Raw genomic sequence first — 56007 nt, forward strand, 5'->3', positions numbered from 1 at the left:
GGAAGAGCTGACGAAGGCCGCGACGAGGCTGTTCCAGGCCCGCGGTATCCGAGCGGTCACCCTGCAGGAGATCGCCGACGAGGTCGGCCTGACGAAGGCGGCCCTCTACCACTACTTCACGAACCGGGACGATCTCCTGCGGCACGTCTTCGGCGACTGGCTCAAACGCGACATCGAGAAACTCGACGCCGTCACCTCCGCGCCGGGGACGACGCGGGAGAGGCTGCGGCTCTACGTCCGGCACCACATCTCCTGCCTCACCGAGAACATCGAGCTCTACGGCTTGTCCTTCAGCGCCGAGTCCGAACTGCCCGACGAGGTGCGTGCGGAGTTCCGCAAGTTCAAGCGGGAGAGCGATCTCGTGGTCCAGGAGATCATTCGCGAGGGCATGCGCAATGGCGAATTCGTCAGCAGTGACGAGAACATCACGGTCTTCGCGATCGACGGTATGTGCAACTGGTTGTGGAAATGGTACCGGTCGTCCGGGTCGCTGAGTCCGGACGAGATCGCCGACAGGTTCACCGATCTAGTCCTCTACGGCCTTGCTTCGCGCGACGAGGAGCCTGTCGAGGGTCCGGGAGGTCGCACCCGGGAGGAGCTGATCCGCTATCACTCGCGGGCCATTCGATTCCACAGTGAGCGCATCGAGGCGCTCGCTGCCGAGTAGCGGCCCGTTCACGTGATGGCGCCGTGAGGGAGGACGCGACACTTCCGGAATGGCTCGCCGCGGCGATCGGCGCCCTTGCGGACGGCGACCTCAACGGTTGGCTGGCCATGTTCGCCCCGGACGACGCCGTCGTTCGGGCCACCGGTCACCACAGGCGCCTCGACGGAGCACCCGTGACTCTGGACTACATCTGGTTCATCACGCGTCGGAACGGCAAGGTCACGCACCTGCAGGACCACGCGAACCCGCGTGCGGCGGAGCGGCGATGACCAGGTTCGCCGGCGGCCGACGCGGGTACCTTCATGCGCGTCCGTACACGGCCCGGCCGGGACCCGCCGACGCAAGGATCGAGGAGATTCTCATGCCGACGTCACGACCGTCCGGATCGGTGGGCCGCACAGCCGCAGGTTCTGATCGACCCACGGACTCCGGAGCCGAGAACTCCGGCGCCGAGGCGATCCGCGGCGTCGTCGACGACGTGCGCGAGCTGTTCCAGCAGGAGCTGCGCACCGCGGGCTCCAACACCGAGGCGATCCGCGGTTTCGTCGACGAGATGCGCGAGCTGCTCCAGCACGAGCTGCGCACCGCGCAGGAGGAGTTGGCCGGCAAGGCGCGTACGGCCTTCGAGGGGGTGCTGTTCCTCGGCGCCGCCGTGGTGCTCGGGGCCCTGGCCGCCGGCACGTCCACGGTGCTGATCACGCGGATGCTGGAGAAGGTTCTCCCCCCGACGATGGCGGCCGCGGTCGTGACGGTCGTTCTCGCCGCGGCCGCCGGCGTGCTCGCCGTGATGGGGCTCGCGGAGGTCCGACGCGCGCTGCCGTTCGTTCCGGAGCGGGCCCTCGACGAGCTGCGCGAGGAGATCCGCGAGGTGATGCCCGGCTGAGCGACCCCAGGCCGGCCGAGGAGCGTCCTCGCCCTACTTCGTCGAGTCCTTGGCGACCAGCACCTCGCCCTCGAGCCCGTCCGGGTCGCGGAAGAAGAGGCTGTGGACCCGACCGAAGTCGTTGACGGTGCCGTCGCTCGCTCCGGCGTCGACGAGTCGCCGGCGGATCGTCGCGAACGCCTCGGGTGAGGCCGCCTGGAGGCCGACGTGATCGATACGGCCGCGGCCCCACATCGGTGTCTGGCGCCGGGCCTCGGTGTTCCCGGGGATGACGAAGATGTTCAGCTCGGTGTGGGGGCCGATGCGGATGACGGTCATCGTCTCGCGGCCGTCCTCGCCGTGCGGGCGGGTCGCGCCGACCTCGGCGTCGAAGACCTCGGAGTAGAAGCGTCCCAGGCGTTCGACGTCCTCGGAGATCCAGGCGATGTGGTTGATCCCGTCGAGCAACACTCCGTCCCCCTGTTCCTCGGTGTCGGAGCAGCGCATGTCAGGTCCGGGACGCGTCCTCGCCGCGATGGGGGTCGTCCTGGCGGTGTGCGTCGTACGGTTCCGCCCGGCAGAGGGTCAGCCACGCAGCCGGGTCTGATCCACCCAGGCGCTGACGTCGATGCCGTGCCGGGCAGCCATCTCGATGAGGTCCTCCAGGCGCGCCCGGTGCCGCGCCGCCTCGTACGGCTGATCGGCTTCGACGGCGGCGACGAGGCGCTCCTGGGCCGCCGTGATCTGTATCCGCAGCTCCTCGATCACGATCGTCTTCCTCCTTCCGTGCGACGACGTGCGCGTTCACTGTCGCGGATTGCGGCGGGAGGTCAGTCGGAGCGTGCCGACTGCCGGACCAGCACGTACGACTCGGACCGAGGAACGGTCGTTCCGGCTCGTACCGCGGCGTCCGCCGGCAGTTCCTCGAGGAGGGCGTCCGCGCGGTCCGCCGCATCCTCGTCCGTCCAGGTGGTCACGAGCAGCAGGCTGCCGCTCTCCCGATCGACGAGCATCTCGGAGCTGCAGAGACCGGAGCCGGCGACCATACGGTGCAGGAGCTCGTCCCGGACGAAGGCCAGCCCGGCGTCGATCCTCGCCGGCTCGAGCTGCACACGGGTCATCCGCACCGCCGCACCCGGATCGGGAACCGCGGGTCGTTCGGCGCCGACGACCTCGAAGCTCTCGGCGACCAGCTCACCACCCGCCGCCACCGCGGCGCTCTCACGGGCCCGGGTCAGGACGACCTCCGAGGATCGCTGCGGGTCGTCCCAGTAGGACACCGCGACGATGACGCCGCCCTCCCGGTCGACGAGCGTCGTCAGGCCCCGATTTCCGTCCACCGCCTCGACCGCACTCCGATCGGACTCCTCGATGCGGGCGACGCCGGAACCGACCTTGGCCCGCAACCCGAAGATGGTGTTGACCCGCGCGTACATCAAGAGCCTCCTCAGCGCCCCACCACGATGTGGGACCAGCTCACTGTCGCCCTTGAGTGCACGCCTTCGACAGAAGGCGATAGACCCTCCTGATGTGCCGTGCACCACAGGACCGTGTGACACCCGGGGGGCCCGGGCGCACTCGGAGCCGACCTTCGGGGCGGCCGGCCCGCGTGGAGGGGGTTCTCGCGGACCGGCCACCGGGTGACGGCCCCAGGGCACGAGGCCGTCGCGGTCGGGTCGCATCCACGGATGCGGCGTTACCTGCCGTTGACCGACAGTTCGACCGCAGCGATCTCGACCGGCCGGATGTCGCCAGGTCAGGCTCGTGCGGTCCGCAACGCACGTTGTGGTTGAGCCTGCAATCGAAGGCGGACGTGTCGACAATCCTGGAACGCGGCGTTCCGTGGAACGGGCCGTTCTATCGCCGCAACGGCTTCCGTGATCTTCGTCGGGACGAGTGGAGCCCGGGCATGGAGGCGATCCGGGCCGCCGAGGCGCGCCACGGGCTGCGGGTCGACGCCCGCGTCTTCATGCGGCACGAACCGCCCCGCAGCGACCGGCCCGGCATGTAGGTCCGGATGGCCCGCCAGACCCGTCGGCTGCCGAGGTCGTGGCGTTCTCTCGCGACGTGCCCGAGATCGACCGGTTCCGGGGCCACGCCGGCTCCCGGCGGGCGCCCGCCGCCTGCGCGGGGTCCCGGCTCCTCAGGCTTGGTCGTCGACGAGCTCGTGTGCGATGCGCTCGGCTGTGGTGGTCAGCCGGGCGACCCACTCGGGGAGCCGGTCGCGGCGGTAGCGCGCGGTGGGCAGCGCGATCGACAGGGCGGCACGGGCGGCGACTCCGCCGGCGGTCGGCGCGGGGATCGCGGCGCCGATCGCGGTCACCCCCGTCTCGGTCTTTCGGTCGTTGACCGCGAAGCCCCGCCGGCGGACCCGGCGCAGGTCGCGCAGGAGGGCGTCGACGTCGGCGACGGGTGAGCCCGCGCGCCCGTAGAGCGCGCGCACCCGGTCCTCGTCCAGGGTCGCTAGCACGGCCCGGCCGCCCGACGCCAGGTGCGCGGGCAGTACCCGTCCGGCCCGGTCGCCGACCCGCAGTACCTGGGTGCCCTCGGCCGACGCCACGAACCGTGCCTGGTCGCCCACCACGACGATCAGGTTCGTGGTCTCGTCGATCGCCTCGGTGAGGGCCTGCAGGTGCGGCAGCGCGATCCGGCGCAGCTCGGTGACCGGTTCGGGGGCCTCGACCCGCCGCAGCACCGGGCCGGCGACGTAGCGGCGGTCCTCGCGCTGCTCGGCGAAGTCGCGGTAGACCAGCATCGCGAGGAGGCGGTGCGCGGTCGACCGGGCCACCCCCAGCCGCTCCGCGGCCTCGCTGAGCCGCAGCGGCCCCTCCTGCGCCAGCAACGCCGCGAGGCGCAGGGCGTGGTCCACCGACTGGATGCCGTAGACCGGTCTGTTCTTCACAGCGGAAGAGTAGCGATGCTCTGTGCAGAACGGCGGTAGCGTCCCGCGGCGAGAGGGACGCGCCGAGCGAGGAGAGTCGGATGGCCCAGTTCTACGTCGACGGCTACGCGCCGGGAGACCCGTTCGTCTCCCCGCCGCACCCCGCGGTCGCCGAGCGCCCGCCGTCGGTGCCGGAGACCACCGACGTCCTGGTCGTCGGCTGCGGTCCGGCCGGGCTCGTGCTGGCGGCGCAGCTGGCGAACTTCCCGGACATCGACACGGTCGTCGTCGACCGCCGGGACGGGCCGCTCGAGGTGGGGCAGGCCGACGGCGTCGCCTGCCGCACCGTGGAGATGTTCGAGGCGTTCGGGCTGGCCGACCGGCTGATCGGCGAGGGCTACCAGGTCAACGAGGTCAGCTTCTGGCGCCCCGACCCGGCGGACCCCGGGCGGATCACGCGAACGGGCCGCATCCCGGACGTCGAGGACGGGCTGTCCGAGATGCCGCACATGATCGTGAACCAGGCGCGGATGCTCGCCTACCTGCGCGACCACATGGCGCGCTCGCCCCGCCGCCTCGAGCCGTACTACGGCCTGCACCTGAGCGGGATCGAGATCGACACCAGCCGCACGGCGGAGTACCCGGTGACGGTCACCCTCGCGCACGTCGCCGGCGGCGAGGAGACCGGCGCTTCCTCCACGGTCCGCGCCCGCTACGTCGTCGGGTGCGACGGCGCGCGCAGCAGCACCCGGGCCGCTCTCGGGCGCGAGCTCGTCGGCGACCCGACCGACTCGTCGTGGGGCGTGATGGACGTCCTGGCGGTCACCGACTTCCCCGACATCCGGCGCAAGTGCGCCATCCGGTCCGCGGGCGAGGGCAGCATCCTGATCATCCCCCGCGAGGGCGGCTACCTGGTGCGGCTCTACATCGAGCTCGACAACGTGCGCGACCGGGAGATGCTGCACGGGCGCAGCGTGACCCCCGAGAAACTGACCGCGGTCGCCAACCGCATCCTGCACCCCTACACACTCGACGTGCGCGACGTCGGGTGGTGGTCGGTCTACACGATCGGCCAGCGCCTGTGCACCCGCTTCGACGACGTGCCCGACGGACCGGGCCGGCTGCCGCGGGTGTTCATCGCGGGCGACGCCTGCCACACCCACAGCGCGAAGGCCGGGCAGGGCATGAACGTCTCGATGGCCGACACCTGGAACCTCGGGTGGAAGCTCGGCGCCGTGCTGCGGGGGACCGCCCGCCCCGAGCTCCTGCACACCTACTCCGCGGAGCGACAGCAGGTCGCGCAGCAGCTGATCGACTTCGACCGTGAGTTCGCCGCCTCGTTCAGCGCCGCGTCCGGCTCGTCCGGCGGCGACCCCGACCCCGAGAAGTTCCAGCGCTACTTCCGCGAGCAGGGCCGGTTCACCGCGGGGGTCGCGGTCCGGTACCCGCCGTCGATGATCATCGCGGCGGAGCCGGCCCAGCACCTCGCGCGGGGCTTCGAGGTGGGCACGCGGTTCCACTCGGCGCCGGTGGTCCGCCTGGCCGACGCCAAGCCGCTCCACCTCGGGCACGTGGCGCGCGCCGACGGCGCGTGGCGCCTCTACCTCTTCGCCGACCGGCGGCACCCCGGCCGGACGGACACCCCGATGCGGCGCCTCTGCGACCACCTGGCCTCGGTCGCGTCGCCCCTGCGCAGGTACACCGCGGAGGGCGCCGAGCCGGACTCGGTGATCGACGTCCGGGCGGTGTTCCAGCAGCACCACCACGACCTGGAGGTCACCGACCTGCCGGTGGTCCTGCTGCCCCGCAAGGGCCGGTTCGCCCTCGTCGACCACGAGAAGGCGTTCTGCCCCGACCCGAACGCCGAGGACGTCTTCGACCTGCGCGGTGTCGACCGCGACGCGGGCTGCGTCGTCGTGGTGCGCCCGGATCAGTACGTCGCCCACGTGCTCGGGCTCGACGACCATGCCGGACTCGACGCCTTCTTCGCCGGAGTGCTCACCGAGGCGGGCTGAGGGGCGAGGGGAGTAGCTGCGCGGAGACGTTGCCGAATCACCGGGGCGTGGCGGTTGCTCCTTCCCGACGGGACACTGCCGATGGTGTCGAGTCGTGGGGGACCGTCATGCATGTGGCTGTCGTGGGAGCCGGGCCGACAGGGCTGTTCACCGCCATGGCGCTGGCCGGGCGCGGTCATCGGGTCACCGTGGTCGATCGGGACACCGGTCCTCGGCCGGACGGGTCGTGGCCCCGGCGCGGGGTGATGCAGTTCCACCACCCGCACGCCCTGCGCGCCCAGGTGGCCGAGGCACTGCAGGCGGAACTGCCCGACGTGTGGGAGGAGCTCCTCGCCGCGGGCGCGGAACCCGTGACCGTCGAAGGCGCGGACGGGGCCCGGACGTTGATGGCGGTGCGGTGCCGCCGGTCGACCTTCGAGCAGGTCCTGCGGGCGGCCGCCGAGCGCCGGCCGGGACTGGACCTCCGAACCGGGCACGTCGACGAGGTGTGCACCTCTCGCGGCCGGGCCACCGGTGTCCGCACCGACGGCGCGATCCTCGACGCCGATCTGGTGATCGCGGCCACCGGTCGCGCCGGCCGGCTCGGCCAGGACCGGCGCGCCCCGGCACGGGGCGGGGACTGCGGCATCGCCTACGTCTCCCGCCAGTACCGCCTGCACCCGGGGGCGCAGCCGGGGCCGATGAACTTCCCGCTCGGCCAGACCGACGTCTACCCGGGCTACCAGTCCATCGTGTTCCTGCACGACAACGGGATCTTCTCCACCGTCATCGCCCGCTCCAGCGACGATCGGGCCCTGGCCGCCCTGCGCCTGACCGAGGTGTTCGAGGCCGCCGCCGCGGCCATCCCGGCGCTGGCCGCCTGGACCGACCCCGGCCGGGCGCTCCCGTTCACACCGGTCCTGCCGGGCGGGCGCCTGCGCAACACCTACCAGGGCCAGCTCGACGACACCGGCGCCGTGGCCCTGCCCGGGCTGGTGTTCGTCGGCGACGCCGTGTGCACCACGAACCCTGCTGTCGGACGGGGCATCACCACCTCGTTGCTGCAGGCCCGGCAGCTCCTCCACCTGCTCGACGACGACGCGCACGACCTCGTCGGTCTCGGCCTCGCCTTCGACGCCTGGTGCTCCGACACCATCGCGCCGTGGTTCGAGGACCACCTCTACTGGGATGCCGAGCTGATCCGTCGATGGGCCGGCGCCGACATCGACCTGACCCGGCCGCTGCCCTCCGACCTGGTCGTCGCGGCCGCCCAGGCCGACCCTGGGCTGTTCCCCCTCATCGGGCCCTATCTCGGGATGCGGGCCCTTCCGGCGAGCCTGGACGCCGCGCGACCACGAGCCGCGGAGATCTACGCGAGCGGTTGGCGCCCACCGGTACCGCAGGGCCCCAGCCGCGACGACCTCGCCGACCTCGCCGCTGCGCACGGCGCCGGCACGAGCGGCCGCTGACGGCGGACCAGCTCGTCCGCGTCCCCCGACCCGGCCGGCGTCACCCGGGCCGAGGCCGGGTGACGCCGTGCGACGTCAGGGACGGGTCTCGACGGCCCCGCCAGTGGTCCTCGACGGCTCCGTGGCCGGCGCAGCCTCGGCCGCGACGGCCTGGTGCACCCGCACCTCGCGGGAGAGGAGGACCGGGATGATCGCGAGCGCGAACACGACCGCGCCCACGATCCACACGGTGTCGAGCTGGGCGCGCCCCTCCGCCGCCGAGTTGATCCACTTGCCGCTCTGGTCGGTCAGGATCCAGCCCACCGCGACCTGCATCGCCGCCGAGGCGCCGTTGAGCGTGCCGGTGACCTCCGGACGGGCGATGCCGGACCAGTAGCTGTTCACCGTGCCCCAGAACATCGGGTCGCAGAGGAAGGCGAAGGCGCCGATGAAGAAGCCCCACAGGACCCAGCTGGAGTCGTGGAGCACCACACCGAGCGCGAAGCCGATCGCCCCGCAGGCCGGGCCGAGGACCAGCCACGGCCGTGTCCGGCCGCCGAAGAACCGGGCCACCAGCGTGCCGTTGACCAGCCCGAACAGCACGGGGACGGCGGCGATCAGCGGGCTCACCCAGGCGACGGTGTCGGGGTTGACCTTCTCGAGGGTGATCAGGCCGTAGGGGAGCCACGGCCCGGAGAGCCAGGTCGGGGTGGTCGCGAAGGCCGTGGCGATGATCATGGTGAGCACGCTGCGGTTCTTCAACGCCGTCAGGAGCTCGCGGAAGGTCAGCTTCTCCCGCACGGTCGCGCCGCGGTGCTCCTGCTGGATGAGGGCGATCTCCTCGGCGCTGATGCCGCGCAGCTTCTCGGGCTTGTTGGAGGTGAACAGCACGAGCATGATCAGCGCCGGGATGCCGAGCGCGGCGACGATCAGGAACGCGTCACGCCAGGACAGGTGGTTGGCGAGCGGCAGCGCGATCGCCGGTGCGATCACGCCGGCCACCAGGCAGGAGCTCATCCAGACGGACGTGGCCCGGGCGTTGAGCGCTCCCGGGAACCAGACCGCGAGCAGCCGTTGCGACGGTGCCCAGAGGAACCCGAAGAAGATGCCGAAGAAGAAGTTGCGCCACCACATCTCCTCGTAGGTGTGGACGAACGCCATCGTCGCCGACAGCACCGTCACCCCCACGATGCAGATGACGAGCATCAGTTTCGCGCCGATGCGGTCGGCCATGATCCCGGCGAGCAGCAGCAGCGGGAAGTACCCGAGCAGGTAGCTCGCCGTGGCACCGGAGATCTGCGCGGGCGTGAGGTGGAGATCGGCGGACCAGAACGGGTTGAGCAGGCTGAACTTCGCGCTGTCGAGCCAGACGACGAAGTTGAGGAGCAGGATGCTGACGAGCATCAGCCCCCTGCGGCCTGCGAACAGGCGCATCGGAGGCATGGCTGCGGTGAGCGACATGGGTGTCCTCGGGTCGTGCCGGCGTCGCTGCCGGCGTGGGCTCACGGCCCGGGCGGCGCGGGAGCCGGTGTGCGCCCACACCCCGGCCGGGCCCGGTCGTGCCGGGGCCCGCGCAGGTGACCGTCCGGGTGTCGTCCTCTGCGGACCGTGCGGCGCGGCGGTGGCGGCGCCCCGTCGCCGTCCGTGCTGACCGTTTCACTGTGAACTGCTTTGCACGCTGCAACAACGGAAGGCCGACCAGTCGGGCGGACCCACATGTGGGCGGATCCACATTGCGCGGCCCGCCCGCCTGCTGTCCCCCGGCCGGGGGCGCGCAGGCGCGGCTGCGCGGCCTGGACCGTCTGCCTGGTGCTCGGCGAGGCCCCGCCGGTACCGTTGTCGCCTGCCACGGCGTCGGACGACGTCGAGCCGCGACCAGCAGCGTGCGGAAGACGTGCGCGCCTCGGCAGCCGTGGTCGCAGGCCGCGTCCCGCAGGCGTCGACGTCGCTTGGGCGGCGCGCCGCCCAAGCGCGAAGGCGGGCCACCGACCTCGGACGAGTTCTCGAGCCAAGGCGAGATTCAACGAGGAGTCGGAAATGCCTGACACCCCTCACGATGTCCTTGCTCTCGCACAGGACCGTGGCGCCCGGATGGTGGATCTTCGCTTCTGCGACCTCCCCGGGCTGATGCAGCACTTCTCCGTCCCCGTGGAGGAGCTGACCGAGGAAGCGATGGAGGCGGGTTACGGCTTCGACGGCTCCTCGATCCGGGGCTTCCAGGAGATCCACGAATCCGACATGTTGTTGATGCCGGATCCGACGACGGCGGTGATGGACCCGTTCCGCGACGTGCCGACGCTGCAGATCCATTGCTTCGTCGCCGACCCCATCACGCGGACGAGCTATTCGCGGGATCCGCGCCATGTCGCCGAGAAGGCGGAGGCGCACCTGCAGGCGACCGACTTCGCCGACGTCTCCTACTGGGGCCCCGAACTGGAGTTCTACATCTTCGACGGGGCGCGCTTCGATCAGAACCAGCACGAGGGCTACTACCACGTGGAGTCGGTGGAGGGCGTCTGGGCGTCCGGACAGCCGGGCAGCCGCGGCTACCGCCCCCGGTACAAGGAGGGGTACTTCCCGGTGCCGCCCATGGACCAGCACCAGGACCTGCGCAGCGAGATGGCGCTGACCCTCATCGACCTGGGCATCCCCGTCGAGGTCCAGCACCACGAGGTGGGCACCGCCGGCCAGGCCGAGATGGACATGCGCTTCTCGTCCCTGCTGCACATGGCGGACAACGTCATGAACTACAAGTACGTCGTCAAGAACGTCGCCTGGCGGGCGGGCAAGACCGCCACGTTCATGCCCAAGCCGGTGTTCGCCGACAACGGCTCGGGCATGCACGTCCACCAGTCGCTGTGGAAGAACGGGCAGAACGTCTTCTACAGCGAGGCCGGGTATGCCGGGCTCAGCGACCTGGGCCGGTACTACATCGGCGGACTGCTGCAGCATTCCCCCGCGTTGTTGGCGTTCTGCGCCCCGACGACCAACAGCTACCGCCGCCTGGTCCCGGGCTTCGAGGCGCCGATCAACCTCGTGTACTCGCAGCGCAACCGATCGGCGTGCGTCCGCATTCCGATGTACGTGCAGAGCGCCAAGGCCAAGCGGCTGGAGTACCGCTCTCCCGATCCCACCGCGAATCCCTATCTCGCCTTCTCCGCCATGCTGCAGGCGGGCCTCGACGGGATCCGGAACAAGATCGAGCCGCCCGAGCCGATCGACAAGGACCTCTACGAGCTCGCGCCGGAGGAGATGACGGCGATCCGCCAGGTGCCGGCGTCGCTCGAGGCCGTCCTGGTGGCCCTGGAGGAGGATCACGACTTCCTGCTCGACGGCGGCGTCTTCACCGAGGACCTGATCGAGACCTGGGTCGACTACAAGCGGACCAAGGAGCTCGACCAGATCCGTCAGCGGCCGCACCCCTGGGAGTTCATGCTCTACTACGACCTCTGAGCTGCGATGACGCGACGTGCGACTTCGACGGACGGCGGCCCGGGTCGCGGGTCCCGGGTCGCACCACGCGGAAGGTCACAGGCGGAGGCGCAGGACGATCTCGCCGTCGTCGTCGATCTCCCCGGTCGGCTCGAAGCCGAACCGCCGGTAGAACGGCCCCGGGTCGCCCGGGCCCGGCTCGTAGCTGGTCAGCAGCACGTCGCCGCCCTCCGCCCGTACCAGGTCCGAGATCGTGGTGAGCACCTCCCGGCCGATGCCGCGCCGCTGGTGGCGCCGGTCGACGAGCAGCCGCCACAGGAAGTACCGCTCGTCCGGCGGACTGTTCGGCGCGTTCCACGACAGCATCACGAAGCCGACCGGTTCCTCGTCGAGATACACGGCCCGGGCCCAGGGACGGGCCTCCGGCTCCGCGGCCGCGTCCTTGAGCGACTCGGCCACGGAGGCGACGAACCGCCGCTGGTCGCGCCGGACGCGGAGCGCGCGCACGGCCTTCCGGTTGGCGTCGGTGATCTCCCGTAGCTCCACCCGCACGGCGATCACCCGGGACCCGTCATCGGCCGGGCAGGGAATCGTGCCGACGTCCGCTCGGGCCCGTCACCGACGTCGTGGCTCACCGGTACCTCCGTGCAGACGAACCCATGACGCCGACCTTCGCAGCTCCCGGCCCGGGCGGACTTCGGTCGATGGTCCCTCCTGGGGGGACCATCGCCTCTGCTCGCGACGGAAGGCGCACGCGCACCCTCGCCCGGCGGAGCATCAGGCGTCCTGATGCTGGCCGTCGCCACCGTCGGCTCCGCCATGAGCGCCGTGGGCCGACAGGGGAGACGCGATGACGAACAAGATCAGCCTGGATGCGGTGGCGCGTGAACAGCTGAAGAGCGCGGCCACCGGTTCGGCCGGCCGCAGTGCGCAGACCGTGTACGGCGGGCACGAGCACGTGCTGCGGCAGACCGTCGTGGCACTCACCGCAGGATCCGCCCTCGCGGAGCACGAGAGCCCCGGCGAGGCGACGGTGCACGTCCTGCACGGCCGGGTGCGCCTCTGCGCCGGCAGCACGTCCTGGGAGGGGCGGCGCGGAGACCTGATCGCCGTGCCGGCGGTCCGACACACGCTGGAGGCACTCGAGGACTCCTCCGTCCTCCTCACCGTGGCCAAGCAACGGACCGCCTCGCCGAATCCGTAGCCGCGGCGCGACGCCGACGGAAGGAGCGTGCTGTGGGTGCGCGCACCCGGGAGGGGCGCCGAACTGCGGGGACTGGGTGAGGGTCGAGGGCTACTCCAACGAGCTGTCCAGCTGCGGTTGGCCCGGTGGTGGCGAGGAGGGCGCGCCTACGCCTACGCCTATCCGGAACCCGACGGGTCCCCGACTACCCCGTTAGAAGGGTGCGCAGGTCGACATGCTCTTCGTACTCTGGCGCTGCATGCCCTCACCAAGGACGGCGCCGCCGCACTGAAGAGCGACGGCCGGCACGCCGCCCACGCGCATCCTTGTCGGAGCGAATCGGACCGGCTGTCACATCCGGCGAGATCGAAGCGTCAAGAGGGGGAGCCCGCTCCACTGCACGCGGGGGAGAGGTGGGGTGGGCGGCCCGGCCCGCCACCGAGCGCCCTCGGTGGCGGGCCGGCGCTCGTTCCGGAGTGGATGACCCTCGTGATTGACGTGAGTGCCGATTCGGGACGAGCGCGAGAGAACCACCCGGAGCGGGTGAGGGAATCGCCGTGGTGCGGCGGGAGCGTCCTGCGCTCGGCGAGCAGGGAGGGACGATTCGGATGCGAACACGCGGTGCCGTACTCCGCAAGGCTCCTGGCAAGTACGAGGTCGTGGAGCTCGAGCTCGACGACCCCCGCGCCGGCGAGATCCAGGTCGAGCTGGCCGCCTCCGGTCTCTGCCACTCCGACGACCATGTCGCCACCGGCGACCTTCCCGCCGGCATCTTCCCCATGGCCGGCGGCCACGAGGGCGCCGGGGTGGTGACCAAGGTCGGCCCGAACACCCCCGGCTTCTCCGAGGGCGACCACGTCGTCTTCTCCTTCCTGCCCGGCTGCGGGCGCTGCCGCTGGTGCGCCACCGGCCACCAGAACCTGTGCGACCTCGGCCAGTTCCTGCTGGCCGGCTGCCGCCCGGACGACCCGACCAGCTTCCGGCTCTCCCTCGACGGCGCCCCGGTGGGGCAGATCGCGGGCATCTCGACGTTCTGCGAAGACACCACCGTCTCGGTGTACTCGGCGATCAAGATCCCGAAGGACATCCCGCTCGAGGTCGCCTGCCTGACCGGCTGCGCGGTCGGCACCGGCTGGGGCTCCGCGGTCAACTCCGCGGCCGTCCAGCCCGGGCACACCGTGATCGTCATGGGCATCGGCGGGATCGGCGCCAACGCCGTCCAGGGTGCCGTGCACGCCGGCGCCTCCCAGGTCATCGCGGTCGATCCGGTGCCGTTCAAGCGGGAGAAGGCCCAGCAGTTCGGCGCCACCCACGCCGTCGGGTCGATCGAGGAGGCCGGCGAGCTGGCCCGCTCGTTCACCAACGGACAGGGCGCGGACTCGGCCATCGTGACCGTCGGGGTGACGACCGGCGACCACGTGGCCGCCGCTTTCGCCACCGTGCGCAAGCAGGGCACCTGCGTGGTCACCGGGCTGGGCAACATCACCGACACCGGGGTGAACATCCCGCTCGGCGAGCTCACTCTGTTCCAGAAGCGGCTGCAGGGCTCGCTGTTCGGCGAGTCCGCCCCCAGCTTCGACATCCCGCGCCAGCTCGAGCTCTACCGCACCGGCGCACTCAAGCTCGACGAGCTCGTCACCACGACCTACACCCTCGACGAGGTCGACCAGGGCTACGAGGACATGCACGCGGGCAAGAACATCCGTGGGGTGATCCACTACAACTGAAGGGGCAGGTGCCCGCCCGGATCAGCCTGTCAGTCGGCCGTCGGGCGGTAGGCGCGGAGGAAGACGCGGATTCCGCTCGCCACGAGGTCGGCCAACTCCTCGGGGGAGATCGGGAGCGTGCCGTAGAGCGTGCGGTTGTTGACCTGCGCGGTCACCAGGATACCGAGGTAGGCCGCCGCCTCGACGGGATCGGGAATGTCGAGCAGTCCGCGTTCGGCGAGGTGCGCGAGCCGGTCCGCGAGCATCTGCTGTTGTGGACCGACCTCCCGCCAGCGCTCGAGCAGGTCCGGGAAGTGGGCGGCCTCCGCCACGACGAGGCGGACCATCGCGCTGCGCTCCCGGGTCTGGACCACACCGGACGCGAAGGCGCGGCCGAACGCCGTGAGCGCGGCCTCGAGGTCGGGCGGGTCGGGGGGCAGGGTCTCGTCGAGCAGTTCGCGGAAGCGCGCCTCGTGGCCCGCCTGAGTCCGCGTCACGACGTCGAGGAAGAGGGTGCGCTTGTCGCCGTAGTAGTCGTACACGGTGCGCTTGGAGACCCCGGCCTCCCGGGCCACGGCGTCGACGCTGGTCCGGGCGTAGCCGTCGGGGTACGGCGTGGTGCCACGGCGGGCTCGGCCGAATCGGACCGGCTCGATCCCGCCGTGATCCGGCTCTGCGTCGTCGTCGTGATCGGCTCCGTGGCCCCACTGCTCGACACGACGATCGTCTCGGTCGCCCTGGGCACGCTGAGCCGCACGTTCGGCGCCGACGTCAGCACGATCCAGTGGGTGATCAGCGGCTACCTGCTCGCCATGGCGATGGTCGTCCCGGCGACGGGGTGGGCGATGGACCGGTTCGGCGCCCGACGGGTGTGGATCTGGTCGGTCGTCGCCTTCGGTCTCGGCTCGGTGCTGGCCGGGACGGCCTGGTCGGCGGGCAGCCTGATCGCGTTCCGGATCCTGCAGGGCGCCGGAGGAGGAGCGATCCTCCCGGTCGGCGCAGCCCTGCTCATGCGGGCCGCCGGGCCGCAGCGGCTCGGCCGGGTGACCGCGGCGGTGTCGGTACCGGCGCAGATCACCCCGATCGCCGGCCTGCTGCTCGGCGGGCTGATCGTCGAGCCGCTGAGCTGGCGCTGGTGCTTTCTCGTCAACGTGCCGGTGTGCCTGTTCGCCGTCGTGCTCGCCCGCCGTGTCGTGCCCGAGGTCCCCGGGCAACCGACCGAGCGTCTCGACGCCCGCGGGCTGGCCCTGCTCGGGCCCGCGCTGGGGGCACTCACCTACGGGCTGTCCCGAGCCGGCTCGGCAGGCTTCGGCGACCGGCTCGTCGTCGGGACGCTCGCGGCCGGGATCGTGCTGCTCGCCGTCTTCGTCGGGCATTCCCTGCGCACCTCGGGCACTCCGCTGATCGACGTGCGGCTCTTTGCGCGGCCGTCGTTCGCGGGCGGGACCACCATGCTCTTCCTGCTCAGCGCGTCGCTGTTCGGGTCGATGGTGATCGTCCCGCTGTACGTCCAGCAGGTGTGGGGCGCGGGTGCACTGGCCGCCGGCCTGGCGCTGGTGCCGCAGTTCGCCGGCACGCTGGTGGCGCTGCCCTTCGTGGGCCGGCTCGCCGACCGGCTCCCCGCTCGTGACGTCGTCCTGGGCGGGGTGCTCGTCGCGGTGCTCGGCACCGTGCCGTTCACCCAGGCCGGCCACGGGCCCGGCGCCGTCCTGCTGGCCGTCGCGCTGTTCGTCCGCGGGATCGGCGTGGGGGCGGCGTCGGTGACCCTGATGACCGCCGCCTACCGCGACGTCGCACCGGCGCAGGTTCCGCGGGCGACGAGCGCGCTGCAGATCGGGCAGCGGATCGGGGCCCCGCTCGGGGCGGCCGTCCTCACGACGGTGCTGCAGCAGCAGCTGGCCGGCACGGGTGCGACGGCGGCCGCCTACGGCTCGACGTTCTGGTGGAGCCTCGCGCTCACCGCGCCCGCCCTGCTCCCGGCCACGCTCCTCGGACGGACGGGCGGCGCACGACCTCGCGGACCGGCGGGCGCACGCTCGTGAAGGTCCGTGACCGGGAGCAGGGCGAGCCGCTCAGCCCGCTGCCGCACCGAGATGCCGGGCCAGGAACTCCTTGTCGACGCCGACCCAGCGGATGGTCCGGTGATCGCCCGGGTTGGCGTGCAGCGTCTCCTCCGCCGAGGCGAAGGCGTCGAACAGGGCGAGAGCGCTGTGGTGGTCGACGTGCGACCAGTGTCGTCCGGCCCCGCCGATCTTCGTCACCGAGCAGCCGCGATGATCTCCCGTGTGCTGCCGGTGCCCCGGAACTGGTCCGAGCTGACGCCGACGTGGATGAGCGTCGCCCTGGGCCGGAGCGTCACGCACGCCCGCGTCGCCGACGTCGTCGACGGCACGAACTCCCGGGCGGTCGTCGAGCTGGAGTACGCGGGTCCCGCCGGGCCGGCGCGGGTGTTCGTCAAGCGGGAGGGTCGTCTGCTGAACCGGGTGGCCCTGACCGCACTCGGGGCGCGCGAGGCCGAGGCCGACCTCGTCCGGCAGGGTCCGGTCCTGCCGCTGGAACACCCCGCGTTCCACGCCGCGGCGACCGACCGCCGTCGCCTCGCCGCCGTGGTCGTCATGGAGGACGTCACGCTGCGCGGCGGGCGCCCGAACTCCGCGCTCGCGCCGCTGACCGTCGAGCAGGTCGCCGCCGGGCTGGGCGAACTGGCCCGCCTGCACGCGATGTTCTGGGACGCTCCGCTGCCGGCCTTCGTGCGTCCGTGGCGGCTCGGTCCGGCCTGGGCCCCCGTCGCCCGGGCCGGGTTCGTCCATGCGCTGCAGAAGCTGCGACGAGCCGGGCACCCCCTCGACATCGGCGCCGGGGAGATCGAGCGCGGGTTCCGGGGGTGGGCACGCATCGCCGCCACCGGCCCGCAGACGCTGCTGCACGGCGACCCGCACCCCGGCAACACGTACACGGTCGGCGACACCGTCGGCTTCTACGACTGGCAGCTGGTCCGCTCCGGCAGCTGGGTCCACGACGTCGGCTACTTCCTCGCGTCCAGCCTCACCGTCGCCGACCGGCGCGAGCACGAGCGTGCGCTGCTGGCCGGCTACCTCGACGCCCTCGGCCGTCGGCCCGCCGACGCCTGGCCGCTCTACCGGCGGACGCCGGTGTTCGGGCTCGGGGCGTGGCTGCAGACCTGGGCGGCGGGCACCTTCCAGCCGCGCGACGTCTGCCTCGCGACCATCGAGCGATTCGCCGCCGCCCATCGCGACGCCCGATGGGACTGAGCACAGGGGTCGGGCCGGGAGCTGTCAGACGTCCTCGCGATGCCGGAGCGTGACGTCCGGTGCGTGGCCGTCCGTGAGGCCGAGGGCGCGGATCTCTTCCGGGACGTAGCCCAGCTCGGCCAGGATCTCCGGTCCGTGCTCCCCGAGCCGGGGCGCCGGGCGCAGGTCCACGGGGGCGGCTCCGGAGAAGTCGACGGGGAAGCGGGCGAAGCGCAGCGGTCCCTCGCTCGGATGCACCACGTCCTCGAACATGCCCGTGGCGCGCAGGTGCTCGTCGGAGAACAGGTCGGGCACGGTGAGGACCGGCATCGCCGCGATGCCGCGCGCGTCGAACGCGGCCAGCCACTCCGCGGTGGGGCGCTTCCGCAGCTCCTCCTCGAGCAACCGGTACAGCTCGTCGACGTGCAGCGTCCGGGCGGTGATCGTGCGGAAGCGGGGATCGGCGGCGAGTTCGGGCCTGCCCACGAGCTCGAAGAACGCGCGCCACTGCGGGTCCGTGTAGACCATGACGCCGACGTGCCCGTCGGCGGTCCGGTACGGCCTGCGGTACGGGGAGTTCAACCGGGCGTAGCCGGCAGGCCCGCGCGGCGGGTCGAAGACGTAGCCGCCCTGCTGGTCGAGCAGGGTGAACGCGACCATCGTCTCGAGCATGGGCACCTCGATGGCGAGTCCCCGCCCGGTGCGCTCCCGCCGGTACAGCGCGGCGGCGATCGCCCCGACCGCCATCAGACCGGTCGCCTTGTCGGCGACCGGAGTGCGGATGTACGTCGGTCCGTCGGGTCCGCCCTGCACGGCGGCGAGCCCGGACGAGGCCTGGATGACGTCGTCGTACGCGGCCTTGTCCCGGTACGGGCCGGCGCTGGAGAAGCCGCGGACCACGCAGTAGACCGTGTGCGGGTTGGCGGCGTGCACGTCCTCGGCGTGCAGCCCGAGCCGCGTCACCGCCTCCGGCCGCATGTTGTGCACGAACACGTCGGCCCTGCCGACCAGGCGCAGCAGCGCGCGACGCCCTTCCGGCCGTTTGAGGTCCAGCGCGATGCTGCGCTTGCCCCGGTTGGCGTTGAGGAACACCGGGCCCATACCCGTGCCCCGCTCGTCCCCGACGTAGCGGAGGACGTCACCGGCGGGGGCCTCGACCTTGACGACGTCGGCGCCCATCTGCGCCAGCAGCAGCGTGCAGTACGGGCCCATGAACGTGGTCGTCAGGTCCACGACCTGCACACCTGCGAGCGGCGCGTCTGCTGCGGCATCCGGGGACATCCAGCGCCCGCCCCTCCCACGTCGGCCCGTCCGCCGACGAACGTACGGGGCGAATCTTCCCAGCGCGAGGTCGAGTGCCCGCGTCCCACTTCGGGACACGGTCCGAGGACCGGGGGCTCCGGGTGGCGCGCTGATCGTCTCCACGACACCCTGACGTCGTGAACCGTGCGCAGGCCAAGGCCGCCCTCGTCCGGCTGGCCGTCGCGGCGGAACGGGTGCTGGGCCGGGTCGTCATGGTCGTGGTGGTGATCCGGGGGCGGCGCCGGCCGCTCGTCCTGCCGTTCATCGGGCACGGGTCCACCGAACGCGTCCGGATCGGGGCGCGCGTGGCGATGGGGCACCCCGACGCCGTCACGGAGGACGACCTCGCACCCGGCCCGCGCTCGCGGCGGCAGGTGTTGCTGGCGAGCCTCAGCCGCTTCTTCACGATCGAGCTGCCCGGGGCGCGCGTCGCGATCAGTACGCCGGCCGGGGTCCGGCACGTCCGGGCGGACGTCGAGGGGTACGTGGACGCCGTCGTCGAGCAGCCGGGTCTGGAGCCGGGCTGGCACGAGGCCGAGCTGACCCTCGAGGCCGGGACGGCCGCGCGGGCGAAGGTCCTGGTCGTCGATCCGCGGGCGGACGTGGCCCTGGTCAGCGACGTGGACGACACCATCCTCGAGACCGGCCTGACGCGGGGCCTCGCGTTCCTGCGGGCGACCCTGCTGACCGAGACCGCGGACCGCGCCCCGCTGCCCGGCTCGGCGGCGCTGTACCGGGCGCTGGTGGCGCCGCCGTCAGGGGTGTGCCGGCCGGTCTTCTACGTGTCGACCAGCCCGTGGAACCTGCACGGCACGCTGCTGGAGTTCATCGCGCTGCGGGCCTTCCCGCTCGGCCCGCTGCTGCTCACGGACTGGGGTCCGGGGCACGGCAACCTGTTCCGCATCGGCGCGCGCGAGCACAAGACCGGGCTGATCACCCGGATCCTGGACGAGCACCCGGGGCTCGGGCTGGTCCTCGTCGGCGACACGGGCCAGCTCGACCCGGAGATCTACGCGGCGGTCGCGGAGGCGCGCCCGGACCGGATCCGCGCGATCTACGTGCGCCGTCCCCCGGGGCGCACCCTGCGCCGGGACGCCGAGGTCCGGGCGCTGGCGGAGCGGGTGACCGCGCTGGGTGTGCCGATGCTGGCCGTGGACGACAGCACCGAGATCGCCGAGCACGCGGCGTCGATCGGGCTGCTCGACCCCGCGGAGATCCCGGCGATCCGGGCCGAGACGACCGACGGCAGGCGCGGTCCGTTCTCCGTCGGGCTGCCGAGGGCCTGACCGGCGCGGACCCGTCGACGGTTCGACGCCCGGTGGCGGCCGGCCCGGGACCGGAGGATCCCGGGCCGGGGCCCGCTCAGCTCGTCATCGCGTCGAACATGCCGGGCTCGTAGGAGCCGGCCGGGGTGCGCGCGATGACGTTGATCCGGTTGGCCGCGTTGACCAGGGCGACGAGGGAGACGAGCGCGGCGGTCTGGTCCTCGTCGTAGTGCTTCCGGACCTGGGCCCAGGTCTCGTCGGACACGCCCTGGTGGGCGTCGGCGAGCCGGGTGCCCTCCTCGGCGAGCGCCAGTGCCGCCCGCTCCGCCTCGGTGAACACGGTGGCCTCGCGCCAGGCGGCGACCAGGTTGAGCCGGACCGCGGTCTCGCCGGCGGCCGTGGCGTCCTTGGTGTGCATGTCGGTGCAGAAGCCGCAGCCGTTGATCTGGCTGGCGCGCAGGGACACCAGCTCCTGGGTGGCCTTCGGCAGCGACGACCGGTGGATCACCAGGGCGGCGTTGGCGAAGCGCTTGCCGAAGGCGGCGGCGATCTCGTTCTCGAACAGGTTGATGCGGGCGTCCATGACCTCGTCCTCACTCGTGGTGGCGTGTGCTGCTGCACTGGACGGACACCAGATGCCGGCGGGCGGGTCCCCGTGACGGGGCCAGGATGTGACGTGCGCCATGGAGATCGACCCCTGTCTTGTGTCACGGAACGGCGAGCCGCGGCGTCTGGTGCGGGACACCGCGAGCGAGGAGGAGCACCCATGTCGACGGAGCACCAGGACCCGGCCGCCACCGCGAACCCCGCCACCGAGACGTTCCTCGCCCACCGCAACCTGCTCTTCACCGTGGCCTACGAGATGCTCGGCTCGGCCGCCGACGCGGAGGACGTCCTCCAGGAGACCTGGCTGCGCTGGGCGAACGTCGACCTCGACACGGTGCGGGACCGCCGCGCGTACCTCGTGCGGATCACCACGCGACAGGCGCTCACCCGGCTGCGGACGCTGGGCCGGCGCAAGGAGTCCTACGTCGGATCCTGGCTGCCCGAGCCGTTGCTGACCTCACCGGACGTGGCGGAGGACGTCGAGCTGGCCGACAGCGTGTCGATGGCGATGCTGCTGGTGCTCGAGACCCTGACTCCGACCGAGCGGGCGGTGTTCGTGCTGCGCGACGTGTTCGACCTCGGGTACGACGAGATCGCGGAGGCCGTCGACAAGAGTTCCGCCGCGGTCCGTCAGATCGCGCACCGGGCGCGGGAGCACGTCGCCGCGCGCCGCCCCCGCGGGATCGTCTCCCCGGCCGAGACCCGGGATGCGCTCGACGCGTTCCGCCGGGCGGTCGAGACCGGCGACCTGCAGGGCCTGCTCGACATCCTCGCCCCGGACGTCGTCCTCGTCGGCGACGGCGGCGGCGTCAAGCAGGCGGTGCTGCGGCCCATCGTGGGCGCGGACAAGGTGGCCCGCGTGCTGACCGCCGGGCTGGGCCGGGTCGCCGGCGCAGCGTCGTTGCAGTCGGTGCAGGTCAACGGCCACCCGGCGCTGATCCTCCGGCTCGACGGCGAGCTCGACAGCGTCGTGGCCCTGCGCATCGAGGAGGGCCTCGTGACCGGGCTCTACGCCGTGCGCAACCCGCAGAAGCTCTCGCACATGGAGCAGGAGACCGCGCTGCGGCGCTGAGTCGCGGGCACCGAGGGCCGACCGGCCCGTCGCTCCGGGACCGGCGACGGTGCCTCCGACGGTTCCTCCCGGGTCACCCTGCCGCGCAGGGACCGACGAGGGAGGAGCCGTGGGGACACCGACGATCGTCGTGGGGGTGGACGGGTCCGCGGGGTCGCGCACCGCTCTCGGCCACGCGCTCCGCGACGCGGCGCGGCGGAGGGCCCGGGTGCGGGTCGTCATGGCCTTCGAGGCGCCCGACTTCTGGCCGGAGTTCGGCCGGACGGGCGGACCGCCGACGGCCGCCGAGATCACCCGCACCCTCGAGAGCAGCCTGCGCGAGGCGGTCGCCGAGGCGCGCGCGGACCTGGGCGACGAGGTCGCGGACGTGCCGGTCGACGTTCTCGCCCTGCCCGGCTCCCCGGCCGCCGTTCTGCTGGCACAGGCCGGGGAGGCCGACGACCTGGTCGTGGGGCACCGCGGCCGGGGCGGCCTGGCGAGCACGGTGCTCGGGTCGGTGGGCCTGCAGTGCGTGCTGCACGCGCCCTGCCGGGTCACGGTGGTCCGCCCACCGCGGGCCGCACCCGCGCCGGCCGGGGACACGCCGTGACCGCGCCGCTGCGCCGGACCCTGGTCCGCGACGTCATGACGACACGGGTGGTGTCCGTCCCGCCCGAGGCGGACTTCGACGAGGTCGCCGTGGTCCTGACCCGCAACGCGGTCCGCGCCGTCCCGGTGCTCGAGGGCAGCAGGCTGCTCGGGGTCGTCTCCGAGGCGGACCTGCTGCGGACGGCCGAGTTCGGCGACCCGGCGGCGTCGTACGAGCGCTTCCGCCGGGCCGACCCGGCGCGGCCGGCCACGGCGCGCGCCCTGATGAGCACGGCGGTGGTGACCGTCCGGCCGGACGCGTCGGTGGCGGAGGCCGCGCGGCGGATGCGGGAGCACGGCGTGGGGTGGCTGGCGGTGACCGAGTTCCACGGCGCCGCCGAGCACGTGGTCGGCGTCCTCGGCCGCACGGACGTGCTGACCGTCTTCCTGCGGGACGACGCGGAGCTGCGGGCCGAGATCGTCGACGGCGTGCTGCGGCCCGTCCTCGCCGAGGACGCCGACGCCGTGTCCGTCGAGGTCGAGCGAGGCGTCGTGACGTTGTCGGGCCGTCTGCCGCGCTCCGGCCGCGCCCGGCTGGCGACGGCGTTGGTGGCCAGGCTGGAAGGGGTCGTCGCGGTCCGCGGCGACCTGGTCGACGACCGGGACGGGCAACTCACCGAGCCGGCCGCCGGGCCCCGCTCCTGAGCGGTCTCCCCGGCCGTCGCCGGACGGGAGGTCGGGGCTCACGACCTGCACGGAGCGGGTACGACGGCCCTCCTCACCGCGCCGCGGGCGGGGGACGGTCGCGCGGGGACGCGAGGAGGAGAGCGCCGTGCACGAGTCGAAGCGCTGGACCGTGTCGATCGACATCGACGAGCACGAGGGCCGGACCCGAGCGGTGGCCCGGCTCCACCCGGACGAGACCCAGTCGGTGATGGGGGTCGGCCTGGCGCGGTTGAACCCGGCGGACCGCGACGTGCCCGAGATCGGCGACGAGCTCGCGGCCGCGCGGGCGCTGTCGGAGCTCACCCACCGGTTGCTCGGGATCGCCGCCGACGACCTGGAGCGGGTCAACCAGCCGGCCGTGCGGGGCGGATGAGCCCGTGACCGCGACCCCCCGACGGACCTTCGGCACTGCCCGTCCCGGGGGAACGGCCGGAGCGTGGCCGTCATGAGCGCATCGTCGACCCTGCCCGACGCCGACGAGGAGCAGCACGTCCTCGCTGCCCTCTACGGCGACGAGGCCGACATCGACACACCCGGCACGACCGACACCGGCGACACGACCGACAGCCCCGACACCACCGACACCCGTCTGCCCGGCGTACCGAGCGCCTTCGACCCGCAGGTCGATGCCCCGGAGGAGGAAGGCCGCGATGCTCGCCGGTGAGCACGCCCGCCCGTCGCGGCCCCGCCGGCAGGACGGCCGACGCCGCTCCGACCGGGTCGCCGACCTGGTCGCGTGGCTGGTCAGCGCGACGGTCCTCGTGCTGCTCGGGGCGTCGGTGCTGGTCGGCCTGGAGGTCCACGGCGACCTGACGGACCGGGCGGCCGTCGAGGCGCGGGACCGCACCCCGATCACGGCGGTCCTCACCGAGGACGTGCCGGTCCTGCCCGAGGGCCGCAACCGCGTCCCGGCGGACGTCCGCTGGACCGACCGGACCGGCGTCGAGCACGTCGGCCGCACGGAGGTCGCCGGGCCGCGGCGGGCCGGCGACCCGGTCGACGCCTGGGTGACCGCGGACGGGCGGCTCGTGCGCGCCCCGCTGACCGGCACCGAGATCGTGTTCGTCACCGTGGCGAGCGCGGGCGCGGTGCTGGTGATCGGCGGGTTCGTCGTGGCCGCCCTCGCGCACCTCGCCGCGGGCGGGGTCGCCCGGCTGCGCGCCGCCGAGTGGGAACGGGAGTGGGACGAGGTCGAGCCGCGCTGGCGGGACGGCCGATGATCACGGGGTCGGGGCTCCCGCTGCGGGCCGACGACGTCATGACGAGCCCGGTCGTCACCGTGCCGGCGGACACCCCGATCGCCCCCGCGGCAGCGCTGCTGGCCGCGCACGGGTTCACCGCCGCGCCGGTGGTCGACGCGGACGGGCGGCTGCTCGGCGTCGTGACCGAGGCCGACCTGGTCCGTGACCGGTTCCGCCTCGAGGGCCGCGAGCCGCGGACCGTCGACGAGGTCATGTCCCGCACGCCGCTGGCGATGCGCCCCGAGGACGAGCTCACCGACGTCGTGTCCCTGATGCTCGACTCGCACGTGCGGTCGGTCCCGATCGTCGACGACGGCGACCTGGTCGGGATCGTCACCCGGCGGGACGTCCTGCGGGTGGTCGCCCGGGGCGAGCGCGGCGCGGACGAGGTGCGGCGCCGGCGCGGACTGCCGGAGCGCCCGGCGCGACCGGCAGGCACCCGCGGCCGGGTCGTCGTGGGCGACGACGGGTCGCCGGGCGCCGCCGCGGCGCTCCGGTCCGCGCTGGCCGACGCCGCCCGCCGCGGGGTGCGGGTCGAGGTGGTGTCCGCCTTCGCCGTGCCCGCGCCCTGGCCGGTTCGGTACGGCGCGCCGCAGGTGCCGACCTCCCGCGACCTGGCCGTCGAGGTCGAGCGCGAGCTGCGGGGCCGTGCCCGCGCGGCGGCCGAGGAGGTGCGCGCCGAGCCGGGCGACGCGACACCGGAGGTGGCGGTCCGGGCCGTCCCGGGCGAGCCGGGGCAGGTGCTCAGCGGGGCCGCGGCGGGCGCGGACCTGCTCGTCGTCGGCTCCCGCGGGCGCGGGGCCGCCGCGAGCCTGCTGCTGGGGTCGGTCGGGCTGCACTGCGTGCTGCACGCCCCCTGCTCGGTGACCGTCGTGCCTTCGCCGGGCCGCGCGGACGAGGACACGCGGCCCCCCGCCGATGCGGCGGAGGCGACGCGGTGACCACGCTGCGCCGCACCCTCGTCGGCGAGGTCATGACGACGGACGTCGAGGCGGTCGGTCCGGACGCGTCCGTCGCCCAGGTCGTCGCCGCCCTCCGCCGCCGCGGGGTCCGCGCGCTGCCCGTGGTCGACGGGGAGCTCCTGCTCGGGGTGGTCTCCGAGGCCGACGTGCTCCGCCTCGCCGAGCACGACGACGTCGAGCCGCCGGTGGTCCACCGGCGCCGCCGGTGGCAGCACCGGCCCGAGGTCCCGCCGCACACGCGGGCGCGCGACCTGATGACGACGGAGGTCGTCGCCGTGGACCCCGGGACCGGCGTGGCCGAGGCGGCCCGGACGATGGCGGCGCACCGGCTGGGGTGGCTCCCCGTCGTCGACGAGCCCGCGGCGGACCTCGCCGAGCGGCCGCCGCGCCTGCGCGGCGTGGTGGGCCGCGCGGACCTGCTGCGCGTGTTCGAACGGCCGGACGACGACCTGGCGCGCGAGGTCCGCGACGAGGTCCTCGGCCGCATCCTGCTGCTGGATCCCGGGCAGGTGACGGTCACGGCCGCCGGCGGGGTCGTGACGCTCGAGGGCCGGGTGTCCACGCACGCCGACGCCGTCGTCGCCGTCGCCCTGACCCGCCGGCTGGAGGGAGTCGTCGACGTGGTCGACCACCTCGGCCACGACGTGGACGAACGGACCGTCGACGTGAAGTCCCTCTGAACACCGGGTGCGCAGCGCTGGCCGAACACCGGGCGGCGCGGCAGAGTCGGCCCCGACCGCGTATCGATCCAGTGCCGACGCCCCGGAGCCGCCCGTGTCCTCCGCCCCGTCCGACCTGACACTGCTCGACGCCTGGTGGCGCGCCGCGAACTACCTGTCCGTGGGGCAGATCTACCTGCTCGACAACCCGTTGCTGCGCGAGCCCCTGGCGGCGGAGCACGTGAAGCCGCGGCTGCTGGGGCACTGGGGCACCACGCCCGGGCTGAACCTGCTCTACGCGCACATGAACCGGGCGATCACGGCCCGCGACCTGAACGCGTTGTACGTGACCGGGCCCGGCCACGGGGGCCCCGGCCTGGTGGCCAACGCCTACCTCGAGGGCACCTACAGCGAGATCTACCCGGGGATCGGCGAGGACGTCGACGGGCTGCGGGCGCTGTTCCGGCAGTTCTCGTTCCCCGGCGGGGTGCCCAGCCACGTCGCCCCGGAGACGCCGGGGTCGATCCACGAGGGCGGCGAGCTCGGCTACGCCCTGGTCCACGCCTACGGTGCGGTGTTCGACAATCCCGACCTGCTGGCGCTCTGCGTGGTCGGCGACGGCGAGGCCGAGACCGGTCCGCTCGCCGCGAGCTGGCACTCGAACAAGTTCCTCGACCCGCGCCGGGACGGGGTCGTGCTGCCGGTCCTGCACCTCAACGGCTACAAGATCGCCAATCCGACGGTGCTGGCCCGGATCCCCGAGGAGGAGCTCGCCGCGCTGATGCGGGGCTACGGCTACACGCCCCGGTTCGTCACCGCCGGGCCCGACACCGACCACGCGGCCGTGCACGAGGAGGTCGCCGCGACGCTCGACGCCACGCTGGACGAGATCGCGGCGATCAAGGCGGACCCGCCCGCCGACCGCCCGGCCTGGCCGATGATCGTGCTGCGCACGCCGAAGGGCTGGACCGGGCCGCGGGAGGTCGACGGGAAGCCGGTCGAGGGCACCTTCCGGGCCCACCAGGTGCCGCTCGCCGGCACCCGCACCGACGAGCGCCACCGCGCGCAGCTCGAGGAGTGGATGCGCAGCTACCGGCCCGAGGATCTGTTCGACGAGAGCGGCCGGCTCGTCGACAAGATCCGTGCCCTCGCGCCGAAGGGCGAGCGGCGGATGAGCGCGAACCCGCACAGCAACGGCGGGCTGGTGCTGCGGGACCTGGCGATGCCGGACTTCCGCCGCTACGCCGTGCCCGTCGACCGGCCCGCGGCGGAGCTGAGCGAGGCGACCCGGGTGCTGGGGGACTTCCTGCGCGACCTCGTGCACCGCAATCCCGACCGGTTCCGGCTCTTCGGGCCGGACGAGGTGGCGTCGAACCGGCTGCAGGCGGTGTTCGACGAGACCGACCGGGCGTGGAACGCCCGCATCGAACCCGGCGACGAGCACCTGGCCCCGGACGGGCGGGTCATGGAGGTCCTCTCCGAACACCTGTGTCAGGGCTGGCTCGAGGGCTACCTGCTGACCGGGCGCCACGGCCTGTTCACCAGCTACGAGGCGTTCATCCACATCGTCGACTCGATGCTCAACCAGCACGCCAAGTGGCTCAAGACGACCCGGGCCATCCCGTGGCGGGCGCCGATCGCGTCGCTGAACTACCTGCTGTCCAGCCACGTCTGGCGGCAGGACCACAACGGCTTCTCGCACCAGGACCCCGGCTTCCTCGACCACGTCGTGAACAAGAAGGCCGAGATCACCCGGGTCTACCTGCCGCCGGACACCAACACGCTCCTGTCGGTGGCCGACCACTGCCTGCGCAGCCGCCACTACGTCAACGTGATCGTCGCCGGGAAGCAGCCGCAGCTGAACCACCTGACGATGGACGAGGCGATCGCGCACTGCACCCGCGGCCTCGGCATCTGGGACTGGGCGTCGACGCACTGCTCCGACGGCGCCGAGGAGCCGGACGTCGTGCTGGCCTGCTGCGGCGACATCCCGACCCTGGAGACGCTCGCGGCGGCGGCGCTGCTGCGCGAGCACCTGCCCGAGCTGAAGGTCCGCGTCGTCAACGTCGTGGACCTGATGCGGCTGCAGCCCGACCGCGAGCACCCGCACGGCCTGTCGGATCCCGAGTTCGACGCCCTGTTCACCGTGGACCGGCCGGTGATCTTCGCCTTCCACGGCTACCCGTGGCTGATCCACCGGCTCACCTACTCCCGCAACGGGCACCGCAACCTGCACGTGCGCGGGTACATCGAGGAGGGCACCACGACCACGCCCTTCGACATGGTCATGCTCAACGACCTGGACCGCTTCCACCTGGTCATGGACGTGATCGACCGGGTGCCGTCGCTCGGCAGTCGGGCGGCGACCCTGCGGCAGAAGATGGCCGACCGCCGCATCGCGGCCCGCTCCTACACCCGCGAGCACGGGGAGGACGACCCGGAGATCGCGGACTGGCGGTGGGCATGAGGGTGCTGGTGGTCAACGCCGGGTCGTCGAGCCTCAAGCTCCGCCTCCTCGGGCCCGACGACGAGGTGGAGGAGAGCGCGGACACCGAACCCGGGGCGGACCTGGACGACGTCCTGCACGGGTGGCCCACGCCCGACGCCGTCGGCCACCGGGTGGTGCACGGCGGCACCCGGTTCACCGATCCCGTGGTGATCGACGCGGACGTGCGCGCGGAGCTGGGGCACCTCACCGCGCTGGCCCCGCTGCACCAGCCCAAGTCGCTGGCCGGGCTCGACGCCGTCACGGCGCTGCTGCCCGGCGTCCCCGCCGTGGCCTGCTTCGACACCGCCTTCCACACCTCGATCCCGGAGGCGGCCGCGACCTACGCCGTGCCGGAGGAGTGGCGCGAGCGGTACGCGATCCGCCGCTACGGCTTCCACGGCCTGTCCCACGCCTGGTGCTCCGCCCGCGTGGCGGAGCTGACCGGCGCCCGCCGGATCGTCACGGCACACCTCGGGGCGGGGGCGTCGCTCGCCGCCGTCCTCGACGGGCGCAGCGTGGACACCACGATGGGGTTCACCCCGTTGGAGGGCCTGGTCATGGCGACCCGCTCCGGCACCGTCGACCCCGGCCTGGTGCTGTGGCTGGAGGAGCACGAGCACCTCGCCCCGCACGAGGTCGCCGAGACGCTGGAGAAGCGGTCGGGGCTGGCGGCACTGGCCGGCACGGCCGACATGCGGGAGATCCTCGGCCGGGACGACGAGGCGGCCCGGCTGGCCCTGGACGTCTACGTCCACCGGCTGGCGGCCGGCATCGCCGCGATGGCCGCGGCGACCGGGGGGTTGGAGGCCCTGGCCTTCACCGGCGGGGTCGGCGAGCACGAGGCCGAGGTGCGGGCCCGGACCGCCGAGCGGCTGGCGTTCCTCGGCGTGGCCGTCGACCCGCCCCGCAACGAGGCCGGCGAGGGCGAGATCAGCGCCGCCGGGGCCGCCGTGCGCACCCTCGTCGTCCCGGCGCGCGAAGACCTCGAGATCGCCCGCGGCACCCGCGCGGTCCTGGGACGCCGACGCGCCACCACGGCGTCGCCCCGGTGACACCGACACCGCTGCCGCCCGATCGACGGCGCGCCACACTGGGTGGATGGAGCGCCCCGCCTTCGTGCTGCACGACCACCGCCGGCCGCGGCCGCACTTCGACCTGCGGCTGGAGGAGGACGGGGTGCTCCGGTCCTGGGCCGTGCCCCGCGGGCTGCCCGACGACCCGCGGCGCAACCGGCTCGCCGTCGGCGTCCCCGACCACGGCCTCGACCACCTGGGCTACACCGACGAGCACAAGACCATCGCCGACACGGGCTGGTGGGAGGAGCACGACCGGGACGAGCGGCGGATCGTGTTCACCCTGCACGGGCGCACCGGCTCCCGGCGCTACGCCCTGATCCGCACCGGCGAGGACTGGCTGCTCCACCTCACCAAGGAGCAGCCGGAGCACTGACGGCCACCCACGGGGCCCGGCACGACATGGGTGGGTCGGGAGCGGGTAGGCCGCGGCGGGAGGAGGTCCGATGACGGGGACCGGGAACGCGCGCGAGGCGATGGTGGCGAGGCTCCGGGGCGCGGGGATCACGAACTCGCGGGTGCTCGCCGCGATGGGGGAGGTGCCGCGGGAGCGGTTCGTGCGGCCGGAGCTCGCCGGCGACGCCTACGGCGACCACCCGCTCGACATCGGCCGCGGGCAGACGATCTCGGCGCCCTGGATCGTGGCGTTCAGCGTGGTCGCGCTGGAGCAGCCGCCGACGGCGCGGGTGCTGGAGATCGGGACCGGGTCCGGCTACGCGGCCGCGGTGCTGTCCCGGTGCGTCGGCGAGGTCGTGACCGTCGAGCGCGACCCGACGCTCGCCGCGCGGGCCCGCGAGGTGCTCGCCGAGCTCGCCCCGAACGTGGAGGTCCGGACCGGGGACGGGATGCGCGGCGCCCCGGACCGGGCGCCGTTCGACGGGATCGTGGTCACCGCCCTGGCCCCGGGGGAGATCCCGCCCGACCTGCTCGACCAGCTGGCCCCGGGCGGGACGATCGTCTGCCCGGTCGGCGACCAGCGCGTCGGCACCCTGGTCCGCTACCGCGACGGCCGGACCGAGGAGCTGGCCGACGTCAGCTTCGTCCCGCTCGTCCCGGGCAGCCCGGAGGCCTGAGGTCGGATCTGAGATCAAGGCCGGCAAGGGGACGCGAAGTACGTACAGACCGCGGCGGGTCGCGGCGGGACCCTGCGTGCTCGGAGCACGGACGACGTGCTCGGAACGCGGACGAGACCGTGGGGAGGCCATCGTGACGGAAGTGATCCAGGACCGGGCCGGGAGCTCGGTCGAGGACTACGACGCGATCTGCCGCACCGTCCGGCTCTGCCTCGAGGGGGAGGCCGAGGGCGACGTCGACAAGCTGCGCCGGGCCTTCCACGCCGACGCCCGGATGTTCGGCTCGCTCGCGGGTGAGCGCTACGACGTGCCGATCGAGGAGCTGTTCGCCCTCGCCGCGAGCGCGCCCGCCGACACCGGGCGGTACCGCTCGCGGATCCTCGCGGTCCAGCAGACCGGCGACGCCGCGGTCGCGACGGTGGCCGAGGAGGGCTACTGGGGGACCGTGTCGTTCGTCGACTACTTCTCGCTGGCCCGGATCGACGGGGAGTGGACGATCGTGGCGAAGCTGTTCGCGCACACCGGCGGCGAGCCCCCGCCGAGCTGACCTGCGGCGCCGCCGGGCCTGACACGGCACGGGCGGGACGAACCGCCCTTCCGGGGCAGCCGCACGGGCCGGCCGGCGGATTGACGGGCGGTGGCGCGTGCGTACCTTCGGGGACCCGGCGACGCGCGACGGCTCGGTCCGGGCCCGGCCGGAGGAGGCCGGCCGGGACTCCGCGGGCACGCGGAGGGTGACGCGCCGCCGGCCGTGAGGGGAGACCGCCGTGACGCTCAAGATCAACGACGAGGCGCCCGACTTCGAGGCCGAGACGACGGAGGGCCGAATCCGGTTCCACGACTGGATGGGCGGTTCGTGGGCGGTGATGTTCTCGCACCCGAAGGACTTCACCCCGGTGTGCACCACCGAGCTGGGCTACATGGCCAGGATCAAGCCCGAGTTCGACCGCCGCGACGTGAAGATCCTCGGCCTGTCGGTGGACCCGGTGGACAGCCACGCCAAGTGGGCCTCCGACATCGCCGAGACCCAGGGGCACGCGCCGAACTACCCGGTGATCGGCGACGCCGACTTCGCCGTGTCCAAGCTCTACGGGATGCTGCCGGCCGAGACCAGCGGCGACGCGGGCGCCCGCACGCCGGCGGACAACCAGACGGTGCGCAACGTCTTCGTCATCGGGCCGGACAAGAAGGTCAAGCTGGTCCTGGCCTACCCGATGACCACCGGCCGCAACTTCGACGAGGTCCTGCGGGTGATCGACTCGCTGCAGCTGACCGCGCGGCACAAGGTCGCCACACCGGTGAACTGGCGGCAGGGCGAGGACGTGATCATCGCCGGCTCGGTGTCGGACGAGGAGGCGCGCCGGACCTACCCGGACGGCTGGGAGGCACCGCGTCCGTACATCCGGATCGTGCCCCAGCCGGGCTGACGGCGCGTCGAGCCGGAGCCCGGCCGGTCCGGGCCGCTGCCGGACGGTGAAACGTTCGTCGATCACGGCCGAGCATGTGGCCATGGACATCTCGGCCGAGGACGTGCTCGCCGTCCACCAGCTCTACGGGCGGCAGAGCCATGCGATCGACTCGGGCAGGGCCGCCGACTGGGCCGCGACCTTCACGGCGGACGGGGAGTTCCACTCGCCCAGCTATCCCGACCCGGCCATCGGGGCCGCCGAGCTGACGGCGTTCGCCGAGCGCTTCCACGCGGGCTGCGTCGACTCCGGCGAGGTGCTGCGGCACGTCGTCAGCACGGTCGAGGTGATCCCGGGCGGGCCGGACACCCTGACGTCGCGGGCCTATCTGCAGATCGTCGGCACCCCGACCGGTGAGGCCTCGCGGCTGCACCGCCTGACGACCGTCGTGGACGACCTGGTCCGCACCCCGGCCGGGTGGCGGATCGACCGCCGCGTCGTCCTGCGCGACGACTGATCCGGCGCCTGCGCGACGACTGATCCGCGACTGATCCGGCGCCGTCGGGGTCCCGCCGGCCGGGTGCGGGCGGCCCGGCAGACTGCGGGGCCGTGAGTGATCCGACCGTCGTCCTCGTGCACGGAATGGGCTGCAACGCCGCGTCCTGGACCCCGGTGGTGTGCGAGCTCGCCCTGCGCGGGCACCGCGTGCTCGCCGTCGACCTGCCCGGGCACGGGTTCTCCGCCCGGGTCCCGCGCGGCTACCTCGGGCCGCAGGACCCGGCGGCGCTGGCCGCCGAGCCCAGCGGGATGCAGGGGATCGGCACGGCGGACGACGTGGCCGCCGTCGTCGACGTGCTGCGGCGGGCCCGCGAGCACGGGCCGACCGTGCTCGTCGGGGTGAGCCGGGGCGGGCTGACCCTGACCGCCGTCGGCAACGCGGCGCCCGAGCTGGTGGACCGGCTGGTGTACGTGTCCGCGCACTGCCCGGTGCAGGCGGGCCCGGCCGAGTACGACGCGTCGCCGGAGAACGCGGAGAGCCTGTTGGGCTCGGTGGCCGGCCTGATCTGCGCCGACCCCGCCGCCGTCGGGGCGCTGCGGCTCAACTGGCGTACCGCGGACCCGGCGATGCTCGACGCCCTGCAGGCCGCCCTGCTCGCCGACGGCACCCGGGACGAGCTGCTCGCCTACCTGCACACGCAGGACCCGGACGAGACGCTGCTGATCGACGAGGACCGCGTCCGTGCCGAGGCCGCCACCTGGGGCCGGGTCCCGCGCAGCTACGTCCGACTCACCGCGGACCGGGCGCTGCCGCCCGCGCTGCAGGACCGCTACATCGCCGAGGCGGACGCCCTCACCCCGGACAACCCGTTCGACGTGCACGAGATCGCCACAAGCCACCTCGGCGTGCAGCTGCACCCCGAGCCTCTCGCCGACGTCCTGCGCACCATCCTGACCCGCTGACCTCCGGCACGGCGCACGTCGGCGCCGCGTCGATCGCACTGGGAATGGCCTTCCGAGATGACGGCGGATCGGCCGTCGAAGAAGGCCGCCGGGTGCGTGCATGCTGGTGTCGCCGGAACCGATGCAAGGAGCGACCGTGTACGTGCCGACCCACTTCGCCCCCGCGGACGAGGACGTGCAGCAGCTGCTGGACCAGCATGGCGCGGCGGACCTGGTCACCGCCGGCCCGGAGGGTCTGGAGGCGACGATGCTTCCGTTCGTCCACGACCGCGAGCGGGGCACGCTGCTGGGCCACCTCGCCCGCAACAACGACCACTGGCGGCGGGCCGACGGGCAGCAGGGCCTGGTGATCGTCCGCGGTCCGGACTCGTACGTCAGCCCGACCTGGTACGCCTCCAAGGCCGAGCACGGGCGCGTCGTCCCCACCTGGAACTACGTGACCGCGCACGTCCACGGCACCGTGACCGTGCACGACGACGTCGACTGGCTCGCCGACGTCGTGCGGCGGCTGACCGATCTGCACGAGGCGGACCGGCCGGCCCCGTGGCGCGTCGACGACGCTCCGGAGAAGTTCTTCCGCGGCCAGCTGCGTGCAATCGTGGGCGTCGAGGTCCGCATCGAGCGGGTCGACGCCAAGTTCAAGCTCAGTCAGAACCGCCCCGCGGCGGACATCGACGGCGTCGTCGAGGGTCTCCGCGACGTCGGCGACGTCCGGGGCGCGGACGCGGTGGCCGCCCACCGCCCGGTGACATGAGGTAAGCCTCGTGAACCCGGCCACCGGTCAGGTCGTCGCGGCCGTGCCCGGGCACCCCGGCCGACGTCGACGCCGCGGCCACCGCGAGGGCGTGGTCGCCGCGGTCGCGGCGCGAGCGACCCGGAACGACGGATAGGCACGGCGGCGCCACCGGCGTACCGTCGTTCGCCGCCCAGCTCACGGGAGCGGGCGACCACCACTCCAGAACCACCACTCCAGAACCACCACGCCAACTGAAGATCGCCGATGCCACTCGGAGTTCCGATGACCATCAACTTCACGATGTCCGACGAACAGAAGAAGCTGCAGCACGAGGTGCGGGCCTTCGCCGAGAACGTCCTCAAGCCGGTCGTCGCCGCGGCCGACGCGGAGCCGGACCCGCTCAAGGGCTTCCAGATGACGAAGCCGGCCTACGTCGAGGCGTACAAGGCCGGGATCGCGATGTGCATGCTGCCGAAGGCGTACGGCGGAGGTGGTGTGTCGTGCGTCGACCTGACGATCGCGGCCGAGGAGCTCTGCGTGGTCGACCCCGGGTTCGCCTGCACGGTCCTGTGCAACGGCCTCGGCCTGATGCCGATCGCCTGGTACGGCTCGGACGAGCAGAAGGACCGGTTCCTGCGGGCGGCGACCTCGGACCCGACGGGGGAGTACCTCGGCGGGTGGACGGCGAGCGAGCCGCCCGGCAACCCGGCCGGCACCGCGAACTTCGACATCCCGCTGCCGCGTCCCGCCGGTGTCGGCCTGATCGCGGAGCGGGACGGCGACCACTTCGTCGTCAACGGCCGCAAGTACTGGCCGTCGTCGGCGGGCTGGGACGAGCGGGGCGTCAACGCCGGCACGCTCATCGTCCGCAGCGACCCGGACAAGGGCGGCACCGAGGGCCTGTCCGCGCTGGTCCTGGAGCGGGACACCCCGGGCGTCACCTATCACACCCTCGACAAGACCGGCCACCGCCTCGCCTCGAACGCGGAGATCGTCTTCGAGGACGCCCGCATCCCGGCCACGAACCTGCTGCCCGGGGCGGAGGGCAACGGCGACCTCGTCATCAACCGCAACTTCGCCTGGTCCGGCCCGATCGCGGCGATCGCGGCGGTCGGCATGGCCCGCGCCGCCTACGAGATGGCCCTCGAGTTCGCGCGGGGTAACACGGCCGGTGCGCTGAAGCCGATCATCGGCTTCCAGAACGTCGGGTACGTCCTCGGCGACGTCGCGGCGAAGATCGAGATGGGCCGCTACTTCTCCTGGCGGGCGGCGGACTACCTCGACAAGCACGACCAGCACGCCGAGCTGGTCGGCGCGATGAACAAGATCCAGGTCACCGAGATGATGTTCGACTGCGTGTACAAGTGCATGCAGATCGTCGGCGTGAACAGCCTGGAGCGGAAGGCGGGCTTCGGCAAGATCCTCCGCGAGGCCTCCGTGCTGCCCATCTACGACGGCGGCAACATGGGCATGCAGCGGCGCCGCGTGCACGGCATCCTCGCCGACCCGCTCTTCAACCCGCGGGCGATCATGGAGGACGAGTACGTGGAGTTCGGCAAGCACCACGAGACGATCGACACCGTCGTCGTCTGACGCTCGCGGAAGGCCCGGCCCGGCCCCGCCGCAGCGGCGGGGCCGCGGCCCGGGAGCGGCCGTCAGCGGCGGTCGAACGCCGGGTACCCGGCGGCCGCCTCCTCGTCGCACTTCTGCCGGTACTGCCCCACGCCGCCGATGTAGGACAGCAGCCGGCGGGGCTTGCCGGGGACGTTGGAGCCCAGGTACCAGGAGTGCGTCTTCGGGACCAGGGTCGCGGAGGCGATCTCCTCGTGGTGGGCCACCCAGGCCTCCTCGCCGGCTTCCGTCGGCTCGATCACGGTCGCGCCCCGCTCGCGCAGGTCGCGGATCGCGGCGGTGATCCACTCGGTCTGCTGCTGCAGGCAGGTCGTCATGTTGCACAGCGCCGCGGACGGGGCGAGCGGCACGGCCGTGGTGAGCATGTTGGGGTAGCCGTGGACCATCAGCCCCATCGTGGTGCGGATGTCGCGGCCCCAGTCCTCCGTCAGTGACCGCCCGCCGCGGCCTCGGACGTCGATGCGGGTCAGCGCGCCGGTGCCGGCGTCGAACCCGGTGGCCAGGATGATCACGTCGAGCTCGTGGACGCTGCCGTCGGCGAGCTCGACGCCCTCGGGCCGGATCCGGGCGATCGGGTTGTCCTTCACCCCGACCAGCTCGACGTTCTCCCGGTGGTAGACCTCGAGGTAGTTGGTCTCGAGCGGGACCCGGTGGGTGCCGAAGCCGTAGTCCGTGGGCACGAGGACGTCGATCAGCTGCTGGTCCTTGAGCCGCGCGCGCATCTTGTCCCGGACGAACTCCGAGACGGCCTCGCTGACCTCCTCGACGAAGAACATCTCGCCGAAGCTCGCCAGCCACAGCTTGAGCGACCCGTCCTGGTAGATCTCCTCGAGGATCTCCTGCCGCTGCTCGGGGGTGCAGTCGGCCCAGGCGTGCTCGAAGTCGTACTCGAACCCGGTGAACGTGTGCGGGATGGTCGTGCGCAGCTCGTCGAAGCGGCTCTTGTACCAGCGCTGCTCGGCCTCGCCGTACTTCGGGTTCTTCATCGGCAGCACGTACTGCGGGGTGCGGGCGAAGACCGTGAGGTGCTCGACCTCGCTCGCGATCGTCTGGATGACCTGGATGCCGGTGGCCCCGATCCCGACGACGCCGACCCGCCTGCCGGCGAGGTCGACCTCCTCCTTCGGCCAGCGCGAGGTGTGGAAGATCGGTCCGCGGAAGGTGTCCTGGCCCTCGAACAGGGCCTCCATGGGCGCGGAGAGCATGCCGCCGCAGGTGACGAAGAACTGCGTGTCGATCGTGTCGCCGCGGTCGGTGCGGACGGTCCAGCGGCCGCGGTCCTCGTCGTAGTGGGCACTCACGATCCGCGTCGAGAACTGGATGTCCTCGCGCAGGCCCAGCCGCTCCGTGACGTACCGCAGCCACTGCTCGACCTCGGGCTGGCCGGGGAACTTCTCGCTCCAGCTCCAGTCCGTGTAGAGCTGCTCGGAGAACAGGTACTGGTAGATGTAGCCCTCGGAGTCGAACCGCGCGCCGGGGTAGCGGTTCCAGTACCAGGTCCCGCCCACGTCGCTGCCGGCCTCGTAGGCCCGCACGCGCAGCCCCTGTTCGCGGAGCTGGTGGAGCTGGTAGAGCCCGGCGACGCCGGCGCCGAGGACCACCGCGTCGAGTTCCAGCGGGGCCGGGGAACCGTCGGCCGGCGGTGCGGTGTCGGGTGCGGACGTCATCGTCATCGACCTCTTCCGTGTGTCCTGCCTGGGTGGCCCGGACATCGTGGGCGGTGTCCCATCCACCGGACGTGTCCCAACAACGGACACGTGCCGACGTCAGTCGGTGATTCCGTACTGGCGGATCTTGCGGTACATCGTCGAGCGGGCGATCCCGAGCGCGGCGGCCGCGGCCTTGCGGTTCCCGGCCGCCGTGCGCAGCGCCGAGACGATCGCGTCCCGCTCGATCTCGTCGACCGGGCGCAGCGCGCTGCGCGGGGTGCTCTGGCAGTGGGCGGGCAGGTCCTGGGCCTCGAGCACGCCCACCGGACGCCGGGCCACCGCCGCGGCCAGGACCTCCCGGAGCTCGCGGACGTTCCCGGGCCATCGGTAGCGGGACAGCAGGCGGACGGCCTCGGCCGAGAGCCGGACGTCGCGGTGGGGCGCCAGCTCGTCGAGGATCCCCCGGGCCAGCCCCGGGATGTCGGCGGTGCGATGCCGAAGTGGTGGCACCGTGACGCAACCGCGCAGGACCGCCAGGAGCGAGCGGTGCACGGAGGGGACCGGTCCGGCCGCGGGCGCGGCGGTCGCGGCGAGCCGGGGCAGGGCGTCGGCGTGCTCGCCGAGCGCGTCCACCAGCAGCTCCACGGACGCCGGCGGGAGCCGGTCGACGTCGCAGAGCACCGTCAGGGTCCCGTCCCCGGCCTCCGCGACGGCCCTGGCGACCTCCCGGGGGTCGGCCTCGATCGTCCGGGCGGCGACCCGGGTGACCCGGCCGTGCGGGTTCCCCTGCAGGTGCAGGCCGCTCAGCAGGCTGAACCGGCCGGCGCCGGGCTCGCCGAGCACGAGGACGGGGTGGCCGGCGTCCAGTTCGGCCCGCGCGGCGGTGGCCGCGGCGCACCACGCCGGTGACGAGGCGGTGCCCCGCGGCCCGACGACACCGAGCGTCGCCGTGGGAGCAGGGTGGGTGTCGACCTCGTCGAGGAGCGTGACGACGCCGATCATGCCTGCGACGTCGTCACCGACCGCGACGGTCGAGCCGCGGAGCCGCACCCGCGCTCCGGAGGGCAGGTCGACCCGGTGGTCGACGGAGGTGTGTCGGCCCGCGAGGAAGCGGAGGTGGTCGTGCAGGGCCTCCTGGTCGCCGGCGGCGACCAGGGTCTGCATCGACGTGTTGGCCACGACCACCCGCGGCCCGACCGCGACGACCGCGCCACGCGTGCGGGCGTCGACCCGCGAGTAGACGTCGAACAGCGCCTGCTGGGCCTGGTCGCGGTCCTGGACCAGGTTGTGCTCGATGCGCCGGGCCGCGGCGCGGACCAGCGAGTGCATGAGCGGTGTCGAGTGGTCGGCCAGGCAGCTGATGTCCAGGACGCCCTCGATCCGACCGGTGAAGGGGTCGCGGACCGGGGCGCCGGCGCAGGCGAAGGACTGCAGCGTGCCGACGAAGTGCTCGGCGCCGACGATGTGCACGGACTCGCCGAACTCCAGGACGGTGCCCACGCCGTTGGTGCCCACCGTGCCCTCCGCATAGCCGAAGCCCTGCGCGAAGTAGACGCGGTCGAGGATCCGTCCGATCCACCGGCTGCTGTCCCTGCGGGCCAGGATCCGGGCCCGGTCGTCGGTGAGCGCGACGCACATCGGGACGTCCGCGATCTGCTCCGAGAGCTGGTCGATCACCGGCCGGGCGCACCGCACCAGGCGGGACGCGAGGTCGAGCCCGGTGAAGTACTGGCTCTCCACCGAGTCCGGCGCCACCCCGCCCGCCACGCTGCGCCGCCACGAGGCCGCCACGTGGTCGGGCACCCCGCGGCGCTCCGGGGCGCCCCCGCCCTCCAGCAGGTCCGCCCGGGCGCTCGCGAGCAGCAGGCGGCGGTCGGGCACGTCGTCCATCCCGCGAGCACCTCCTCGTGTCCCACCTCACATCGTGCGCCTCCGGGCAAGGGCGTGGCGTGTCCCAATTCGGGACACGGCGGGTCGCGGGACACCGTCGACAGTGGGACGGCACGTCCCTCGACGAGGAGCTGGACATGATCGACAACCCGTTCTACTCGCACGAGTTCCACGGCGACTACGACCTGGTCCCGATAGGCCGGCTCGACCTGGAGGAGGGCGGCAGCATCCCCGACTGCCGGCTCGCCGTCGCCACCTTCGGCGAGCTCAACGAGGCCCGGGACAACGCGATCCTGGTGACGACCTGGTACTCCGGCAGCCACCAGATCTGGCGCGACGTCTACATCGGCCCCGACCACGCGCTGAACCCCGACCGGTACTTCATCGTGGTGGTCGACCAGATCGGGTCCGGCCTGTCGACCTCCCCGCACAACGCCGCCGGCGAGAACGCCGGCATCGCCATGTCGGCGTTCCCGCACGTCCGGATCGGCGACGACGTCGTCGCCCAGGAGCGGCTGCTGCGCGAGCACTTCGGCGTCGAGACCCTGCACGCGGTCGTCGGCGGGTCGATGGGCGCCCAGCAGGTCTACGAGTGGGCGGTCCGCTTCCCCGAGAAGGTCGGACGGGCCGCGGCGATCGCCGGCACCGCGCAGAACACCCCGCACGACTTCCTGTTCACCAAGGCCCTCAACGAGGCGATCACCTCCGATCCCGGCTTCGCCGACGGCGAGTACACCTCGAACGCCGAGGTCGTCGCCGGGCTCGAGCGGCACGCCGGGATCTGGGCGGTCATGGGCCTCTCCACCGAGTTCTGGAAGCAGGAGGCCTGGCGGGCCCTGGAGTTCGAGAGCAAGGAGGCGTTCCTCGAGGGCTTCCTCGAGCCGTACTTCACCGCGATGGACCCCAACGACCTGCTGTGCATGGCCTGGAAGTGGCAGCGCGGCGACGTCGCCCGGCACACCGGCGGCGACCTCGACGCCGCGCTGGCCCGCGTCACCGCGCGGACCTTCGTGATGCCGATCGACGAGGACATGTTCTTCCCCGTCCGGGACTGCCGCCCCGAGCAGGAGCGCATCAAGAACTCCGAGCTGCGGGTGGTCGAGGACGTCCACGGCCACCTCGGCCTGTTCGGCGTGGCCCCCACCTACATGCCACAGATCGACCGACACCTCGGCGAGCTCCTCGACGGACCCGCCTGACCGACACCTCGAGAGGACCCACCATGAGCAGCTCCATGCGCGGACTCGCCTTCCTCGGCGAGGGCCGGATCGGGCTCGTCGAGCGCGCGATCCCGGCCGCCGGCCCCGGCGAGGCCCTGCGGGACGGGGTGATCAAGCCGCTGATCACCTACTGAGCCGCTGATCACCTACTGAGTGCGGGGCGCCCCCGGCGCGGCGAAGGCGTCGGCCACCCAGTCGGCGATGTAGGTGCTGACGTGGGGCAGGTGATCGAGGCCGATGTGCTCGGTGGCGCCCTCCTCCGGGGTGAAGACGCGCAGCTCCCGCCTGGGGGAGTTCACCGCCTGCTCGTAGGACCGGTGGGCGTACTCCAGCGGGATCTGCCGGTCGTTCGCGCCGTGGGCGACCAGGAAGGGCACGGTGATCTTCTCGACGACGCCGTCGAGGTGCACGTCGTCGGCGAAGGCGATGAAGGTGTCGAGGTCCTCGTGCCCCCACACCCACAGGACGTGCTCCCAGTAGTGCGGCACGGGGCGCTCGCCCTCGCGCTCGAGCCGGCGGCGCTGCACCGCGCCCCAGTCGTGGTTGGCGCCCCAGGCCACGCAGAGCGCGAACCGCTTCTCGAACGCCGCGGCCCGCGGGGCGTAGTAGCCGCCCAGCGACCAGCCGACGATCCCGATCCGGGAGGCGTCGACGTCCGCGCGCTGCTCGAGCCAGTCGACGGCGGCGCCCGCCCAGGCCTCGGTGTCGATGCGGGCGGTGAGGCCCTGCAGCCGCAGGGCCTCACCGGTCCCGGGCTGGTCGAGCATCAGGCAGGAGATGCCGCGGGCGGCGAGCTCCTCCCAGTGCGCGGAGCCGTACATGTGCTCCTTGGTCGAGTCCAGGCCGTTGACCAGCACGATCACCGGGGCGGGGCCGTCGTCCGTGGCCGGGGCGGCGCTGAGGTAGCCCGGCAGGGTGGTGCCCTCGTACGGGATCGCGACCCGGCTGATCCGTGGGTCGCGCAGGTCGAACGACTTCTGCGCCAGTTCCAGCACCCGGCGGTAGGTCGGGACGCGGTTCGGATCGGAGTGCGCGAGCATGCGCTCGGCCTGGCAGAGGTAGTTGGTGGCGCGGAAGTACAGCTGCCCTGCGGCGCGGGTGTGTCCGGCCTTCTCAGCGGCCTCCGCCTGCGCGACGAGCTGGTCGGTGAGCGCCGTCCAGGCGCGCAGGAAGTCCGGGGTGCCGGCGTCGGAGCCCTGCGCCGCGGCCTCGCGGATCGGGCGGCACGCGCGGTCGATCTCGTCGATCAGGCCGCCGGAGTTGAGCGCGGCGACCACGCCCAGGTTCCACACGTAGTTGCCGGGGAAGTACTCGAACACTGCAGGTCCTCTCAGGGGGTCCGGACGGCGTCGCTGATCGACTTCACGCCGCCGTGGGCGGTCAGGCCGCCGTCGACGGGGATCTCGGCGCCTGTGACGAAGGAGGCGTCGTCGCCGATCAGGAAGGCGACGAGCGGGGCGACCTCGTCGACCGTGCCGGTGCGGCCGAGCGGTGTCTCGGCGACGTTCGCGGCGCGGAAGGCGGGCGCGGCCGACGCGGTCATCGGGGTCTCGATGTAGCCGGGGTGCACGGTGTTCACCCGGATCCCCCGCGGGCCGAGCTCCAGGCAGGCTGCCTTCGCGAGCCCGCGCAGGGCCCACTTGCTGGCGGTGTAGGCGGCCGGGTAGTGGCCGGTCAGCGCGGCGACCGAGCCGACGATCACGATCGACCCGCCCACGGGCATCCGCGGCGCGACGGCCTGGATGCCCAGGAGCGTGCCGGTCACGTTGACCTCGTGCACGCGGGCGAGGTCGGCCGCGTCGAGCTCGGTGAGCCGGGCCCGCCAGGTGATCCCGGCGTTGGCCACCAGCCCGTCGACCCGGTCGAGCCCGGCGGTCAGCGCGGCCCAGCCGTCGGCGTCGGTGACGTCGAGCTGCCGGTAGTCCACCCCGGGCAGCTCCTCGGCCGGCGTGGGTTCCAGATCCACGCCGATCACGGTGGCGCCCCCGGCGGCGAGGAGCCGGGCCTCGGCGGCGCCCTGCCCCTGCCCGGCGCCGGTCACGATCACGACCTTTCCCGCGACCCTCACGACGGGCGCTTCCGGGTCCGTGGCCGGGCGCGGGCCGGTCGCACCGGCGGCAGATCGAGGCCGGCGACGACGGTGTTGCGGATCGTCCCGATGCCTTCGACGGTCATCTCGACGACGTCGCCGGGGCGCAGCGGGGGCGGGTCCTGCGTGCCGCGCCGGCCCCACAGCTCCGCCAGGCACCCGCCGTTGCCGCAGGTCCCCGATCCGAGGACGTCCCCGGCGCGGACGCGGGTGCCGCGCCCCGCGTAGGCGACGAGCTCCTCGAACGGCCACCCCATGTCGGACAGCAGGTCCTGGCCGATCTCCACACCGTTGACCGCGACCCGCATGTCCAGGGCCAGGAACCCTTCCGCGTCCCGGTAGGGCTCCAACTCGTCGGCGGTGACCAGCCACGGCCCGAGGGTGGTCGCGGAGTCCTTGCCCTTGGCCGGGCCGAGACCGACCTTCATCTCGCGGCGCTGCAGGTCGCGGGCCGACCAGTCGTTGAGGATCGTGTAGCCGAAGATCTCCACGTCCTCCGGCGCCGGGGACTCCGCGTCGCGGCCCACCACCGCGGCCACCTCGAGCTCGAAGTCGAACAGCTGCGAGCCGGGCGGGACCGGGACGTCGTCGTGCGCCCCGACCAGCGCGTACGGGTTGGTGAAGTAGAAGGTCGGGGCCTCGTACCACTCCGGCACGACGCCGGCCCCGTCGCCGACGGACTCCACGACGCCCTCGACGTGCTCCTCGAACGCGACGAAGTCCCGCACGGTCGGCGGGTCCAGCGGTGGCAGCAGCCGGACCTCGTCGAGCGGGACGGCCGGCCCGTCGAGCGCCGCTGCGCCCGCCCCGATCGCCGCCGGCAGCCCGGCACGGACGAGGTCGAGGACCGTGGTGCCCTGCGGCAGGGGGTGCACCGTCCCCTCGGCGACGACACCGGCGCGAACGGCGCTCTCGTGGGCGCTGCCGTCGTGGATGTAGGTCGCGAACCTCATCGCGGCCCCCTCAGACCGGCGGGGCCACGAACAGGCCCTTGTCGACGTCGTTGAACGACCGGGAGGCCACGAACTCGTTCATCGCGTTGGCCGTGCCCCACTGGTCGGACACCTCGGGCCGGGTGAAGTCGTAGAGGTGCGGGTGCCAGGTGTCCTCGTCGATCTGCTCCAGCTCCGTCGTGTACTCGACGGTGTTGCCGTGCGGGTCGAGGAAGTAGCTGAAGGTGTTGTCGCCGGCCAGGTGCCGGCCGGGACCCCAGATCTTCTCGACGCCCGCGCGCAGCAGCCGGCCGGTGCCGCGCATGTACTCGTCGATCCCGCGCAGCTCGAACGACGCGTGGTGCAGCGACGGGTGCGGGCCGCGGGCGATGGCCATGCTGTGGTGCCAGGAGTTGATCCGCAGGAACCACATCATCTCGCCCATCCGCGGGTGCATGAGCGTGTCGGACAGGCGGAACCCGAGGTGGCGCTCGTAGAAGGCCCGCGTGCCCTCGGGGTCCGCCGAGTTGATCACGACGTGCGACAGGCGCACGGGGATCGACTCGCCGGCCTCGACGGTGCGGTGCGTACGGATCGCGACGTCGGCGCTGACCTCGACGGTGCGGCCCTCGTTGTCGAAGAACCGGAACCCGTAGCCGCCGCCGGGGGTGCCGAGCACGCCGGGCTCGCGGACGAGCTGCACGCCGGCGGTGGCCAGGCGGGCGGCGAGGGTGTCGACGTCGACGGGGGTCGCCGCGCCGAAGGCGATGAGGTCGATGCGCTTGTCGGCGGCCTGGCGCAGCCGCACCACGTACTGCTCGGGGGAGCCCTCGGCGGCGAGGAAGGCGATCCCGGTGTCGGTGTGCTCGGTGGTGAGACCCCACGCGCCGGTGTAGAAGTCCTGCTGGCGCGCCAGGTCCGGCACGGCGAGGTCGACGTGCCGCAGGTGCGTGATGAGTCGGTCGGTCACTTCTGTCTCCTCAGGCGGGTTCGGTGACGAGCGCGGCGATGCGGCCCATGAGGCCGGGGACGTCGCCCTGCTCGTGGTCGAGCAGCCACTGCCCGAGCTGGACGGAGGCCTCGACGACGGCGGCGGCGCGGGCGTGCCGGCGCGCGGTGAAGGTGTCCCAGAGGTCGTCGTCGAGCGCGTCGGCGGCGAGCAGGAGCTCGGCGAGCACCGCGGCGTCCTCGAGCGCCTGCGCCCCGCCCTGGGCCAGGGTCGGCGGACAGGAGTGCGCGGCGTCGCCGATCAGGACCACGCGGCCGCGGTTCCACGGCGCGGGCAGCACGTGGGTCTCGAACCAGGTGTAGTTGACGCGGGCGGGGTCGTCGAGCGTGGCGAGGATGTCGTCCCACGGGCCGTGGTAGGCCGAGGCGAGCTCCCGCATGGTGGCCAGCCGCTCCGCCGGGGACAACGCGCTGCGGTCCTGCGCGTCCTCGACGACGTAGGCGTAGAGCGAGTCCTCGCCGGTCGGGCAGTAGCCCGCGATGTAGCAGGGTCCGCCGTAGAACAGGTCGGTGCGGGTCACCGACGCCGGCCGCGGGCCGAAGGCGCGCCAGATGCCCATCCCGGTGGGGCGGGTCTCCAGCTCGACGCCGAGCATGCGCCGGACCGACGAGCGGATCCCGTCCGCGCCCACCAGCAGGTCGTAGCGGGCGGAGGTGCCGTCGGAGAACTCGACGTCGACGCCGGCACCGTCCTGGCGGAGTTCCGTGACGGTGATCCCGAAGCGGATCTTCGCGCCGGCCTCGTCGGCGCGGTCGTGCAGGATCCGGGCGAGGTCGGGGCGCGGCATGCCCAGGGTGGCCGGCAGGTCCGGGCCGCCCGTGCGGGCGTCGGGGATCTCGACCAGCAGGGTCCCGGAGGGGTCGGGGGCGCGCAGGCCGAGGCTGTCGAAGCCGTAGCCCTTCTCCTGCACGCGGTCCCAGACACCGAGGTTCCGCAGCTCGCGCAGGGCGTTGCCCTGCAACGTGATCCCGGATCCGACGGCCGCGACGTCGGGGGTGATCTCGACCAGGTCGACCGCGACCCCGCGGTCGGCCAGGTGGATCGCGGTCGCGGTGCCGGCGAGGCCGCTGCCGACCACGAGGACGGTGTTGACGGCGGGCATGGGGACTCCTTCGTCCGCGGGGCGGGTGCTATTTGACGGCGACGGGCGCGACCGGAGCGCCGACCGCGCCGGTCACGGGCAGCGGGTCGGCGGTCAGGAAGAACTCGTAGGTCCCGTCGGCGGCGCAGTCGGCGGCGAGGGCGTCGAGATCCCACATCTCGCCGAGGAACAGCCCGATGTGCGGAATCGCGACCTGGTGCAGGGGCTGGAAGGCCTCGTCGAACTCGTTGGGCCGGACCTCGAAGCCCCAGGTGTCGGTGGCGATCGCGGCGATCTCGGTGCCGTGCAGCCAGTCCGCGGTGGTGAACGACAGGCCGGGGGCGGGGCCTCCGGCGTAGTCGCCCCAGCCCTTCCCCTCCGCGATCTCCCGGCGGGCCCGGGCCAGGCGCCCGGTGCGCACCAGGAGCAGGTCGCCGCGGCCGACGCGCGCGGTGTCGCCCTGCGCCGCGACGGTCGCCTCGAGGTGCTCGGTCGTGATGGCGAACCCGTCGGGCAGCTCCCCGTCGGTGCCGAGGGAGGGGCCGATCGCGCGGCCGACGTCGAGCAGCACCCCGCGGCCGGTGATCCGGCCCGACGCGGTCTCGATGCCGGTGACCCGGTCGCCCTCGCTGGTCACGACGTCGCCGGCGCGGCGGCCGTTCCACGCGACGCCGTGGTCGAAGATGTGGCCGAGCCCGTCCCACTGGGTCGAGGCCTGCAGCGGCATGAACACCACGTCGTCCGCACCGCCGAGGCCATGCGGGAAGCCCTGCGTGCCGCGCTCGGCCTCCAGGCCGGTGTCGAGCATGGTGTGCACCGGGTTGGTCCGGCGCCGCCAGCCCTTCTGCGGGCCGTCGGCGTCGAAGCGCTGGGCCAGCGGGAAGCTCACGCCGCGGCGGATCAGGGCGGCGCCCTCGCGGCGCTTGGCCTCGTCCAGGAAGTTCAGGGTGCCCAGCACGTCGTCGGCGCCCCAGCGGCCCCAGTTCGAGCAGCGCTTCGCCGCGGCGGCGATGGCCCCCTCGGGATCGGTGCGGTCCAGCATGTCGGTTCCTCCTCGAGCGACGCCGTCCACGGTCGGCGATCCGCGCGCATCAGGGAAGACGAAATAGGTGATGCGGGATATCAGTGCGGTGGATACGCTGCCGCCTCGTGAACCTGGCGAGCCTGGACCTCAACCTGCTCGTGACGCTCGACGCGTTGCTCGAGCACCGCAGCGTCAGCCGGGCCGCCGAGCAGATGGGGCTCAGCCAGCCGGCCGTGTCCGCCCAGCTCGCGCGGCTGCGCCGGCACTTCGGCGACGACCTGCTGGCCCGCTTCGGCAACCAGTACCGGCTCACGCCCCTCGCGGTGCAGCTGCGCCACCGGGTGCGCACCGCCCTGTCCGGGGTCGAGCGGGTCTTCGCCGCCGAACCGGACTTCGACCCCGCCACCACCACCCGCGAGTTCGCGCTGATCATGACCGACTACGCCGTCGCCGTGCTGGGGCCGGAGCTCGTGGCGTGCCTGCGGGAGGAGGCGCCCGGTGCCCGCCTGCGGTTCACGGCCAACACCCCGCAGGTGGTCGACAACGTCATGCAGACCCTGACCAACGCCGACCTGCTGCTCATGCCGCACGGCTTCATCGACGCGCTCCCGCACACCGACCTCTACCTCGACGACTGGGTCTGCCTGGTCGCCACCGGCAACCCGGCCGTCGGCGAGGAGGTGACGGTCGAGCAGCTCCGGAGCCTGCCGTGGGTCGTCACCTACCACGGCCCCACCGCGTCGACCCCGGCCGTGCGGCAGATGCGGATGCTCGGGATCGAGCCCGACGTCCAGGTCGTCACCGAGAACTTCCTGACCGTCCCCGGGCTGGTCGCGGGCTCCGACCGCGTTGCGCTGCTGCAGCGCCGCCTCGTCGACCGGATCCCCGCGGAGTTCGGGGTGCGCGCGCTGCCCTGTCCCGTCGACGTCACCCCGCTCGTCGAGGCGATCTGGTGGCACCCCATGTACGACGACGACCCGGAGCACCGGTACCTGCGCGACCTCCTGACCCGCGTGGCGGGCCGGGTGTAGCGCCCATCCACGGGGTCGATACCGCACTTCGCGAGAAGGTAGATGACGCAGGCGTTCGCCGGGACGCCCGGCGTCGACGTCCTGGTCCCCGTGGTGCTCACCGCACCTGCGCTGCTGATCGGACTCACCGCCCCGTTCGCGGGGGTGGTCGTCGACCGGATCGACCGCAAGCGGCTGCTGCTGGTCGCGATGCTCGCCTACGCCGTGTTCGGCACCGCCCCGCTCTACCTGGACTCGCTCGGCGCGATCGTGGCGAGCCGGGTGCTGGTCGGGTTGTGCGAGGGCGCGATCATGACCTGCTGCACCACGCTGATCGGCGACTACTGGTCCGGGGCCCGGCGGGCGCGGTACCTGGGCCTGCAGACGCTGGTGGCCACGCTGTCCGCCACCGTCTTCCTCGCGCTCGGCGGCGTGCTCGGTGCGGCCGGGTGGCGCACCCCGTTCTGGCTCTACGCCGTGGCCGCGCTGCTCGCGGTGCCGATGGCGTTGGCGATCTGGCAGCCCGCGCGACCCGCCGTCGCCTCCGGGACCCGGGCGCCGCTGCCGTGGCGGCAGCTGCTCGTGCCGTGCGTGGTCACGCTGTTCGGCGGCATCGTGTTCTACGCCCTGATCGTGGAGCTGTCGTTCGTGCTGGCCGGCGTGGGGATCACCGCCACCGGCACCATCGGCGCGATCAGCGCGGTCATGTCGCTCGCCACCGCGGCCGGCGCGGTCGTCTTCGGCCGGCTGTCGGGCCGGACCCCGCGGGCGCTGCTGCCGGTCGAGTTCGGGCTCTCGGCCGCCGGCCTGCTGCTCGTGTTCGCCACGACGTCGCCCGTCGTGATCACGGTCGGCGCCGTCCTCACCGGCCTCGGCACCGGCATGCTGCTGCCGACCCTGCTGACCTGGGCGGTCAACCGGCTCACCTTCGACCAGCGCGGCCGCGGCACCGGGCTCTGGACGGGCGCGCTGTTCCTCGGCGAGTTCCTCTGCCCGCTGATCCTCGCCGCGGTCGGCGCCGGCGCCGGCGGGCTGCAGGCCGCGCTGGCCGTGCTCGGCATCGCCTCCGGGGTGGTCGGGGTGCTGGCCGCGCTGCTCCTGCGCCGCCACGACCAGCCGCTCGACCTCACCCGGGACTGAGCCGGGCGACGGTCACCTCTCGGCGGGGACCGGGCCGAGCCGCAGTCCCGACACCCGGCCGTCGGTGAACTCGGCCTCGGCCTGCCCGGCCGCCGCCGGCCCGTCGTGCAGCCGCAGGGTCCACGTGGCCCGGTCGCCGGCCACCTGCTTGCGGGTGGGGTCGATGGTGAACGTGCCGTCGAGCAGGGCGGGGATGTGCCCGCGCAGGGGTTCGTCGGCGCGGTCCCGGAACGGGGCGACGGACACCAGCCGGGCCTCCTCGGTGGTGGCGGCGCGGACGGCGTCGGCGTCCCGGGCGTCGACGGCGTGCTCGAAGGCGAGCGCGGCGAGGAAGCGGTCCGCCTGCTCCCGGCCCTTGGCCTGCAGGCCGTCGAGGAACAGGACGTCGCGGTTGAGCTTCGACGCCGAGCCGATCAGGCGGGGCAGGACGGTCGACGGCATCTCGACGATCCGGACCGTCGTGTGGATGTAGCCGCGGTCGGGGAGCAGGTCGCCGTCGGCGAGCATCCGGTCGATCGTCTCGATGAACCCGAGCTCCTGGTGCAGCGACAGGTTGCCGGCCAGCCCGTTGCGCCGGTCGCCGATCTCGATCAGGGTCCGCGGCTCCCGCTCGATGGCCGGCGCGTTGATCTGGACGACCCACAGCTCGTCCGGCCGGGTGGCCAGCAGGTCGCGCACCGGCGGGTTCTGCGAGAACAGCCCGTCCCAGTACGTGCCGCCGTGGGTGCGCACGGCGCGGAACAGGGTGGGGATCGCGGCGGAGGCGATCACCGCGTCGGCGGTGATGCGGTCCTGGCGGCTGTTGAAGGCGCGGAAGCGGCCGGAGAGGACGTCGACGGCCCCGAGCAGCAGCATCGGGTGCTCGCCCGCGCTGTCGACGGTCAGCGCGCCGAAGTCGACGTGCCGCGAGAGCAACGCCCGGAACTGGTCCATCCCGCCGAGCGCGCGCGGGATCGCGTAGGGGCTGATCCCGGGGGCCAGCCCGAGCCCCTGCAGCGCACCCGCCGCGACCATGCCGACGTTCTGCAGGCGCGCGATCGGGGAGCGCGCCGAGTTGTCGCGCCAGAACTCCTCCAGCAGCCTGGCCGCCCGCTCCCGGTCGCCGTCCCGCAGCCCGACCCAGGCGAGCAGGGCACAGATCGCCCCGCCCGAGGTGCCGGACAGCCCGACGATCTCGTGGTCGCGCAGCGCGTCGGCGCGCAGCAGGCGGGCGAGCACGCCCGCGGTGAAGGCCGTGTGGCTCCCTCCGCCCTGGCAGGCGAGCGCGATACGGCGGGGTCGGCCTCCGGTCATGACACCCGTTCCTACCGCCCTCCCCGGGACGGCGGAAGGCGGTGAGGACGAGGCGCGCCGGAGCTCACACGCCCACTGTGGAACGACGCGCCGTGCTCCTGCTCCGAACGGCGGCGGACCCCGGAGCCGCCCGGCCGATCCCGCTCCGCGGTCCGGTCACGGACCGCGTCCGGCCGGGACGGGGGAGTCAACTGGAAGGCCGGCTGGAAGGTCCGACCGTGGTCCGCCGGCCGCACCCCCTGCCACCGTGTCCGCGGTGACAGGGGGAGGTCATGCACCTGACGGTCGAGCTTCTCCGCACCGCCGACGGGCGACTGGGGGGCACCGTGACGACAGACTCCGGCCGGGAACTCGCGTTCTCCGGCACGCTCGACCTGCTGCGGATCCTCGAGGACCTGGAACCGCCCGGCGACCGGGACGACGGCGCGGCACCGCGGCGGCCCCGGTGAACGACGCGGCCCCGGCGAGCGACGCGGCCCCGGCGAGCGAGGCGGCCCCGTCGGCGTCGTCGGGATCGGGGCCCGCGGCGCGCATCGCAGCCGTCAGCGGGATCGTGTTCGCGGTCCTGTTCGTCGTGGCCCTGGTCCTGGTGCACCGCGCCCCGACGCTCGCCGACCCCGACTCGGCGTACGCGGGCTTCTACGCCAACGGCGGCGACCAGCTGTTCGTGGCCGTCGGGCTCTACCTCGTCCCCTTCGCGGGCATCGCGTTCCTCTGGCACATGACCGCGATGCGCGCCGTGCTGGACACCCTGACCCCGCAGCCGTCGACCATGGCGCACGGGCTGAACCTGCTGGCCGGGGCCATCTTCGTGACGCTCCTGTTCGCCGGGACCGCCGCGGTCGGCGCGGTCGCGTTCGGGGTCTACTTCGGCCACTCGCCCGCCGAGGACCCCCAGACGGCGCGGGCGCTCACCGGCGTCGGCTACGGCCTCGTGTTCATCTTCGGCGTGCGCGGGGCCGGCATGTTCGCGCTGACCACCACGACCCTGCTGCGCAACGCGAAGGTGCTCCCGATCGTCCCGGCCGTGATCGCGTACCTGCTCGCCGCGTTCCTGCTGCTCGCCGTGACCAGCAACCCCGCGGCCGTCCTCGTCTTCCCGGCGTGGGTCGTGCTGATCTCGATCTTCCTGCTGCGCCACGCCCGCCGCGCGGCCGCGCCGGCGCCCGAGCCCGACACCGGGCCTCCGGCGCCCGCCGCGCCCCTCGACACCACCAGCCCGAGCCTCAGGAGTGACCAGCCATGACCGCCTCCGTCACGCCCGTCACCTCGAAGACCGTCGACGACATCCCCGGACCCAAGGGCGTGCCGTTCATCGGCAACATGTTCGAGATCCGCCAGGCCACGATGATCCAGGACCTGATGAAGCTCGTGCGCGAGTGGGGGCCGATGCTCAGGCTCACCACCCCCAACGGGCCGCTCTACGTCGCCTCCGGCCTGGAGATGGTGAACGACCTGTGCGACGACACCCGGTTCGACAAGCTCGTCGGGCTGAGCCAGCGGGAGTTGCGCAAGACGCACGAGAGCGCGGGGCTGTTCACCGCGGACACCGACGACCCGCTGTGGAAGTCCGCGCACGACATCCTGCTGCCCAGCTTCAGCACCTGGGCGATGAAGGGCTACCTCGACCCGATGATCGACATCGCCGAGCAGCTGTGCCTCAAGTGGGAGCGGCTGAACACCGACGAGCCGATCGACGTCACCGCCGACATGACGCGGCTGACGCTGGACACCATCGCGCTGTGCGGGTTCAGCTACCGGTTCAACTCCTTCTACCGCGAGGGCCAGCACCCGTTCGTCGCGGCGATGATGGGGGCGCTGCACGAGACCCAGGCCCGGCAGCGCCTGCTCCCGGTGGCGATCAAGGTGCGCCGCGGGGCCCAGCGACAGCTCGAGGCCGACAGCAGGTTCATGGACGACACGGTGGGGAAGATCCTCGCCGAGCGGAAGGCGTCCGGGGACCCCGGGAACGACCTGCTGGGGCACATGCTCGTCGGCACGGACAAGGAGGGGAACAGGCTGCCCGACCACAACATCGTCGCCCAGTGCCAGACCTTCCTGGTCGCCGGCCACGAGACGACGAGCGGGCTGCTGTCGTTCGCCATCTCCTACCTGCTCAAGCACCCCGAGGTCGTCACGCGGGCGCACGAGGAGGTCGACCGCGTGCTGGGCACCGACCCGTCGGTGCCGCCCACCGTGGCGCAGGTCCAGCAGCTGGGGTACGTCCGGCAGATCCTCGACGAGACGCTGCGGCTCTGGCCGACCGCGCCGGCGTTCACCCGCCAGACCCGCCGGGCGACCACCGTGGGCGGGTGGGGGCCCTTCGAGCCCGGACAGGCGGTCATCGCGCTGACGCCGATGCTGCACCGGCTGACCGAGGTGTGGGGGCCCGACGCGGAGGAGTTCAACCCGGACCACGTCGCGCCCGAGCGTCTCGACGCCCTGCCCCCCAACGCCTTCCGGCCCTTCGGTTCCGGCCAGCGGGCGTGCATCGGGCGGCAGTTCGCGCTGCAGGAGGCGACCCTGGTGCTCGGCATGGTCCTGCAGCGCTTCGAGCTGATCGACCACGCGAACTACCAGCTGAAGATCAAGGAGTCGCTGACCCTCAAGCCCGAGGGCCTGACGATCACCATCCGCCCGCGCAGCGGCCGGACCTGGGGCGCGTCGTCGCGGCAGGCGGAGGTCGTCTCGATCCCGCGGTCCCCGGCCCTCGCCGTCGCGCCGGCCGACCGGCACGGGACCCCCCTGCTGGTGCTGTTCGGGTCGAACCTCGGGGCGTCGGAGGACCTCGCCTCGCGGATCGCCCGGGACGCGACGGACCGGGGCTACACGGCGCGCACCGCCGGGCTCGACGACGCGGTCGGGGAGCTGCCCACGGACGGCGCGGTCGTCGTCGTCACCTCGTCGTACAACGGGCAGCCGCCGGACAACGCCGGGAAGTTCTGCACGTGGGCCGACGACGCCGCCACCTCGGCGGAGGGCGTGCGCTACACGGTCTTCGGCTGCGGCAACCGCGACTGGGCCGCGACCTACCAGGCGGTGCCCACCCGCGTCGACGCCGCGCTCGAGGCCCGCGGCGCGACCCGCGTGTACCCGCGGGGGGAGGGCGACGCCCGCGGCGACTTCGACGGGCAGTTCGAGGCCTGGTACGCCGGGCTGTGGGACGCGCTCGGGTCGGCCCTGGGCCTGGAGGCCGGGGCGGCGGAGGCGGCCGGCGGCGGCCCGCGGCTGGCCGTGGAGCTGGAGCAGCGCCGCACCGCCAGCCCGATCCTGCAGTCCTACCGCGGGCAGGCCGCGACGGTCCGGGTCAACCGTGAGCTCACCGCCCGGGCGGGCACCCCGGGCGGGCGCTCGGTGCGGCACCTGGAGATCGCGCTGCCCGCGGGCACGACCTACGCCGCCGGCGACCACCTGGGGGTGCTGCCGCGCAACGACATGGCGGTCGTCAACCGGGTGATCGCCCGCTTCGGCCTCGACGGTGGCCAGTACGCCACGCTCACCGCGTCCGGGGCGAGCCCGACCCACCTGCCGATCGGCGAGCCCTACCCGCTGCTGGGGATCCTGGCGGGCTGCGTCGAGCTGCAGGACGTCGCGAGCCGGGCGGGCCTGGCGGCGATGGCGGCCCACATGCCGGAGGGGCCCTTCCGCGACGAGCTGGCCGACCTCGCCGGGACCGACGACGGGTCGAAGGCCCGCTACCGCGAGAAGATCGCGGTCCCGCGGCGCACGCTGCTCGACGTGCTCGAGGAGCACCCGGAGTGCGACCTCCCGTTCGCGGAGTACCTCGACCTCCTGCCGCCGCTGCGACCGCGCTACTACTCCATCTCGTCGTCGCCGACGATGAGCTCCGCCGCCGCGGTGACCGTCGGCGTGCTCGAGGGCCCGGCGCGCAGCGGGGACGGCTCGACGTTCCGCGGGGTCTGCTCCGGGCACCTGAGCGCGGTGCCCGAGGGCGGCACCGTGTTCACCTTCGTCCGGCAGCCGAGCATCGCCTTCCGGCCACCGGAGAACCCGCACGTGCCGATGATCATGATAGGCGCCGGCACCGGGATGGCCCCGTTCCGCGGGTTCCTCCAGGAGCGGGAGTCGTTGCGGGCCCGCGGCGTCCCGATCGCCAGGTCGCTGCTGTTCCTCGGCTGCCGGGACCCCGAGGACGACCTGCTCTACGCCGACGAGCTCAAGGGCTACGAGGCCGACGGCGTCGCGACCCTGATCCCGGCGTGCTCGCGGGTGAAGGGCTACCCGCACCGCTACGTCCAGCACGCCCTCGAGGCGTCGGCCGACCAGGTGTGGGAGGCACTGCAGGACGAGGCCGTCGTCCTCGTGTGCGGCAACGCCTCGACCATGGCTCCCGGTGTCCGCGCCGCCCTCGTCGCGGTGTTCCGCGCCAAGACCGGGGCCGGCGAGTCCGACGGCGAGGCCTGGCTCGCGGGCCTGCGGGCGAGCGACCGCTACCTCGAGGACATCTGGGGCGAGACGGCGGTCGTGTAGGGGCTCACCCGTCGAGCACCGTCCGCAGGGTCGCGGCGAACTCGTCCGGCTTGCCGGCGTAGCCGAACTCGCCGTCGAGGAAGCCGCCGTGGTGGCTGGGGAAGACGACCGCCCGCCCGCCGAGCAGGGCGGCGGACACCTCCGCGGTGCGCGCGGTGACCGTGCCCGCCGACTCCTCGCCGAAGGCGACCACCACGCGGGTGGGCGCGGCGGCCAGGGCCTCGACGTCCGGGCGGTAGCTGCTGATCGCCCATGCCCGGTCCGAGAGCAGGGGGTCGTCGCGCGAGCCGTCGTCGCCGGCCGGCATCCCGAACTGTGCGGGATCGGGAGCCGGGCGGGCGAGGAACTCCTCGGTGAACTCACCCTGCCACGAGGTCATCGCGATGAACGCGGCCATGCCGGCGCCCCATCCCCTGGCCTCGTAGACGTCCCGGACGGCGGCCCGGGCGCGCTCGGCGGCCGCGGCGTCGGGCAGCACGGAGAGGATCGGCGGCTCGTGCGCGACGAGGGTGGTCACGTCGCCGGGATGCGCCGCGACCAGGGCCAGCGCGGTGACGGCACCGCCGCTGCTGGCGAACAGTTCGACCGGGCCGGCGCCCAGGTGCTCGACGAGCGCGTGGACGTCCGCGGCCTGGGCCTCCGGGGTCTGGTCCACCCGGCCGTCCTTGCGGACGCTGCGGCCCAGCCCCCGCGGGTCGTAGGTGACGACCGTCCGGTCGGGGAACCGGGCGGCGAGCGCCCGGAACCCGCCGGCGTCCATCGGCTGGCCGATCAGCAGCAGCGGCGGGCGGCCGTCGGCGGTCGGCAGCGGTCCCTCGACGTCGTAGGCGAGAGCGACCTCGGGTGTCTCCAGCACGTGACTCGGCATGCCCGGTGGACCGCCCCCCGGCCCGGAACTCATCGGCCCGCGGGGCGGCGTCGCGTCAGCCGAAGGTGAAGACGTAGGCCTGGGCGCCGGCGTCGAGGAAGGTGATCTCGACGGTGCGGTCGGCGACCGGGCCGTCCTGGCGGACCAGCTGGTACAGCCGGTCCTCGGTGACGGTCCCGGCGCCGCGCCCGTCGACGTCGAGCCCGGCGGAGCCGTCCGGCGGCCGCCCGTCGACCCGCACGCGGAAGTGCACCGGCGCCTCCGTGCGGGAGCCCAGCACGAGGTTGAGGTCCCGCCCGCGGAAGCGGTGCAGGATCCGCCCGTCGGGCTCGCCGAGCGTCGCGCTCTGGCTCCCCACCGTCCAGTCGCCCGAGAGGGCCCACTGGTTGAGCGCGAGCCGCGGCGGCTCGGCGTAGACCCGGCCGCGGTCGGGGGAGATGCCGCCCGGGGAGGCGAAGCCGGTGGCCCGGGCGTAGCCGACGTAGGTCTCGGGCGAGCCGAGCCGGTCCCAGTCGGCGGCGCGGAACACGCCGTCGGGCTCGACGGCCACGAGGTCGTCGGCGACGCCGTCGTGCCCGGCCTCGGCCAGCAGTTGCTGGATCACCCGCTCGGACCGCT

Annotated in this window: 58 protein-coding genes (2 of these 58 running past the window's edge); 37 read left to right on the top strand and 21 right to left on the bottom strand. The window is 73.3% G+C overall.

Going from position 1 to position 56007, the window contains the following annotated elements:
• The 3 genes from PKE99_RS16370 to PKE99_RS16380 all read left to right on the top strand — a co-directional run.
• On the top strand, window positions 1-667 hold the 3' portion of the coding sequence (locus PKE99_RS16370; RefSeq protein WP_037045855.1) for a TetR/AcrR family transcriptional regulator. It extends 23 nt beyond the left edge of the window; the window shows 667 of its 690 coding nt (coding positions 24-690); the start codon falls outside the window, past its left edge; it ends in the stop codon at window positions 665-667.
• A 23-nt stretch (window positions 668-690) separates the two neighbouring features.
• The gene (locus PKE99_RS16375; protein WP_037045857.1) at window positions 691-936 is read left to right on the top strand and encodes a nuclear transport factor 2-like protein; all 246 of its coding nucleotides are present in this window, start codon (window positions 691-693) and stop codon (window positions 934-936) included.
• Between the two features lie 119 nt (window positions 937-1055).
• Window positions 1056-1550 (top strand): phage holin family protein, encoded by a 495-nt coding sequence (locus PKE99_RS16380; RefSeq protein ID WP_051737451.1) that lies wholly within the window; start codon window positions 1056-1058, stop codon window positions 1548-1550.
• 33 nt (window positions 1551-1583) lie between these two features.
• Here the strand turns inward: PKE99_RS16380 and PKE99_RS16385 are convergent, their stop codons facing one another.
• The 4 genes from PKE99_RS16385 to PKE99_RS16400 form a co-directional block, all read right to left on the bottom strand.
• Window positions 1584-2036 (bottom strand): VOC family protein, encoded by a 453-nt coding sequence (locus tag PKE99_RS16385; protein ID WP_231498208.1) that lies wholly within the window; start codon window positions 2034-2036, stop codon window positions 1584-1586.
• 78 nt (window positions 2037-2114) lie between these two features.
• Entirely contained in the window at window positions 2115-2297 is a 183-nt protein-coding gene (locus PKE99_RS16390; RefSeq protein ID WP_037045858.1) for a hypothetical protein, read from the bottom strand.
• A 62-nt stretch (window positions 2298-2359) separates the two neighbouring features.
• Window positions 2360-2965, bottom strand: coding sequence for a hypothetical protein (locus PKE99_RS16395; RefSeq protein ID WP_037045860.1), 606 nt, complete (start codon window positions 2963-2965; stop codon window positions 2360-2362).
• A 707-nt stretch (window positions 2966-3672) separates the two neighbouring features.
• Window positions 3673-4431 carry an IclR family transcriptional regulator gene (locus PKE99_RS16400; RefSeq protein WP_037045862.1) on the bottom strand — a complete coding sequence of 253 codons (759 nt, stop codon included), beginning with the start codon at window positions 4429-4431 and terminating at the stop codon, window positions 3673-3675.
• 80 nt (window positions 4432-4511) lie between these two features.
• Between PKE99_RS16400 and PKE99_RS16405 the strand changes: the two genes are divergently transcribed.
• Complete coding sequence (locus PKE99_RS16405) at window positions 4512-6425, top strand: FAD-dependent monooxygenase (protein WP_037045863.1); 1914 nt, start codon at window positions 4512-4514, stop codon at window positions 6423-6425.
• A 113-nt stretch (window positions 6426-6538) separates the two neighbouring features.
• The gene (locus PKE99_RS16410; protein WP_197040638.1) at window positions 6539-7873 is read left to right on the top strand and encodes an FAD-dependent oxidoreductase; all 1335 of its coding nucleotides are present in this window, start codon (window positions 6539-6541) and stop codon (window positions 7871-7873) included.
• A gap of 75 nt (window positions 7874-7948) precedes the next feature.
• On the opposite strand, the gene PKE99_RS16415 is transcribed toward PKE99_RS16410, so the two are convergent.
• Window positions 7949-9313: an MFS transporter gene (locus PKE99_RS16415; protein WP_037045865.1), complete on the bottom strand. Its 1365-nt coding sequence runs from the start codon at window positions 9311-9313 to the stop codon at window positions 7949-7951.
• A 576-nt stretch (window positions 9314-9889) separates the two neighbouring features.
• Between PKE99_RS16415 and glnA the strand changes: the two genes are divergently transcribed.
• Window positions 9890-11305 carry a type I glutamate--ammonia ligase gene (glnA, locus tag PKE99_RS16420; protein WP_037045866.1) on the top strand — a complete coding sequence of 472 codons (1416 nt, stop codon included), beginning with the start codon at window positions 9890-9892 and terminating at the stop codon, window positions 11303-11305.
• Between the two features lie 75 nt (window positions 11306-11380).
• Here the strand turns inward: glnA and PKE99_RS16425 are convergent, their stop codons facing one another.
• Window positions 11381-11845 carry a GNAT family N-acetyltransferase gene (locus tag PKE99_RS16425; protein ID WP_231498209.1) on the bottom strand — a complete coding sequence of 155 codons (465 nt, stop codon included), beginning with the start codon at window positions 11843-11845 and terminating at the stop codon, window positions 11381-11383.
• 289 nt (window positions 11846-12134) lie between these two features.
• Here PKE99_RS16425 and PKE99_RS16430 point away from each other — a divergent pair, with 289 nt between their 5' ends.
• The 3 genes from PKE99_RS16430 to PKE99_RS16440 all read left to right on the top strand — a co-directional run bounded on the left by PKE99_RS16430 (window position 12135) and on the right by PKE99_RS16440 (window position 14194).
• A complete protein-coding gene (locus PKE99_RS16430) occupies window positions 12135-12488 on the top strand; it encodes a cupin domain-containing protein (protein ID WP_037045868.1) in 354 nt (117 codons plus the stop codon).
• Between the two features lie 76 nt (window positions 12489-12564).
• Complete coding sequence (locus PKE99_RS16435; protein WP_231498210.1) at window positions 12565-12684, top strand: hypothetical protein; 120 nt, start codon at window positions 12565-12567, stop codon at window positions 12682-12684.
• Window positions 12685-13075: 391 nt separating this feature from the next.
• A complete protein-coding gene (locus PKE99_RS16440) occupies window positions 13076-14194 on the top strand; it encodes an NDMA-dependent alcohol dehydrogenase (RefSeq protein ID WP_037045869.1) in 1119 nt (372 codons plus the stop codon).
• 29 nt (window positions 14195-14223) lie between these two features.
• On the opposite strand, the gene PKE99_RS16445 is transcribed toward PKE99_RS16440, so the two are convergent.
• A complete protein-coding gene (locus tag PKE99_RS16445) occupies window positions 14224-14829 on the bottom strand; it encodes a TetR/AcrR family transcriptional regulator (RefSeq protein WP_081924158.1) in 606 nt (201 codons plus the stop codon).
• 6 nt (window positions 14830-14835) lie between these two features.
• Here PKE99_RS16445 and PKE99_RS16450 point away from each other — a divergent pair, with 6 nt between their 5' ends.
• Window positions 14836-16215, top strand: a complete 1380-nt coding sequence (locus PKE99_RS16450; protein ID WP_051737453.1) for a DHA2 family efflux MFS transporter permease subunit — start codon at window positions 14836-14838, stop codon at window positions 16213-16215.
• A gap of 30 nt (window positions 16216-16245) precedes the next feature.
• Here the strand turns inward: PKE99_RS16450 and PKE99_RS16455 are convergent, their stop codons facing one another.
• Window positions 16246-16434, bottom strand: a complete 189-nt coding sequence (locus PKE99_RS16455; protein ID WP_037045870.1) for a hypothetical protein — start codon at window positions 16432-16434, stop codon at window positions 16246-16248.
• 12 nt (window positions 16435-16446) lie between these two features.
• Between PKE99_RS16455 and PKE99_RS16460 the strand changes: the two genes are divergently transcribed.
• Window positions 16447-17445, top strand: coding sequence for a phosphotransferase (locus PKE99_RS16460; protein ID WP_037045872.1), 999 nt, complete (start codon window positions 16447-16449; stop codon window positions 17443-17445).
• 24 nt (window positions 17446-17469) lie between these two features.
• Here PKE99_RS16460 and PKE99_RS16465 read toward each other — a convergent pair whose 3' ends face one another.
• Window positions 17470-18705 carry a CaiB/BaiF CoA transferase family protein gene (locus PKE99_RS16465; RefSeq protein ID WP_037045873.1) on the bottom strand — a complete coding sequence of 412 codons (1236 nt, stop codon included), beginning with the start codon at window positions 18703-18705 and terminating at the stop codon, window positions 17470-17472.
• Between the two features lie 158 nt (window positions 18706-18863).
• On the opposite strand from PKE99_RS16465, the gene PKE99_RS16470 reads away from it, so the two are divergent.
• A complete protein-coding gene (locus tag PKE99_RS16470; RefSeq protein ID WP_051737454.1) occupies window positions 18864-20012 on the top strand; it encodes an App1 family protein phosphatidate phosphatase in 1149 nt (382 codons plus the stop codon).
• Between the two features lie 76 nt (window positions 20013-20088).
• Here PKE99_RS16470 and PKE99_RS16475 read toward each other — a convergent pair whose 3' ends face one another.
• Window positions 20089-20574 carry a carboxymuconolactone decarboxylase family protein gene (locus PKE99_RS16475; RefSeq protein WP_037045874.1) on the bottom strand — a complete coding sequence of 162 codons (486 nt, stop codon included), beginning with the start codon at window positions 20572-20574 and terminating at the stop codon, window positions 20089-20091.
• A 183-nt stretch (window positions 20575-20757) separates the two neighbouring features.
• On the opposite strand from PKE99_RS16475, the gene PKE99_RS16480 reads away from it, so the two are divergent.
• The 18 genes from PKE99_RS16480 (at window position 20758) to PKE99_RS16565 (ending at window position 35654) form a co-directional block, all read left to right on the top strand.
• Window positions 20758-21669 (top strand): RNA polymerase sigma-70 factor, encoded by a 912-nt coding sequence (locus PKE99_RS16480; RefSeq protein ID WP_037045875.1) that lies wholly within the window; start codon window positions 20758-20760, stop codon window positions 21667-21669.
• Between the two features lie 109 nt (window positions 21670-21778).
• The gene (locus tag PKE99_RS16485; RefSeq protein ID WP_051737455.1) at window positions 21779-22258 is read left to right on the top strand and encodes a universal stress protein; all 480 of its coding nucleotides are present in this window, start codon (window positions 21779-21781) and stop codon (window positions 22256-22258) included.
• Window positions 22255-22941, top strand: coding sequence for a CBS domain-containing protein (locus PKE99_RS16490; protein WP_051737456.1), 687 nt, complete (start codon window positions 22255-22257; stop codon window positions 22939-22941). The genes PKE99_RS16485 and PKE99_RS16490 overlap by 4 nt, the downstream gene beginning before the upstream one ends.
• A 127-nt stretch (window positions 22942-23068) precedes the next feature.
• Window positions 23069-23335: a DUF1876 domain-containing protein gene (locus tag PKE99_RS16495; RefSeq protein ID WP_037045876.1), complete on the top strand. Its 267-nt coding sequence runs from the start codon at window positions 23069-23071 to the stop codon at window positions 23333-23335.
• A 72-nt stretch (window positions 23336-23407) separates the two neighbouring features.
• Window positions 23408-23626, top strand: a complete 219-nt coding sequence (locus PKE99_RS16500) for a hypothetical protein (RefSeq protein ID WP_037045878.1) — start codon at window positions 23408-23410, stop codon at window positions 23624-23626.
• On the top strand, window positions 23613-24182 hold the full coding sequence (locus PKE99_RS16505; protein ID WP_051737457.1) for an Rv1733c family protein: 570 nt from the start codon (window positions 23613-23615) through the stop codon (window positions 24180-24182). The genes PKE99_RS16500 and PKE99_RS16505 overlap by 14 nt, the downstream gene beginning before the upstream one ends.
• Complete coding sequence (locus PKE99_RS16510) at window positions 24179-25144, top strand: CBS domain-containing protein (protein ID WP_271214884.1); 966 nt, start codon at window positions 24179-24181, stop codon at window positions 25142-25144. Before PKE99_RS16505 ends, PKE99_RS16510 begins: the two co-directional genes overlap by 4 nt.
• Window positions 25141-25845 (top strand): CBS domain-containing protein, encoded by a 705-nt coding sequence (locus tag PKE99_RS16515; protein WP_051737459.1) that lies wholly within the window; start codon window positions 25141-25143, stop codon window positions 25843-25845. The genes PKE99_RS16510 and PKE99_RS16515 overlap by 4 nt, the downstream gene beginning before the upstream one ends.
• A 94-nt stretch (window positions 25846-25939) precedes the next feature.
• Window positions 25940-28291 carry a phosphoketolase family protein gene (locus PKE99_RS16520; RefSeq protein WP_037045879.1) on the top strand — a complete coding sequence of 784 codons (2352 nt, stop codon included), beginning with the start codon at window positions 25940-25942 and terminating at the stop codon, window positions 28289-28291.
• A complete protein-coding gene (locus PKE99_RS16525; RefSeq protein WP_037045991.1) occupies window positions 28288-29364 on the top strand; it encodes an acetate/propionate family kinase in 1077 nt (358 codons plus the stop codon). The genes PKE99_RS16520 and PKE99_RS16525 overlap by 4 nt, the downstream gene beginning before the upstream one ends.
• A 46-nt stretch (window positions 29365-29410) precedes the next feature.
• Window positions 29411-29761 (top strand): DNA polymerase ligase N-terminal domain-containing protein, encoded by a 351-nt coding sequence (locus PKE99_RS16530; RefSeq protein ID WP_037045880.1) that lies wholly within the window; start codon window positions 29411-29413, stop codon window positions 29759-29761.
• A gap of 70 nt (window positions 29762-29831) precedes the next feature.
• Window positions 29832-30458: a protein-L-isoaspartate(D-aspartate) O-methyltransferase gene (locus PKE99_RS16535; RefSeq protein ID WP_037045882.1), complete on the top strand. Its 627-nt coding sequence runs from the start codon at window positions 29832-29834 to the stop codon at window positions 30456-30458.
• Window positions 30459-30591: 133 nt separating this feature from the next.
• Window positions 30592-31005 (top strand): nuclear transport factor 2 family protein, encoded by a 414-nt coding sequence (locus PKE99_RS16540; protein ID WP_037045883.1) that lies wholly within the window; start codon window positions 30592-30594, stop codon window positions 31003-31005.
• Between the two features lie 220 nt (window positions 31006-31225).
• A complete protein-coding gene (locus PKE99_RS16545) occupies window positions 31226-31885 on the top strand; it encodes a peroxiredoxin (RefSeq protein WP_037045884.1) in 660 nt (219 codons plus the stop codon).
• Window positions 31886-31967: 82 nt separating this feature from the next.
• Window positions 31968-32381, top strand: a complete 414-nt coding sequence (locus tag PKE99_RS16550) for a nuclear transport factor 2 family protein (protein ID WP_037045885.1) — start codon at window positions 31968-31970, stop codon at window positions 32379-32381.
• A 92-nt stretch (window positions 32382-32473) separates the two neighbouring features.
• On the top strand, window positions 32474-33325 hold the full coding sequence (locus PKE99_RS16555) for an alpha/beta fold hydrolase (protein ID WP_197040640.1): 852 nt from the start codon (window positions 32474-32476) through the stop codon (window positions 33323-33325).
• Between the two features lie 136 nt (window positions 33326-33461).
• A complete protein-coding gene (locus PKE99_RS16560) occupies window positions 33462-34079 on the top strand; it encodes an FMN-binding negative transcriptional regulator (protein ID WP_037045888.1) in 618 nt (205 codons plus the stop codon).
• Window positions 34080-34343: 264 nt separating this feature from the next.
• The gene (locus PKE99_RS16565; RefSeq protein WP_037045889.1) at window positions 34344-35654 is read left to right on the top strand and encodes an acyl-CoA dehydrogenase family protein; all 1311 of its coding nucleotides are present in this window, start codon (window positions 34344-34346) and stop codon (window positions 35652-35654) included.
• A 62-nt stretch (window positions 35655-35716) separates the two neighbouring features.
• Here the strand turns inward: PKE99_RS16565 and PKE99_RS16570 are convergent, their stop codons facing one another.
• Together PKE99_RS16570 and PKE99_RS16575 are read right to left on the bottom strand one after the other, a co-directional pair.
• Window positions 35717-37360, bottom strand: a complete 1644-nt coding sequence (locus PKE99_RS16570; protein ID WP_051737472.1) for a flavin-containing monooxygenase — start codon at window positions 37358-37360, stop codon at window positions 35717-35719.
• Between the two features lie 99 nt (window positions 37361-37459).
• Window positions 37460-39232 carry a sigma-54-dependent Fis family transcriptional regulator gene (locus PKE99_RS16575; RefSeq protein WP_037045891.1) on the bottom strand — a complete coding sequence of 591 codons (1773 nt, stop codon included), beginning with the start codon at window positions 39230-39232 and terminating at the stop codon, window positions 37460-37462.
• 137 nt (window positions 39233-39369) lie between these two features.
• Between PKE99_RS16575 and PKE99_RS16580 the strand changes: the two genes are divergently transcribed.
• Together PKE99_RS16580 and PKE99_RS16585 are read left to right on the top strand one after the other, a co-directional pair.
• The gene (locus PKE99_RS16580) at window positions 39370-40431 is read left to right on the top strand and encodes an alpha/beta fold hydrolase (RefSeq protein ID WP_037045893.1); all 1062 of its coding nucleotides are present in this window, start codon (window positions 39370-39372) and stop codon (window positions 40429-40431) included.
• Between the two features lie 23 nt (window positions 40432-40454).
• The gene (locus PKE99_RS16585) at window positions 40455-40586 is read left to right on the top strand and encodes a hypothetical protein (protein ID WP_269322988.1); all 132 of its coding nucleotides are present in this window, start codon (window positions 40455-40457) and stop codon (window positions 40584-40586) included.
• A 12-nt stretch (window positions 40587-40598) separates the two neighbouring features.
• On the opposite strand, the gene PKE99_RS16590 is transcribed toward PKE99_RS16585, so the two are convergent.
• The 6 genes from PKE99_RS16590 to PKE99_RS16615 are packed head-to-tail and all read right to left on the bottom strand — an operon-like array spanning window position 40599 to window position 46605.
• Window positions 40599-41771, bottom strand: coding sequence for an alpha/beta hydrolase family protein (locus PKE99_RS16590; protein WP_037045894.1), 1173 nt, complete (start codon window positions 41769-41771; stop codon window positions 40599-40601).
• Window positions 41772-41782: 11 nt separating this feature from the next.
• A complete protein-coding gene (locus tag PKE99_RS16595; protein WP_037045895.1) occupies window positions 41783-42520 on the bottom strand; it encodes an SDR family NAD(P)-dependent oxidoreductase in 738 nt (245 codons plus the stop codon).
• On the bottom strand, window positions 42517-43494 hold the full coding sequence (locus tag PKE99_RS16600) for a fumarylacetoacetate hydrolase family protein (protein WP_037045896.1): 978 nt from the start codon (window positions 43492-43494) through the stop codon (window positions 42517-42519). Before PKE99_RS16600 ends, PKE99_RS16595 begins: the two co-directional genes overlap by 4 nt.
• 10 nt (window positions 43495-43504) lie before the next feature.
• Window positions 43505-44443, bottom strand: a complete 939-nt coding sequence (locus tag PKE99_RS16605) for a VOC family protein (RefSeq protein WP_037045897.1) — start codon at window positions 44441-44443, stop codon at window positions 43505-43507.
• 10 nt (window positions 44444-44453) lie between these two features.
• Window positions 44454-45584: an FAD-dependent monooxygenase gene (locus tag PKE99_RS16610; protein WP_037045898.1), complete on the bottom strand. Its 1131-nt coding sequence runs from the start codon at window positions 45582-45584 to the stop codon at window positions 44454-44456.
• Between the two features lie 28 nt (window positions 45585-45612).
• Complete coding sequence (locus PKE99_RS16615; RefSeq protein ID WP_231498211.1) at window positions 45613-46605, bottom strand: cyclase family protein; 993 nt, start codon at window positions 46603-46605, stop codon at window positions 45613-45615.
• Between the two features lie 107 nt (window positions 46606-46712).
• On the opposite strand from PKE99_RS16615, the gene PKE99_RS16620 reads away from it, so the two are divergent.
• Together PKE99_RS16620 and PKE99_RS16625 are read left to right on the top strand one after the other, a co-directional pair.
• Window positions 46713-47618 (top strand): LysR family transcriptional regulator, encoded by a 906-nt coding sequence (locus PKE99_RS16620; protein WP_037045899.1) that lies wholly within the window; start codon window positions 46713-46715, stop codon window positions 47616-47618.
• Between the two features lie 42 nt (window positions 47619-47660).
• The gene (locus tag PKE99_RS16625; RefSeq protein WP_081924153.1) at window positions 47661-48737 is read left to right on the top strand and encodes an MFS transporter; all 1077 of its coding nucleotides are present in this window, start codon (window positions 47661-47663) and stop codon (window positions 48735-48737) included.
• A gap of 12 nt (window positions 48738-48749) precedes the next feature.
• On the opposite strand, the gene PKE99_RS16630 is transcribed toward PKE99_RS16625, so the two are convergent.
• The gene (locus tag PKE99_RS16630) at window positions 48750-50030 is read right to left on the bottom strand and encodes a patatin-like phospholipase family protein (protein ID WP_051737460.1); all 1281 of its coding nucleotides are present in this window, start codon (window positions 50028-50030) and stop codon (window positions 48750-48752) included.
• A gap of 272 nt (window positions 50031-50302) precedes the next feature.
• Here PKE99_RS16630 and PKE99_RS16635 point away from each other — a divergent pair, with 272 nt between their 5' ends.
• Genes PKE99_RS16635 through PKE99_RS16645 form a run of 3 tightly spaced genes read left to right on the top strand, consistent with a single transcriptional unit; the run spans window position 50303 to window position 54521 of the window.
• Window positions 50303-50479: a hypothetical protein gene (locus tag PKE99_RS16635; RefSeq protein ID WP_156067618.1), complete on the top strand. Its 177-nt coding sequence runs from the start codon at window positions 50303-50305 to the stop codon at window positions 50477-50479.
• Window positions 50476-51276, top strand: a complete 801-nt coding sequence (locus PKE99_RS16640; protein WP_197040641.1) for a hypothetical protein — start codon at window positions 50476-50478, stop codon at window positions 51274-51276. Before PKE99_RS16635 ends, PKE99_RS16640 begins: the two co-directional genes overlap by 4 nt.
• Complete coding sequence (locus tag PKE99_RS16645) at window positions 51273-54521, top strand: bifunctional cytochrome P450/NADPH--P450 reductase (RefSeq protein WP_051737461.1); 3249 nt, start codon at window positions 51273-51275, stop codon at window positions 54519-54521. Before PKE99_RS16640 ends, PKE99_RS16645 begins: the two co-directional genes overlap by 4 nt.
• A gap of 4 nt (window positions 54522-54525) precedes the next feature.
• On the opposite strand, the gene PKE99_RS16650 is transcribed toward PKE99_RS16645, so the two are convergent.
• Together PKE99_RS16650 and PKE99_RS16655 are read right to left on the bottom strand one after the other, a co-directional pair.
• Entirely contained in the window at window positions 54526-55389 is an 864-nt protein-coding gene (locus PKE99_RS16650) for an alpha/beta fold hydrolase (protein WP_037045900.1), read from the bottom strand.
• Window positions 55390-55444: 55 nt separating this feature from the next.
• A protein-coding gene (locus PKE99_RS16655; RefSeq protein ID WP_051737462.1) for a thioredoxin family protein crosses the window boundary here: on the bottom strand, window positions 55445-56007 show its 3' portion. 421 nt of this gene lie beyond the right edge of the window; 563 of the gene's 984 nt are visible here — the last part of the coding sequence; the start codon falls outside the window, past its right edge — the gene reads right to left on this strand; the stop codon is at window positions 55445-55447.

The sequence above is a fragment of the Pseudonocardia halophobica genome, from assembly GCF_027922425.1.
Taxonomy (GTDB): Bacteria; Actinomycetota; Actinomycetes; order Mycobacteriales; family Pseudonocardiaceae; genus Pseudonocardia; species Pseudonocardia halophobica.

What these genes read in the sequence shown, in the direction of transcription:
- PKE99_RS16385 (WP_231498208.1), bottom strand. Translation starts at nt 2,036, where the DNA reads ATGCGCTGCTCCGACACCGAGGAACAGGGGGACGGAGTGTTGCTCGAC.
- PKE99_RS16395 (WP_037045860.1), bottom strand. Translation starts at nt 2,965, where the DNA reads ATGTACGCGCGGGTCAACACCATCTTCGGGTTGCGGGCCAAGGTCGGT.
- PKE99_RS16405 (WP_037045863.1), top strand. Translation starts at nt 4,512, where the DNA reads ATGGCCCAGTTCTACGTCGACGGCTACGCGCCGGGAGACCCGTTCGTC.
- PKE99_RS16415 (WP_037045865.1), bottom strand. Translation starts at nt 9,313, where the DNA reads ATGTCGCTCACCGCAGCCATGCCTCCGATGCGCCTGTTCGCAGGCCGC.
- glnA (WP_037045866.1), top strand. Translation starts at nt 9,890, where the DNA reads ATGCCTGACACCCCTCACGATGTCCTTGCTCTCGCACAGGACCGTGGC.
- PKE99_RS16430 (WP_037045868.1), top strand. Translation starts at nt 12,135, where the DNA reads ATGACGAACAAGATCAGCCTGGATGCGGTGGCGCGTGAACAGCTGAAG.
- PKE99_RS16440 (WP_037045869.1), top strand. Translation starts at nt 13,076, where the DNA reads ATGCGAACACGCGGTGCCGTACTCCGCAAGGCTCCTGGCAAGTACGAG.
- PKE99_RS16460 (WP_037045872.1), top strand. Translation starts at nt 16,447, where the DNA reads ATGATCTCCCGTGTGCTGCCGGTGCCCCGGAACTGGTCCGAGCTGACG.
- PKE99_RS16465 (WP_037045873.1), bottom strand. Translation starts at nt 18,705, where the DNA reads ATGTCCCCGGATGCCGCAGCAGACGCGCCGCTCGCAGGTGTGCAGGTC.
- PKE99_RS16475 (WP_037045874.1), bottom strand. Translation starts at nt 20,574, where the DNA reads ATGGACGCCCGCATCAACCTGTTCGAGAACGAGATCGCCGCCGCCTTC.
- PKE99_RS16480 (WP_037045875.1), top strand. Translation starts at nt 20,758, where the DNA reads ATGTCGACGGAGCACCAGGACCCGGCCGCCACCGCGAACCCCGCCACC.
- PKE99_RS16500 (WP_037045878.1), top strand. Translation starts at nt 23,408, where the DNA reads ATGAGCGCATCGTCGACCCTGCCCGACGCCGACGAGGAGCAGCACGTC.
- PKE99_RS16505 (WP_051737457.1), top strand. Translation starts at nt 23,613, where the DNA reads ATGCTCGCCGGTGAGCACGCCCGCCCGTCGCGGCCCCGCCGGCAGGAC.
- PKE99_RS16510 (WP_271214884.1), top strand. Translation starts at nt 24,179, where the DNA reads ATGATCACGGGGTCGGGGCTCCCGCTGCGGGCCGACGACGTCATGACG.
- PKE99_RS16525 (WP_037045991.1), top strand. Translation starts at nt 28,288, where the DNA reads ATGAGGGTGCTGGTGGTCAACGCCGGGTCGTCGAGCCTCAAGCTCCGC.
- PKE99_RS16530 (WP_037045880.1), top strand. Translation starts at nt 29,411, where the DNA reads ATGGAGCGCCCCGCCTTCGTGCTGCACGACCACCGCCGGCCGCGGCCG.
- PKE99_RS16535 (WP_037045882.1), top strand. Translation starts at nt 29,832, where the DNA reads ATGACGGGGACCGGGAACGCGCGCGAGGCGATGGTGGCGAGGCTCCGG.
- PKE99_RS16550 (WP_037045885.1), top strand. Translation starts at nt 31,968, where the DNA reads ATGGACATCTCGGCCGAGGACGTGCTCGCCGTCCACCAGCTCTACGGG.
- PKE99_RS16565 (WP_037045889.1), top strand. Translation starts at nt 34,344, where the DNA reads ATGACCATCAACTTCACGATGTCCGACGAACAGAAGAAGCTGCAGCAC.
- PKE99_RS16570 (WP_051737472.1), bottom strand. Translation starts at nt 37,360, where the DNA reads ATGACGTCCGCACCCGACACCGCACCGCCGGCCGACGGTTCCCCGGCC.
- PKE99_RS16575 (WP_037045891.1), bottom strand. Translation starts at nt 39,232, where the DNA reads ATGGACGACGTGCCCGACCGCCGCCTGCTGCTCGCGAGCGCCCGGGCG.
- PKE99_RS16580 (WP_037045893.1), top strand. Translation starts at nt 39,370, where the DNA reads ATGATCGACAACCCGTTCTACTCGCACGAGTTCCACGGCGACTACGAC.
- PKE99_RS16585 (WP_269322988.1), top strand. Translation starts at nt 40,455, where the DNA reads ATGAGCAGCTCCATGCGCGGACTCGCCTTCCTCGGCGAGGGCCGGATC.
- PKE99_RS16600 (WP_037045896.1), bottom strand. Translation starts at nt 43,494, where the DNA reads ATGAGGTTCGCGACCTACATCCACGACGGCAGCGCCCACGAGAGCGCC.
- PKE99_RS16610 (WP_037045898.1), bottom strand. Translation starts at nt 45,584, where the DNA reads ATGCCCGCCGTCAACACCGTCCTCGTGGTCGGCAGCGGCCTCGCCGGC.
- PKE99_RS16615 (WP_231498211.1), bottom strand. Translation starts at nt 46,605, where the DNA reads ATGCTGGACCGCACCGATCCCGAGGGGGCCATCGCCGCCGCGGCGAAG.
- PKE99_RS16625 (WP_081924153.1), top strand. Translation starts at nt 47,661, where the DNA reads ATGACGCAGGCGTTCGCCGGGACGCCCGGCGTCGACGTCCTGGTCCCC.
- PKE99_RS16630 (WP_051737460.1), bottom strand. Translation starts at nt 50,030, where the DNA reads ATGACCGGAGGCCGACCCCGCCGTATCGCGCTCGCCTGCCAGGGCGGA.
- PKE99_RS16635 (WP_156067618.1), top strand. Translation starts at nt 50,303, where the DNA reads ATGCACCTGACGGTCGAGCTTCTCCGCACCGCCGACGGGCGACTGGGG.
- PKE99_RS16645 (WP_051737461.1), top strand. Translation starts at nt 51,273, where the DNA reads ATGACCGCCTCCGTCACGCCCGTCACCTCGAAGACCGTCGACGACATC.
- PKE99_RS16650 (WP_037045900.1), bottom strand. Translation starts at nt 55,389, where the DNA reads ATGCCGAGTCACGTGCTGGAGACACCCGAGGTCGCTCTCGCCTACGAC.